We start from the raw sequence: 57,671 nt of genomic DNA, 5'->3' as shown, positions 1-57,671 counted from the left end.
ACTACAGATGGCAGTTTACTTTAACTGGACAACCGTGACTTCACAAACTTATGTGATTATTTCTGCCATGGGTGATTCGGCCTTTTACTTCTTACCGGTCATTGTTGGGTTTACGGCCGCTCAACGGTTGAAAGCTAATCCTGTGATTATGGCTATTATTGGTGGCGTATTAATTTATCCTTCATTATTCTCAATTGCCACTGGCACAAAAGTAACAGGACATTTGTTAGGAATGGCTTTGAACACAAATTTGTTTGGCTTACCAATCCATTTGGTAAATTATACCTATAGCATTTTTCCCATCATTGCGGGAGCATGGATGGCACATTATATTGAAATTTGGTTGAAGAAATGGATTCCACAAATTCTCCAAATGATCTTCGTACCATTATTTGAAGTCATGATTGTGTCTGCTTTGATCATGATTGTCGTGGGCCCGATTATCACTTTAATCAGTACTGGAATTTCCGTAGTTTTAGATGCTGTATTGAAGTTCAATTACCCAATTGCCGGGTTGTTAATCGGTGGTTTCTATCAGATTTTGGTTATTTTCGGATTGCATTGGGCGATTGTACCGCTAATTGCTAACGATATCGCTTCTAAAGGGTACAGTTATTTAAATGCAATTGTGTCAATGACCATGGTGGCTCAAGGTGCTGCTGTATTAGCAATTATGATCAAATCAAAGATTGCTTCAGTTAAAGAGCTTTCTGGTGCTGCAGCGATTTCAGCCTTCGTCGGAATTACTGAACCTTCTATTTATGGTATTAACTTGAAATATGGCCGAGCGTTCTTGACGGCTAACATTGGGGCTGCTGCCGGTGGTTTGGTAACTGGATTACTAAACGTTAATATGTATGGGTTCACGGGTTCAATTATTGGGTTCCCATCATTCTTTACACCTGCTAAATTTGGTGGTGGAATTAGTAACCAGATTAATTTCTGGATCGCAACGATTGTGACTTTAGTTGTCGCTTTTGCCTGCACATGGGCATTTGGTTTCAAAGACTCAGATGTTGAAGCTGCAAAGAAAGTTACGCGTCGTAAGACAATTGGTAAAAATGCTTAATTAAAATATATTTTATGAAATAACGAATGATTGATGCGAACCCCCAGTATTGGACCAAAATCCAATACTGGGGGTTCACTTTACAAAAAGGTCGTCTCTGGACTCCCAATTTGCTATTTTTTTAAGTCAAAACACAAGATCAAAAGTGCATATCTTAGTCAACTTCACAGAATAATTGTTCTTATGTTATTAAGAAATGTGTTATCTTCATAGTGGAGGGGTGTATATGAAGAAGAAAAGATGGTTGTCAATATTTGGAGTGTTAGTTCTTATCATATGTGGCGTGGTTGCATACATATATTTAAATTCTGATATGTATACCGTTAATCAAGTGAATTCTAAGATGAATAGTATGATTAGGGGAAAAAATTACAAGCAAATGAAAGCTGTTGCTAATAATCAGGATACATATATCTTTTTAAGAAGTCTGTCTAGCAAAGATAGAGTTAATGATACCTCGGATTTTCAAGGGGGCTCTGACGAGAATGCATATTACGTTACAGTAGTAAAAAATCAAGATTTAAATGTTTATATGCGTAAAACGGGGATAGCTAGTTGGGAGATTCGTCGTGTTGAAAAACAATAAAAAAGCTGTTCAGTGAGCTTGAATCATGCGTTCTTTTGATTAAGCATATTTAAAGGTTCTGGGTCACTGTACAATTTGGAGTGTTTTGTGTAACATAAAAATTTAATCCGTATTTTTATAGAAGGGTCTTGCCATAAAGTTCGTTTTGGAGTATTATCAAAGCTATTCAGAATATTAAAAAATGCTGTGAACAGATAAGTAGGAACAAAGCGGATTTTAAAGAGAGCTAGGATAGTGAAAACTAGTAATGAAGCTGTGCCGAAAATGGTCTGGGAGCATTGCAGTGAAATTAAACTTTAAGCTGCGGGTGTAAAAATCCTTATGAATCGAGATGAACGTTTTTGCGTTCAAATAAAGGTGGCACCGCGGTCAAACGTCCTTTACTTCAAATTGAAGTAAAGGCGTTTTTTTATACTTAGGAAACAAAATTTAAAAACTATTTTGGGTATAAGGGAGAGAGACTTATGAACAAAAAACAAGGTATTTCAGTTAGAACGGTTGTGGCAATCGGAATCGGAACGGCAATTTTCTTCGTTTTAATGCGTTATATTCCAATTCCAACTGGTGTTCCAGACACGAATGTTAATTTGGCTTACGGATTTTTAGCTTTAATGGGTGCAATTTTTGGTCCCGTTGCGGGTGGACTGATTGCCTTTTTAGGGCATATGTTTAATGACTTAACTTGGGGCGAACCATGGTGGACTTGGATCGTGGCCGATGGCATCTATGGTATTTTATTTGGTTTAACTAAAAAATATTTAAACATTGAAAACGGTGATTTAACGGCGCGTAAATTAGTGCTTTTCAACGTTTACCAAATCGTCATTAGCATCTTGGTCTGGGGTATAATTGCACCAACTGGTGATGTGCTCGTTTATTCTGAACCAGCTTCCAAAGTTTATTTACAAGGAATTACGTCAATTATTTGCAATGCGCTTTCAGTTGGAATTTTAGGAACCATTTTGTTGGTTGCTTACGCACGGACCCGTTCCAAGAAAGGCAGTTTAAAGAAAGAGTCTTAATTTTATGAAGAAACCAATTATTAGCTTTCAGGATGTGAGCTTTCAGTATCAAAGTCAGTCGGAACCGACGCTCCATCATCTGAGTTTTGATATTTATCCTGGTGAAAAGGTGTTGATTGCCGGGGCGTCGGGTTCAGGAAAAACCACGATTAGTCGGCTGATGAACGGTTTGATTCCGTCAGCTTATCCCGGAGAACTAAGCGGTAAAATTTTCATAAACGGGGAATCGGTCACGGATCAAACGATCTTTGACCTTTCTTTGCGTGTCGGGACAGTTTTGCAGGATCCAGATACCCAATTTGTGGGATTGACGGTGGCTGAAGATATTGCGTTTGCATTGGAAAATGATGCCGAGGATCAGTCGGTTTTAAAACAAAAAGCGAAGGATTGGGCGAAACAGCTGAAAATCCCCGCAATTTTGAATAATCATCCTCAAGAAATCTCCGGTGGCCAAAAACAACGGGTTTCAATGGCTGGTGTTTTAGTGGATGAAGGTAAAATCCTTTTATTTGACGAGCCACTGGCCAGTTTAGATCCGATTGCGGGACGGGAATCGATTGAGTTAATTGATGATATGCAAAAAAATGGAGCAACAACCACGGTTATTATTGAGCACCGGATTGAAGATGTTTTATATCGGCCGGTTGATCGGATTATCTTAATTGATCAGGGAAAACTGGTCGCCAATGACACGCCAAATACAATTTTGAAAAGTGGTATTTTAGCTAAACTGGGATTACGTGAACCCTTGTATTTGTCTGCGTTAAAATACGCGGGAATCGATCTAACTCAGGTGGCTGATGTGGATAGTGTGGGTAAAGTAGCATTGTCGGCAAGTACGATCAGTGCATTACAGGCCTGGGTTAAACCACAACAGGCTCGAGTCCAAACAATGGATGTTAAACCGATGCTACAAGCTAATAATATTTCATTTAGTTATGATTCGAAACAAGTTTTAAATAAATTAAACTTAAACATTAATGCGGGTGAAATGGTGAGCCTAGTAGGTCGCAATGGCGTTGGTAAAACGACATTAAGTAACATTATTACTGGCTTTCTTCACCAAAGCTCGGGTGATTTGGTTTTGAATGGTCATTCGATTAATGAGGCGTCGATTAAAGAACGTGCCGATCATATTGGGTATGTCTTGCAGGATCCTAACATGATGATTTCAAAGAATACTGTTTCTGAGGAAGTGGCGCTAGGCCTGACTTTGCGGGCAGTTGCTCCAGATGAAATTGAAAGGCGCGTTGCTGAAACGTTCAAGGTTTGCGGCTTGTTTGAGTTTCGTCATTGGCCAATCTCGGCGTTGAGTTTTGGTCAGAAAAAGCGGGTCACGATTGCCGCAATTTTGGTTTTGAATCCGGAGCTACTGATTTTAGATGAACCAACCGCGGGTCAAGATTGGCAACATTATACAGAGATGATGACATTTATTCGTGACTTAAATCGTCAAATTGGTATTTCGGTGATTTTTATTACCCATGATATGCATTTAATGATGGAATATACAGATCGCGTTGTGGTGCTAAATAACGGTGTGATTGCTTATGATGATCAGCCGATGAAACTCTTCGCAAATTTGGATCTCTTGAAACAGGCGTCATTAGTGGAAACGAGTTTGTTTACATTGGCGCAACGGATCAAAGTTGATCCAGAAGCTTTGATTGCGAGCTTTATCAATCAAGAAAAGGTGGTTCAGACGAATGAATAACAATGTTTTGATTGGTTATAAACAACGTGATAACTTTGTGGATCATTTGACTGGAACAACCAAATTAATTGGTTTGATTGCGTTATCCGTGATTGGAATGGTGAGCTTTGACACTCGTTTTTTACTGGTGTTGACGATTGGTTCATTGGCGTTATTTCGGCTGTCTGGGATTAAATTTCATGAAGTTTCTTTTATATTGAGCTTTATTACGGCGTTTTCAGTGTTGAATCTAATTGCAGTGTATATATTTGGACCGCAGTATGGTGTGCATTTGTATGGGTCGGAGCATGTGATTTGGCAGGGAGTGGGCCCGTACAATTTGACGTGGGAGCAGCTGTTTTACGAGTTTAATTTGTTTTTGAAGTATATTTTTACGGTGCCGTTGGCGTTGGTGTTTTTGATGACGACGAATCCGAGTGAATTTTCATCGAGTTTGAATAGAATTGGGGTTTCGTATCGGATTAGTTATGCGGTGTCATTGGCATTGAGGTATATTCCGGATGTGCAGAATGATTATCGTCAGATTAGTAAGGCCCAGCAGGCGCGTGGAAATGAGATTTCTAAAAAGGGAAAGTTGACGCATAGGGTGAAGGCGGCGGCACAGATATTGTTGCCGTTGATATTTACGAGTTTGGATCGGATTGAGACGATAAGTCAGGCGATGGAATTGCGTCGATTTGGAAAGTTGAAGAAGCGCAGTTGGTATGCGGAAAAGCCGATGAAGAGAAGTGACTTTGCGGCGTTGATGGTGATTGCGTTGGTGGTTGTGATTGGGATTTGTTTGTTTAAGCTGAATGCGGGAAGATTTTATGACCCGTTTAGATAAAAGTGAGCGAGGCAAAACGATAAAAGGGAGAATATAAGCGTGCCGTAAGCGGGGGACTCCCCGCAGTAGGCAGGCTTATATTTTCCCTTTTGTTTTGCCGAGCTGTCCTAAGGCTCGGCGGAAAAAGGCAGGCGAAGAACCGGATGCGGGATCGCAATCCCGCGGGAGGTTTTCTTATGGGTCCTTTTTTGCTTTCTCGAGCTGTCCTAAGGCTCAGCGGAAAGCAGCAGGCGAAGACCGTAAGGGGGGGGAACCCCACGCAGTACGCTATGTTCAGAATCAAAACAGGTAATTTTTCACTTTTTTTAATTTTTTTGTTTACATTTGGCATCCTGAAACGTTATTAGTATATGTAAGCCGTCGCGACACTTACTAAAATGAAAAGAAAACTTGGAGGGTATCAAAATGGAAAAGAATTGGTTAAAGACTGCTATTGCAGTAACAATGTCAGGTGAAGGTCATGAAGAAGGTCTCAAACGAAGTTTCGCTAATATGCCAGAAACTGTCACTGACGATCAGATCAAAGGCTTAGGCAGCGTTCTTGAAGCAGTTTCAAACGATAAATTTGATTTTGCAACTGTCACAACTACAGAAAAAATTGTAAACAACTAAAAATAAAAAAATCCCGCTCAAAAACTACTATGTACATCAAAAATCAAGGAGGATCCAAATATGAAACAATTAGATATGGAATTCGTAAGCAGTCTCGGCAAGGTACGTCACATTAAGTTGAAGTATGTGAATGAAGGGTTAGAGGCCCCCGCAGTAAAAACTGCAATGACACAATTAGCAGGTTTGAAATTATTCGTGAAAGATGACGAAGAATTATATGCCAAACCACAAGCTGCTAAGTATATCGAAACAATTGATACACCATTGTTTGATGATGATGCGATCAAAGCGTAATTAAATGAAAAGGGGTAAACGCATTCCGGGAACGGAGCGGTTACCCCTTTTTTGAGAGAGTTGAAAATAAAAAGTGCTTTTTTACGCCAGTTTTCAAAATTAGTGTTATAACAAGGGTGTTGGGGTATTCTAAACTAAGACAGACTACACAGCAAGCCGGAAGTGGTACTTGGTGGCTACTGAAAGATTACTGTGCTTCACCCAAAAATATAATTGGAGGTTTTTGATATGGCAGCAACAGCTTATGTAGAAAAAACCGCGCTTTTAGACACGGCAACCAAAGATATTTTTGACTGGAGTGACGATGCAACTCCATTGCGTGATGCAATGTGGGACAAAGTCATGGATAGCAACAATCATAATACCGATGCAACATCTGAGCAGGCCGCAAAGTGGGAAGACATGAATGATTCCGACTTAAAGGCTGCAGCTGAGAAGTTATTGAAGTAAAAATTGAATATTGAACGGCTTGTAAAGTTGCTCAAATTAAATAAAAGAATTAACGAAAATGTGTTATTTTCGCTAATTCTTTTTTCTATACTTTCATAAAATGGTCAGCATATATAATTAATCCAATAAACAAAAGACAAATACCGATGATGAAAAATGTTGTCCCAAACTGCAGCCAAGTGATTAAGGCACCCACAACCGGAAACAGTGCAATCATAACTAGGCTAAACATCATGCTCATAACGCTGAGTAAGGTGGCACGTGCGTTTGATGGAATTTGTTGTTGTAAAAAATCATTGAAAATTGGTTCTACCACTGCGGTTACCAAGCCAATTAGGACAAAACAGCCGGTTAAAATAAGGATGTGTTGAAAAATACTGAGTAAGAGGCCGACAATCATTAAACAGACCAGACCAACAATGAGCCGGCGTTTCGACCAGTGATTTTCCAGTGTCGGTGCACTTTTGGCACCCAAAATGTTAAAGCAGGCGGCAATCACAATGATCATACTAATTTGCCATCCCGAAAAATGGTAGTAGGTCATGAGGGTTTGAAAATAAAAAAAGTAGGTAGTGCCAATTGCCTCATAGCAGGCCAGAAACAGCATTAAACCAGTAGTGACGGGATGACTAGTCATAAACTGCCAGCTAGTTTTCAGGATTGTGGCAAAGCTTGTCGGTGAGTCGGTTTCGCTAGTTGTTGAAGAATGAGGTTCTTGCATTCGCAAAATTGCAATAATGGCCAAAAGAGACGTAAAAATATAAATGACGTAGGTTAGTTCGAAATGCCAATGCACAAAGAATCCGGCGACAATCAGTCCCAACATGTCAGCCAGTTCATAAATGGCGTTGAGATTGGCTGTGATTTTGAGATAGTGTTTCTCTAAATGGTCGGTCTTGAGAGTCTCAAAAATGAGGGCTTCGTTGGTGCCAGAGTTCAAATTATAAGAAAATGCTTGAATGATAAACGCTAGCGCAAACCACCAAAAGCCGGCTCCCGATAAAAAGAGAAATCCAGATAGGATTGCCATGATCCGACCCATAATTAAAACTGTTTTGTAGGAAAAGCGATCGGCCAACGTCCCAGATGGTACTTCAAATAAAAGACTGGCAACGTGAAAGATGCTTTCAAGGAGACCGACTTGAATTAAGCTCATGCCATGTTGGGTCAAATAAATGACCCAGAGGCTGGTAATGCTAAAAAATGCCCAAAAACTATAATGATAGTTGGCGTGGATGGTGCGTTTAACTGATAAATGATTTGAAAATTTAGTTTCCATGATGTCACTCCTATAAGTGTGTAGCGACCATCAAAAAAGGCGAGTCGAAAGTACGACCCGCCTTAAAGAAATTCAATTGTGGCTCATAATTAAGCACGCATTTGAACGGTCGCATAGTTAGATTGAGGGTTAAAAATGGACAGACTGGTCCCGTTAGCCTTCAAAATGTACGATTCCGCACAAACGATCCCCAAAAAATCGAGGTAGTCAGCAAGATGATTAGATGTTGAAATGACTGACATAAACGTGCTCCTTTCCGTGTAAATGATAATAAAAGTGTAGCATATTCATTTTTTTCGTACAAGGTGGTTTTGGTGATTGTTAAAATTTTTGAATTTAGTGTATATTTTGAACTGAACCTAAATGGAGGACAAAACGACTTGAAAGACAAATATGAAGTTTATCGATATACTGGAATCCCAGTGGTTAAAAATCGTTCTGGTAACTATGAGTTTAAAACAGACGAGTCCGGTCAGGTAAAACCTCATGATTGGCGAACAGGCAAACATACTAAAGGCAAGTTTAAGCGAAATGGACAAGTATTTTTAACAGAAAATAATTTGTTTGTGACCGTAATCGAAGTTGAAAAAATGCCATTTAATCGCCGCCATACTGTGACGCCATTGCAACGATTCACTTCGGAATTTATTAATGAACAACTTTTAAAAACAGGCAGAAAAGCTGTGAGGAATCTTCAAAATGATTAAATGGTCAGATAAAAAAATTAAAGAGTTTCGAGTCACCTTACTAAATTGGTATGATGCCAATTGCCGTGACCTTCCCTGGCGTCAAGATCATGAACCTTATCACATTTGGGTTTCAGAAATCATGCTCCAACAAACACAGGTAGCTACGGTAATTCCGTATTATCAACGTTTTATGAAGCAGTTTCCAACGATTGAAGCGCTGGCGCAAGCGCCCGAAGATCAATTACTGAAAGCATGGGAAGGCCTGGGCTACTATTCCCGGGTGCGCAATATGCAGCGAGCCGCTCAACAACTATTGGCAGATTATGACGGTCAGTGGCCGCAAACTAAAGCCGAATTACAGGAACTCGTTGGGATTGGACCATACACGGCGGGTGCCATTGCGAGTATTGCGTTTAATCAACCGGAACCCGCAGTGGACGGCAATGCGTTTCGGGTATTTTCTCAACTTTTAGAAATTGAAGCAGACATTACGAAACCGCAAACGCGTGGTATATTTGAGGATGCAATTCGCCACATTATACCTGCTGATCGGCCAGGTGATTTTAATCAGGCTATTATGGATTTGGGCGCGAGCTTTATGACAGCCAAGAATCCAGATAATGTCCATTCACCAGTTCGAGAATTTAATCAGGCGTACATAGATGGGCGTGTGGCTGAATTTCCAGTCCGTTCGAAACGCTTGAAACCAGTTGATAAACACTACTTTGCGTTAGTTTTGCAAACCCCTAAAGGTTACCTTTTTCAGCAACGTGCCAGCAATGAACTACTAGCCAAGTTGTGGCTATTTCCGCTGATAGATACAGATCAGTTAAAAGTGGAGAATTCTGATTTGACTGATGACATGGTTATCGAAGCCGCTGAAAATAAATTTCTGGCCGACACTGAAATTAAAGCTGACCTTCAATTCGTGGATGCACCGATTGTAAATCACACGTTTACACATCAAAAGTGGCACGTCACATTAGTAAGTGCTGAACTTCAGAATCAACCAGACTTGAGTCATTTTGCTGGTCAGGTGGTCCCTGTCGAGAAACTGGCGACGATGGCATGGCCGACACTGCAAAAGAAACTGTGGACAGCCTATGAAAAACGGCAAATTAAGTTATTTTAAACAAGAGGGATATAAGCGTGAAAACTTTAATTATTGTGGCTCATCCAAAATTGATTGAGTCTGGAACTCAAAAATTCCTAAAAACTAGTCTCACTAAAATGGAAGATGTGACGTGGCATGTATTGGACGTGACCCAACCTCATTTTGATGTGGCTGCTGAACAGGCTTTGCTACAAAAACATGATCGGATTATTTTTCAATTTCCATTGTATTGGTATAGCGCACCGGCTGTTTTAAAACAGTGGGAAGATGAGGTGCTAACCCGTAATTTTGTTTACGGAACTCAACGTGCACTAGCTAAAAAAGAACTGGGCATTGTCGTTTCTACTGGTGATTCTCAGCGTGGTTTTGTAGCTGGTGGGGAGGAACAATTCACCTTGTCGGAATTTCTACGTTCTTACCAAGCGTTGGCAAATAAAGCTGGTATGACTTATTTACCTCCGTTTTCAATCTTTCAGTTTGCTTATTTAACTGAGACGGCGAAACAACGGTTGGTCATTGATTATCAACAATATATTACCAATGCTGAATTTCAAAATTTTCATGGACGTGAGTTATGGTTTGAAGATCAACTCAAACAAAAACTAGCAGATTCACCTGATTCGCAAAAATTAACACAGATTTTGACGGCCATTCAGGATAATCGGGAAGATTTGGAAGAATTGGGTTGGACACTTTCAATGATCAAAGATGACGAGGATGAGTAAATTGGATACCAATGAATGGGTAGAAGCACAATTAAAAGAGTTATCGAAAATGAGTAAACAGTATGAGGATCGGGCCTTTTATCTAGCCTTACTTGATTTAGTTGAAGAGCAGCAAAAACGTTTAATTCAAAGTCAGGGTGAGGTTGATGGTCGAACTTGGAATCCAAGCAAATGGTAGTTTATCGAAAAAAATTTAAATTATAGCTTGATTAAAAGAATTAAAATGGTATGATAAAAACACATCTTCAATTCAAGGGAGTTTTAATTATGAAAATTAAACCACAAACTCAATTGAATAGCAGTCGTTATTACTTTTGGTTTTTCCATGTGTGATTTGTGGGAGCCAAAAGCGTTTTAGAGTGAACTAAAACCGGCCGCACAGATCACGTAAATGACTGTGCGGGGGTATAAAAGTGTTACTGAACCCTTTTCAGTCATTAATCGTGACTGGGAAGGGTTTTTATATTTTATGAGGAGGAAGAGACATGAGTAAATTGATTGGTCACATGAAAAAAGAGTTAGCAGAGTTAAAGCCTTCAGATATTTTGGCGTTTAATCAGGAAATTGCGGAGATTCCCGATATTGTCAAACTGACGTTAGGGGAACCTGATTTTAATACACCGGAGCACGTTAAAGCTGCTGCAATTCGAAGTATTGAAAATAATGAAAGCCACTATACTAATTCGCGGGGGACGTTAGGATTGCGTAAAGCAGCTGCCAACTTTTTGAAACAAAAGTATGCATTGGATTACAAACCAGAGTCGCAAATCCTAGTCACAACGGGTGCCACCGAAGCCATTTATTCGTCGTTAACTGCAATTTTGAATGCGGGCGATACGGTAATTGTGCCAACGCCAATTTTCCCATTGTATATTCCGATTACGATGTTAAATGGTGCCAAGCCAATCTTCGTGGATACCTCCGATAATGGATTTATTCTTTCACCAGAGAAGTTGGCTGCCGCGATTGAAGCAAATAAGGATACGGTAAAGGCCGTTGTCCTTAACTTTCCTAATAATCCAACCGGCGTAACCTATCAACGTGAGGATCTCGAAAAAATCGCGGCCGTTATTGCTAAATACGATATTTTTGTCATTAGTGACGAAATATATAGTGAGCTAACTTATGAAGGAACCCACGTTTCAATGGGGACCATTTTGCCAGAACAAACCCTTGTTTTAAACGGCGTTTCCAAGTCACACGCGATGACCGGTTGGCGAATTGGATTGTTGTGTGGACCAGCGGATGTGATTACTCAAATCGGCAAAGTGCATCAATTTGCGATTACTTCGGCAACCACAAACGCCCAAGCTGCGGCTCAAGAAGCGTTTGAAAACGGGATGGATGATGGGCAGAAAATGCGCGCCGTTTATCAAACCCGGCGTGATTTATTATTAGAAGGTCTGACTAAAGCCGGGTTCACCTGTGCGAGTCCTAACGGGGCATTCTACCTATTTGCCAAAATTCCAGCAACTTTGAATCAAGATAGTTGGAAGTTCTGTTACGATTTGGCTAAAAAAGCAAAAGTGGCTGTGATTCCGGGAGCTTCGTTTGGTCCTGGTGGTGAAGGCTACGTCCGAATTAGCTATGCAGCTAGCACGGAAGATTTAAAAAAGGCAATTAGTCGTATTCAAGACTATGCAGCAAAACAGGCGTTATCAACTGTCAACTAACACATAATACGAGGAGTGGTCGATATGGATCAGATTAAAACCAAGAAAATTAGTAAAGAAGTTGTGATGAATACCTTAAACGGATTATCAATTGGAATTATTGTGGCGTTAGTCCCAAGCGTGTTATTGAATCAATTGTTAACTGCCCTATTACCAGTATTTCCAGCGGGCAGTAGTATTATGATGATGACGAATGCCGCGATGGTATTGTTACCAGCAGTGAGTGCAGTGTGCGTTGGGATGCTGGCTAAATTTTCACCGATTCAAACCACTTCAATTGCCTTAGCCGCGGTGATGGGAGCTGGCAATTTTAAAGTCGGTACCAACGGATTTTTAGTGAGCGGTACAGGAGATGTGATCAATATTGCGATCACCATTATGATTGGTTACGTGCTGATTTTGTTATTAGGCAAACGGCTAAAAGCTTACACGATTTTATTAATTCCAACTTTAGTGCTGGTGATTGCCGGCGGAATTGGGATTTTAACGTTGGGTCCCGTTAGTGGGATTACAAAACTTCTCGGTATTGGAATTATGCAATTAACCAGTTTACAGCCATTACTGATGGGTGTTTTATTAGGAATTGTTTTTGCACTTTTAATTATTTCACCAATTTCATCGGTCGGTATTGCTGCAGCTATCAGTATTCATGGCGTGGCAGCTGGTTCAGCAAACTTAGGGATTGTTGCAGCGGGATTTGCCTTGGCAATCTATGGGTGGAAAGTAAACTCAGTAGGGACTTCCTTGGCCCACTTCTTGGGATCACCAAAGATGCAAATGGCAAACATTATGTCACGCCCAAAATTAATTGTGCCAATTATGATTAACGCTGGAATTTTGGGTGGCCTCGGGGCTGTCTTGAATATTCAAGGAACTGCAATGAGTGCTGGCTTTGGTTTCTCCGGATTAATCGGACCTGTTGCCGCACTTAACGGGATGGAACAAGTTACAGCTGGCTCGATAATTTTGGTAACCATTATGTTTCTTGTGTTACCAATTGGATTAGGATTGGTCAGCAATTACCTGTTTGCAACGAAACTCCATTACTACGAAAACAGTGATTTTGAGTTGAATTACGCTTAAAAAAATTTTGAAGTTCAGATTGAGTAGCCTCTATAAACGAAAAAAACGGTGTTCAAATTTTTATCTAGAGATTTGAGCACCGCTTTTTATTAATCAATGGCCAACAGTTATTTGTAACTAAAGCTATTGGCTTATATTGAATGTATAAATTCACATTCGTTAAACGTTCGTTGGATTATCAACAAGACATTCGTAGATAAAAGAAACAGCATCGTTAGAATTTTGAGTTGTGTTCATATATCTCGTCTCCTTATTTGAATAATTAAAACAGTATGATAACCATTGACATACATTCTAATCACTTTATAATTAATGCCAACACATTTTATAAAGAAGGAAATTATAATGGCTAGTTATATTATAAATGATAAGAATTTTGATTGTTATGAGGTTATTCATGGAGAATTTTTTGACTGTATGAACGAGGTCTTATCAAATGCCTAAAAAAATATGTGATGTCTATGACCCGTTATTACCTACATTACTAATATCAATTCACAAGATATATGTCAAGCAAATTTTAAGCGGCAAAAAAGTCATTGAATATAGAAAAAAGTTTTTTAATGATCCGTTTCAAGCCTTTGTTTACACTACTGGAAAAAATGGTGGTATTGAAATGTTTATCAAATGCGATGCCCCAATTATAGATAATGCACATAAGTTAGCTACGATCGGGGAAACGATTCAACACGATAATTACGGTGATATATTTGATTACTTCAAAGAAAAAAATACAGGATATATTATTCCGATTATTGAAGTTTACCAGTTTAAAAAGGTAGACCTTCAATATTTACGTACAGAATTACCGAGTTTTGTTGTTCCACAAAAATACTTATTTTTAGATCGGCAGGATAAACAAAATCTACTTAACTTATTATTGCAACAGGTATGTTCGAACAAATTAATAAATAACTGGGATTTTTATTTTAAACAAGCAAAAAAATGTATTGACTTAATCAATGATAATTAGGCAAAACACATCTGTAAAAGTAGCTGAAGCAGTGATTAAGAAACAACTGGAATTTGCTCTTAATTTTTCTACTATAAGATCTGGGAAAGCTTATCTGACAAACTTTTCTAAGCATAAATTAGTGTCTGGTTTCATTGAAGGCTTTGAAGGACTTGAAATGGTATATGGAATGTATAACACTATTTATCGAAAAACAAGCAATTAAATAAACGATTTTCAAAAAGATAGGTGACTAAAATGATTAAAGACTTTGTTTCTAAGAAACCAGCACTATTTATATTTAATATATTATTAAGTGTTGTAAGTATGGGAAGCTCTGCAATTGGTAGTGTAATTTTTGCGTATTCTTTTAATGCGCTTAATCAAAGAAATTTGGCCAAATTTGTTCAAATGAATTTTTTGTTTTTTGCATTTTCAATATTATCAGATGTTACAACCTATCTTTTCTGTGTCTATTCAAAAAAAATGATTCAAAACTATAACCATGATTTACGGTATCACTATATCCAAAGTTTGATAAAAAAAACTAATTTTTCTGAAATAGATGTCAATAAGCATATTAATGCACTGACCAATGATTTATTATTACTATCTGAAAAATATTTGTGGGGATTTTTAAAGATGGTTAACGCAGTTTTTAAAATTGGCTTTTCTATTTTTGCTTTATTTCCATTTCATTGGTCTTTAGTGTTAGCTTCTATGTTTTTTGCAGCATTAATGTTGACTGCTCCAGAATTCTTTAATAAACGCTTAACTAAAGTTACGGAAGACATTTCATTATCTAATCAAAAGTTGATATCAACTTTGAATGATTGGCTTGGCGGATTGTATGATTTGAGCTGGAGTCAGGTTACAAATAAGTTATGGTCAATAATAAGCCCTAAAGCTACAGAATTAGAGGATAGCTATATTGAAGAGGCAAAAATAAATAGTTTTGTTGGTGAGTGGAGTAATATTATTTCAAATATTTCTACTGTTTCTTTAACTATTTTAGCGAGTATTCTTTATTTTAATGGATTAGTTCCCTTCGGAATTGTAGTAAATATTGGGAGTTTTATATTTTCAATATTTACTGGACTTGTCACAATCAGTAATAATATTGCAACACATATATCTGGGAAACCAATTAGTAAAAAATATCAAGAGATACTATATACGGTTGATAATAGAAGAATAGAAAAAAACATATTATTACCAAATATGTCAGTAAAACTTTGTGCAAATAACTTAAGTTACCGCTACAAAGATAAAATAATTAAATACCCTGATTTTAATATCAAGCAAGGTGATAAGGTTGCATTAGTTGGTCCTAGTGGAGTTGGAAAAACCACTTTAATTAATATTCTATCAGGTGAACTTTCAGATTACAGTGGAGAGTTCACGTTAAATGGTCAAGAAATTAAAGATATTAGTTTGAATTCGTTACATCACTTGATAGGGATTGTGCCACAGCATAGTCACTTGTTTAGGACTACAATTGCTGAAAATGTTTTGTTATTTGACGAAACGTTGGAAGATAAGTTGCCTGATGCTTTGAATGAAGTGAACTTATCTGCTGTCGTAGGTAATTTACAGCATGGTATAGATACTGTAGTGGGTCCCAATGATGAAAAATTATCCGGTGGCGAATTGCAAAGAATTTCATTGGCTCGTGCATTAATTCGTAATAAAGAATTTTTGATTATAGAAAGGAACTTCTGCTTTGGATGAAAGCAATGCTAGAGACATTGTGAGACGGTTGCTGAGTAAAAAGAGTATTACTTTGTTAAGATCACACATACTAGTGATCGGAAGTTATTGAGTGAGTTTGATCAAATTATTCAATTGAGCTAAAAACAGATAATATCGATGTGGGTGTAAGTTCCAGCTATAAAGTTAAAATAAAATTAAAAAATATGTTGACTTCTCATTTTATCTCGCTATAATAAGTTTATTAAATCAAAGGGAGATGAAGTCACATGCAATGTACACATAAATTAGTTAACTTGATCAATTTAGTCATTATTAGCTTAATTATTAAAGTGCACGGTGCTGTGACTTTAACCTTTTAGCTAATAACTTTTTAGTGAACCAAAAAGAGGATAAAAAAGTTACCCATCGTGCTTTCGAAGGAAAGATGCGGTGGGTATTTTTTTATCCTCTTTTAATTTGCTTTAGGCATTTCAAAATACTTTTTTAAGGGGATTTGAGTATGAAAAATAAGTGGAAAAAGCTAGGCACGGCGACACTTCTTTTATCAGTATTATTGGCAGGTTGCGGGAGCGCAAAGAGTTCCGAAGCCAAACATCAGAGTTTTAGTGTTATGGAGCAATCGGACTTAACAACTATTGATGGCTCAAAAGCAATCGATTTAACTTCTTTCAATATGATTAATAATACTGAAGAAGGTTTGTATCGAGTTGCGAAAGGTAACAAGGTCGTTGCAGGATTAGCAGAAAAAGTTGTCAAACCCACAAACAATGGGAAAACATACACATTCACACTCCGAAAAGGTTTGAAATGGAGTAACGGGGATGCTTTAACTGCAAAAGATTTTGTTTATTCTTGGCGACGAACGGCCGATCCTGATACGAAGGCTGGATATGCCTACATCATGGAAAACGTGAAGAATGCGTCAGCAATTTCAGCTGGCAAGATGAAGCCAAGCAAACTGGGCATTAAGGCGATTGGCAAACGAACTGTCCAAGTTACGTTAACCCAAGCTACACCATACTTTAAGTACTTAATGGCATTTGGGACATTCTTCCCACAGGATCAAAAGGCTGTTGAAAAGTATGGCACTAAATACGGTACTTCCAGCAAGTACATGGTTTACAGTGGTCCGTTTAAGATGGTCGGCTGGAACGGAACTAACATGAGTTGGAAACTTGTCAAGAACACGCAGTACTGGGATAAAAAGAACGTTGCTGTAAGCAAAATCCCCGTTAAAGTGGTTAAAGATCCGAACACTGCTTTGAACCTGTATCAAGCTGGCAAACTGTCTGATGCATTGCTTTCTGGTGAACAAGCTAGCCAAGAAAAAACTAATAAAGCGTTTGTGAAGTATGAACAGGGGCAAACTGCTTACTTGGCGATGAGTTTCAAGAAAGGCAAAGCAACTGCCAATGTTAATGTCCGTAAGGCTGTTTCGTTAGTAATCAACCGAAAGACTTTGACTTCAAAAGTTTTGGCAGATGGATCAACACTAGCAACCGGCTTTATGCCAACCAGTTTTGTGAAGAATCCCAAGACTGGTACAGACTTTACCAAGGATGCCAGCGTTTCAGAGGCTGTGGAACACAACGTTGCCAAAGCCAAGAAGTACTGGGCAAAGGGTCTCAAACAGACCGGAAAATCTAAAGTTAACTTTGAATTAGTGGTTAGTGACGACGATTCACAAAAGAAAGTTGCTGAAGCCGTTCAAAGCGCAGTTGAGCAAAGCTTGCCAGGTGCGACAGTTACAGTGCGTTCCTTGCCTGCCAAGGGCGCACAGAGTGCAGAGCTTAGCGGTAAATTTGATATGGCCGTTGTTCGTTGGATCGGTGATTACACAGATCCATTGACCTTTGCACAGCTTGAAACAACTGGCAACACATATAACTATGGTGGTTTCTCAAGCAAGACATATGACAAACTCGTTGCAGCAACTAATGGAAAAGATGCAAATAACGAACAGAAACGTTACGAAGACTTCGTTAAGGCAGAAAAACTCCTGATGCAGCAAGAAGCCGTTGTTCCACTTTATCAAGCTGTTCAAACTCAGCTTGTAAACACCAAAGTTAAAGGAATTGTCTACCATCCAACTGGTGCTCCTTATGATTATAAGTGGGCGCACGTTGAAAAATAGATAAACACATATTTAAAAATCAAGTCAATCTCGTGTAGAGAACGGCTTGATTTTTTGTTTGCGGATTTTTGAAGAGAATTCTTTAGGTAAAATGCAGGATACTGCCTTATTTGTGAAAATCGTCACTAAAATGCAACGTAATGCATTTTGAGTCCGTTTTGTTATGAAAATGCAGTATAGTGCATTTTCACATACGAACAAAAAAGTTCGGAACATTGGAGTTCCAAGCTGTTTCATTGTTATTAGGCTATTTTTAAAGGTTTTTATCCATATTAAATGTTAATTTTGAAAGGGTTAAACCTTCAGTTAACAAGTGATAGAACAAGGTCATTGTTCGTTTCTTCATAGCTGCCACAGTTTCGTGGTTGGCGTCTGTTAAGTATTCAGTTAAGTTATCGTCTGAATAATCAGCAGCCTTCTTGTCGATTTCAGCAACCCGTGCCCGTAATTGTTCTTGTGAGGCGGTTAAATAATCGATATCTTCTTGAATAAATTTGCTGTAGTGACCTTCCACAACGGATGAGAGGGCTCGGTACATCCAGTAAGCATCATCCAAATTCATTGTTTCGGAAGTGTTGCTGTAACTTGGGTCTGTGTCAGTAGCATTGTTGTAGAATGGCACGTATGGACTGAATGCAGGCACACCGAAGTTTAACCAGAAAATAGCGGAAAGCTCATCAGGCACGTTGTTACGAATTTGCAAAACGTGTGAGTTTTGAGTCCGGTTCATTGAAATTGGACGGAACTTCAAACGATCTTTATCGTCAGCATGACCAAATGGATCGTAAGGAGTCTCGTTGTAATGAGAGCTCAAAACGTAACCGACATCTTCAACAGAAATTTTGTGTTCTGTATGGCAAATGAAAGGTAACTCACTTGATTGTGGATCCTGTTCGATCTCTGGATTCAAGTAATGTTGACCAAACCAAACACGGGGTGTGTTGTAGTGACGGTCTTTTTCAGTAGAAGTGCCAAAAATGTGACGGAAATTCCAACCAGTTTTATCAGGGTTCAAATGATTAGTCTCGACAAATTCTTGGATACCTTCTGACCACATAAAGTTGTCAGGATCATTGAAGTCAATCTGTTGGATGGCAACCTGGTTTGCAGCAACTGCATAAGCATCATCGGGAATGCGTTGAGCAACCCAGTGATGGCCGGTAACGATTTCCATGTACCACACGTCATTCTTATCACTAAAAATAACACCGTTGCCTTCAGGTGAACCGTATTTGGCAATTAATTTACCTAAATAAGAAACACCATCTTTAGCAGAGTCAATATATGGTAAAACCATTGTTGGCATGCTGTCTTCAGCTAATCCGCCGGGAATCAAAGGATCATAAGCGAGACTCTTAGGATTGCCGTAGACACTTTCAGTAGCACTCATAGCGACATTTTTTTCGTTAAAGCCACTTTCGTCGTAAATTCCGTCTTTAGCAGGGTTGATATTTGGAACCGCACTATGGCGGTAGCCGTTATTTGGTAATTTAGCAGTAAAGCCGTTTTGTGACGAAGTGATTGTTTCGTTTACATCACTTTCTGCGGGATGCATATAGAAACGGTGGGGTGCAATTGGTAAAAATGTGTCGTCATTACGGGCAACCATGGTTGAACCGTCAATGGAAGCATTTTTGCCGACTAAAACTGTGGTACAAGCTTTTTCCATCAATGTAAAAACTCCCTTTATATATAAATTTGTTAAGTCCATTCTAACTCAAATTGATTTGGACTTCATTAGTGGCAAGTTAAAGCAAATTAAAACGATTTCATAAATGAATATAGTCTATGCTTTAAAAAGCTACTATACGAAATTTAATCACACTATTCAGCACTTTTATTTGCTTTCTTCAGGACTTTATAAGAATATAAACAGTGAAGAATGGAGCGATCATATGATATTATTTTCTAATTTAGTACTCGGACTTAACCACATTCCGTTTCCACGAACGACAGCAAAAATCATTGTGCTGATCATCATTGTGGTGGGCGGATATCTTTATAATTGGTGGCAAAATCGCCGATGAAAGCAACAAAAATTACTTTAAATGAGTTATACAATATTATGGAAACCAACATGGGTCCACAAGTTTGGCTGCAAGATGGCACTGATTGGGCCGAGTCGCCTTGGGAAGTTATTTATGGGTCAATTCTCGTACAAAATACCAATTGGAAAAATGTGGCACCAAGTCTATTGAAACTCAAAACAGCAACTAATTTTGATCCAGAAAAGATTGAACATTTAAGTTTAGAAGAACTCACAGATTTAATTCGTACCAGCGGATTCTATACACGCAAAACGCAAACTATTTTTAATATCTGCCACTGGCTCGAAAACTATCAATTCGATCTTGCCAAAATAAAAACTTATCATCAAGCAGATTTGCGCCATGAATTACTAAGTCTGAAAGGAATTGGTAATGAAACTGCTGATTACATTTTAATGTACGTTTTGGATAAGCCCAATTTTATGGTTGATGCCTATTCACGGCGGTTGTTTGGGTGGCTGGGATGTAAATTGCCTAGTCAATATCAACAAGCCCAAGCGTTAATAGAAGCTCAAGTTACTTTTGATCTTGAAAAATGGCAAAATTTCCACGCTCTTATTGTGAACTATGGGAAAACAGTAAAAACAAAAATAGCTTTTGAAGAAAGTTTCCTTTATAACTATCAAGTAAATTTAAAATTGAATAAATAACTGCGTATATCCATAAATGATGAGTAAAAATCGTTATTTATGGATTTTTTTGTATAAATAATTAAAAATGCGTTGACTTTTTATGAGAAGATGCTAATATACAGTTATTGAATATTTATTCTTTAAATAAAAGAAAACATGAATATAAATACCATTAAGGGGTAACGATATGAAAAATAAATTTTTAGCATTAGGGGCAATTTTATTTTCAGGGATTTTATTTGCGGGCTGTTCATCAAGTAAGGCAGACAGTGATACGGAAACGATTAATGTCACACTAGCTGGTAATCCAGCGACGGCCGATCCGAATAAAGGCGGTGACACAAATAGTGGTAGTTTGTTTGCACAAACGGACGAAGGTTTATACAAACTCGATAAGAATCAAAAAGTTGTCGCGGGCATTGCGACGAAGGTTGTCACACCAACGAATGGTGGAAAAACTTACACCTTTAAAATTAAGAAGAACGCGAAATGGTCAAACGGTAAGGCGATTACAGCGCAAGACTTTGCAACTTCATTTCAGCGCCAAGTAGATCCTGACACTAAATCTCAAGTGGCTAACTTACTGACATATGTCAAAAATTATCAAGCCGTTCAAGATGGCAAACTGAAACCTTCTGCTTTAGGAGTCAAAGCATTGAATAAACATACACTTCAAATTCAGCTCTCAAAACCAGAGCCATATCTAAAGACTGTTTTAGCAACATCGTTGTATCCAGTTTATAGTTCGTATGTTAAAAAATATGGTTCTAATTATGGGACATCATCAACTAAAGTCGTTTCCAGTGGCGCCTATAAATTGGTTGGTTGGAATGCCACTAGGGATACTTGGTCATATGTCAAGAATCCTTATTACTGGAACGCCAAACAAGTTAAATTAAGTAAAGTGAACGTCCAGGTTGTTAAGGATGACACCACGGCCGTTAACTTGTTTAAAGGTAACAAAGTTCAAGAAACAGCGATTTCGGGACAAACCGTGAGTCAGTTTGCCAATACTAAAAATCTGAGCACACAGTTAATTTCGCGAATGGCGTTTCTCGAATTCAATTACAAACGTAAGGCAACCAGTAATGAGAACTTATCCAAAGCAATTAGCTTAATCCTAAATCGAAAAACGATGACTTCTAAAGTTTTGGCAGATGGTTCCGTTCCAGCACTTAATATGGTGCCAAAAGGGGATTCTACGGATGCTAAGAATGGTAAAGATTTCGCAAGTGAAGTGGGTAACTTACTCTCCTTCAACGTTGCAGAAGCGCAAAAAGATTGGAAACTCGCTCAAAAGCAGTTGGGCAAAAAGAAAATGACTTTAACAATGTTAGTTGATAACACCTCAACTGATAAACAAGTGGGGCAATACATTCAAGGCCAAGCGTCTAAATACTTGAAGGGGCTAACCATTGAAATTAAGCCAATGCCTCATTCCCAACATATTGGTGTTGCGTCAAATGGCGATTATGATATTAACCTAGATGGTTGGACGGGCGATTATCAAGATCCTGAAGAATTCCTCCAACTTGGTAATGGTCAAGATCCAGTGAACTTCACTAAATGGGCTGACAAACATTACACCAAGTTAATGAGTGAAATTGATGACACTAATAATCATACAACGAGTGAACGTTGGGCATTGATGCAAGAAGCTGATAAGTACTTGATGGCTAAACAAGGGATTGTGCCACTTTATCAATCGACAGCTACGCATTTAGTTAGCAAGAATGTCAAAGGACTTACCTATTCAAACCAAGCTGGAAAAGCGTTATATCAATACGCATCCGTAAAATAAAGGGAGAAATTGCTTATGACTGATAACGAAAAAATTACTATCTTACAAAACTTGATTCAAATTGAATCCGTAAATGATCACGAAGAAAAGGTTGCTGACTATATCAGCTCATTATTTGAACCCTATAGCGATCAAGTTCAAATTAAAAAGGTACCTTTCGCTGAAGGACGAACAAATTTAGTGGTTACGATGGGGAACAAAGCAGGCAAACACCTTGGCTTTAGCGGTCATATGGATGTGGTGGATCCTGGCAATGTGGAAGAGTGGCAACATGGCCCATTTTCTGGGGATGTTGACGCTGAGGCAGGAAAATTATTTGGCCGTGGGGCTTCTGATATGAAGAGTGGCTTGGCAGCCGCTGTAATTATTATGCTGGAATTGTTGGAAAGTGGAACTGCAATTGAAGGTCAACTCAAATTGTTGGCCACGGTTGGTGAAGAAACTGGTGAGTACGGGGCCCATGTGTTGACACAAGCAGGGTATGCGGATGATTTAGATGGTTTGATTATCACTGAACCACATATGGACGGCATTATCACGAGTTGTAAAGGTGTGATTGATTATCAAGTTACTTCAATTGGTGCGCCTGCTCATAGTTCGCGTCCCGATATGGGGATTAACGCGATTGATAATTTGATTCAGTTTTACTTAGCAGCCAAGAAATTGATGGCACCGCATAATGAAGTGAATCCTAAACTAGGCAAGATGACCCACAGTATTGATATTATTGATGGTGGCAAACAGGTTAATAGTGTCCCGGACTATGCCATGTTAAAAGGCAATATTCGTTCTATTCCGGAATATTCAAATGATCAAATTTTTACGGACCTGCAAAAGATTGTGGATGATTTGAACACGAGTGATCCTAAAATGAAGTTAAAGATTGAATTCATTTATCCAGAAGTCCCTATTATTAATGGTGAAAATCTCTTAACTAAACTCGCTCAAAAAATTAGTGAACAGTACTTCGACCAGATCCTGCCTGTTGAAAGTTCTTCGGGTGCTAACGACGGGTCCGAGTTTGTCCAAGCCAAGAAACAATTTCCAATTATTCTCGTGGGTCCGGGGAATAATTCCTCTCACGGTTATGACGAATATGTCGATATCGCTCAGTATTTGAATAGTATTAACTATTTGAAAGATGTTGCCGAGCAGTTTGTAGGTGTTAGCGAGTTTGCTGAAGTTCAAGATTAGCCTTCTTTATCTGCAACCAAGCCTTTCAAAATTAACTTCAAGCCAGCTTCAAATTGTTGTTTTGCCGACTCAGAATTTCGACTTTTAACAGAGTTTTGCATGTGCACTAAGTGTTCATCATGGGTAATTTGATGAATTTGCGTTACCTGTTCATGCAAGTAGGCAGCCTGTTTGTCGTTGATCTCAGTGCGAAATTGGCGTTCTTTTGAAAGGTCGATCACTAAACCAGTTAAAAAGAAATCAATTGTGGACATCGCGGCACTGCCTTGGGTTTCACTAAATCCGGCATCGACTAAAATTCCAATAATGTGATTCATTAAGGCTAAACGCACTTCAGATGACGGGATAGTTTCGATCATGAGCTCGGCGGTATGGGGATGCGTTGTGTAGACATCGAACAAATTGTTAAACAATTGGGTAAGTTGAGTTTTCCAATCTAAGTTGGCATCAGGAAACGAAATTTGAGCGGCAATTTCATCAGCCATAGCTTGTAAAATTGCTTGTTTACTTTCGAAATACCAATAGATTGTGGAAGCATCAATCTGTAAGGTTGTGGCGACCTTGCGCATGGAAAACTGGTCTAGTGATTGGCAATTCGCTAAAGTTTTTAGTGAAACTTGAATAATTTGGGGACGTGAGATTTTTGATTTCGGCATGATTTAAACTTCCTTAGTTCTGTTTTTTAAAACTATTTAAACACTAATTTGAAATAATATCTTGTTTTTCCAGAGGGACAACAAGCTTTTTCAAAATTGGTGTTTTTTTAGTTGACTTATCCAACAGTGTTGGATAAATTAGTATAGTTATCATAATAGCATGGATGTCAGAACGGAGGAAAGTATTTGAAAATTTTAAAAGATCACGCACGAAAATACTGGGGAGATATTTTGTTGGCCATGGTGACTGTCGTTGTAATGGCAGGATCAACCCTTTGGCAGCCTAAGTTATTACAAAATGTGATTAATGCCATTTTAAAAAATCAGAATCATAAAATCGAAACGTTGGGGATTTATTTAATTGTGATTGCCGTGATTGGCTTAGTTGCGGGTATTTTTAACACCATTCTCTCCGCTAAAGTCGCGCAGTCAATGAGTGCGGATATTCGGGAAACTGTTTTCCGAAAAATTGAAACTTTTTCATTTGGAAATATTGAAAAGTTTCAGGCCGGCAATTTAGTAGTGCGCTTAACAAATGACGTCAATCAAATCCAGAATTTAATTATGACGGCGCTGCAAACCCTGCTACGGGTGCCGATTCTGTTTGTGGGGGCGTTTATTTTGGCGATCAACACAATCCATCAATTGTGGTGGATTATTCTGGTGTTGGTCATTCTCGTGTTTGGTATTTCAGCGGCCACGTTTGGTCAGATGGATCGCCATTTTGGTCTGATGCAGGGCTTAATTGACCGTGTCAATGAATTGGCAAAGGAAAACCTGATTGGAGTGCGGGTAGTAAAATCGTTTAATCAAGAAAAAAATGAAAAAGATCGTTTTAATGAGGTTTCAGACAAGTTAAATGAGCAAAATATTTTTGTTGGAACCTTGTTTTCAGTTTTGATTCCGGCATTTACCTTAGTTGGAAACTTAGCAGTTGTAGCCGCAATTTATTTTGTGGGCGATTTGGCTAAGAGTGATCCCGGTAGTGTGGCCGCAATTGCTTCGTTTGTGAACTATTTAATGCAGGTTATGTTTGCCATTATTATTGGCGGCATGATGATGACCTTTAGCGCCCGAGCAATGGTTTCACTACAACGAATTCGTGAAGTGCTGGATACGGCGCCAGAGATTACGTATTCAAACTCAACAGAGCAGGAGTTGGATGGTTCTGTTGAGTTTGAAAACGTGTCATTTGCCTATGCGGGTGATGAAACGCCAACTTTAAAGGATATTAATTTTAAGGTAAAAGCAGGCGAAATGGTCGGAATTGTGGGCGCTACTGGATCCGGAAAGTCTACTTTAGCGCAGATGATCCCGCGTTTGTTTGACCCGCAAACCGGAGTGGTTAAAGTTGGTGGCGTTGATTTGAAGCAGGTAAATGAACGTTCACTACGCAAATCAGTCGCTTTTGTTTTGCAACGAGCCATTTTATTTTCAGGAACGATTGGGGATAACTTAAAGCAAGGTAAAAGTGATGCGTCCGAAAAGGATATGGATCGGGCCAGTCGGATTGCACAGGCTGCCGAGTTTATTGATCGGTTACCAGAACGTTACGACGCTTCAGTGGAAGAACGGTCAGCCAACTTTTCAGGTGGTCAAAAACAGCGTTTATCCATTACACGGGGCGTCATTGGGCAACCCAAAGTTTTGATTATGGATGATTCGACTTCTGCGCTAGACGCCCAATCTGAAAAATTGGTTCAAGAAGCTTTAGATCACGAATTAAAAGGAACCACCACTTTTATTATTGCGGAAAAAATTGCGTCAGTGCTGCATGCAGATCGAATTTTTGTTATGGATGATGGCAAATTGGTTGGTGAAGGCACGCATGCACAACTAGTTAAAAATAATCGGATTTACCAAGAAATTTATGCAACGCAAAAGGGAAAGGAGGCCATCTAAATGAGTGAAATCGGGAAAGCAATTAAATTCTTCTATCACTATATGAAACGCTATAAGATCGGGTTTACTGTGACAATTTTAGCGATCATTGCTTCAACTTATTTTCAGGTGAAGGCGCCTGTTTATATGGGGAAAGCAATCACAGAATTGGCAAAGTATGTCATTGGCCTGACACGTGGGGTGAGTGATAAAGGCTCGTTTATGCAGGCAATTTGGATGTTACTTCTTTTCTATGTTTTGACAGTGGTGGGGATGTTTATTTCCAACATTGTGGTGACTTATATTTCAGGAAACTCTACGAACCGGATGCGTCGGGGATTGTTCGGCAAACTGCAACGTATGACGATTAAGTTTTTTGATTCGCATCAGGATGGCGATATTTTGAGTCGATTCACAAGTGATTTGGATAATATTTCAAACGCGCTGAATCAAGCATTAGGCGAAATTATGATGAATATCGCGATGATGATTGGAATTATCATTATGATGTTTCACGAAAATATTTCTTTGGCGTGGGTGACCATTGCATCAACGCCGATTGCCATTATTATTGCGGTCATTCTGATTTCTAAAACGCGTAAGTATGTTGATATTCAGCAGGATGAAGTTGGAAAATTAAACGGTTATATTAACGAACAAATTAGTGGTCAAAAAATTGTGATTACAAATGGTTTGCAAGATGAAGCCATTAAGGGATTCCTACCACATAACGAAAAAGTTCGTAAGGCCACGTTTAAAGGCCAAGTTTATTCGGGGATGTTGTTTCCAGTAATGAATGGCTTGTCGCTAGTGAATACGGCAATTGTGATCTTCTTTGGAGGTTGGTTAGCGCTAAATGGCGATATGGCGCGCACGACGGCTTTAGGATTGGTTGTTGTTTTCGTGCAGTATTCACAACAATTTTATCAACCAATTTCACAAATTTCTTCACTCTATAGTATGTTTCAGGTGGCTATTACGGGTGCTAAACGACTTAACGAGACCTTTGACGAACCAGATGAGATTAATCCGAAAGATGGTAAGCGGCTGTCTGGATTGGAACACGGAGTGGCATCGAAAAACGTACACTTTGGTTACAATGAGGGTAAAGAGATTTTGCATGATGTGTCAATGAATGTTGAAAAAGGACATATGGTTGCGTTGGTGGGCCCAACTGGCTCTGGAAAAACGACGATTATGAATTTGTTGAATCGTTTTTACGATGTGAATGAAGGCTCGGTCACGTTTGATGTTGTGGATGTGCGTGATATTGATCTGAAAAGTTTGCGAGATCATGTGGGAATTGTGTTGCAGGATAGTGTGATTTTTTCGGGAACGATTCGAGATAATATTAGTTTCGGAAAACCGGAGGCAACGGATGAAGAGGTGTATGCGGCTGCGAAACAGGCGGATATTCACGATTTCATTATGAGTCTGGAAAAGGGATATGAGACAAAGGTTTCGGATGAAAATTCGGTGTTTTCAACGGGACAGAAGCAGTTGATTAGTATTGCGAGAACGATTTTGACGAATCCAACGTTGTTGATTTTGGATGAGGCGACGTCAAATGTGGATACGGTGACGGAGGCGAAGATTCAAAAGGCGATGGATAATGTGATTCAGGGAAGAACGAGTTTTGTGATTGCGCATCGATTGAAGACTATTTTGAATGCCAATAAGATTGTGGTGTTGAAGGATGGTAAGGTGATTGAAGAGGGTAGTCACGAGCAATTGCTGGATGAAAAGGGATTTTATGCGGAACTGTATCATAATCAGTTTGTGTTTGAATAAAAAAGAGTGCTAAAAGGAGCGATTAGCTTCTGAGCATAGCCTAGGTAACTGAATGATTCGGGTTTGGAATCGTTTAGTTACCGTAGCTACTACTCCACATTAAGGATGATTATTAGCAAAGAACGCTAATAATCTTTTATGTTTCGGGCGATGACCATTCTTGTGGCCGAAGTTCAGACCGCAAGAACTGGCACTACTCCACATAGAGGATGATTATTAGCAAAGAACGCTAATAATCCTATATGTTCCGGGCGATGACCATTCTTGTGGCCGAAGTTCAGACCGCAAGAACTGGCAAGCGGAATAAGCTGCCTTTTTAAGCACGTTTCGGCTATAAAGGTAGAAAAGCTGAGAGACACAACAGTTGATCTGAACAAAAATTAAAGTAGGATTGAGAAGATACGATTTTTCTCGATCCTATTTTTTGAATTCTTTTAAATAAATGAGTTGCATTTTAGAACGTATGTTCGTATAATGAAATGCAAAGAGGTGATGGCGATGAATTACGATCGAGAACCCCATGGTGTGTATTTTATGATTGATAACAAATCATTTTATGCCAGTGTTGAGTCTGTCGCACGCGAGGATGATCCTTTGGAATCGGTTATCGTGGTCATGTCGGAAGCAAAAAATACTAATGGTGGTCTGATTCTGGCGGCATCGCCTAAAGCCAAAGAATTATTTGGTATCACCAATGTTTCGCGTTGTCGAGATTTACCGGATGATTCCCGATTAAAGGTTGTCCCACCGCGGATGAATCTTTACATAAAGAAGAATTTGCAGACTAATGAAATTTTCACCCAATTTGTAGCTGATGAAGACTGTTATCCTTATTCGATTGACGAATCAATTTTAGACATGACGAAATCTTGGCGGTTATTCGGACGAACACCTTTAGAAGTCGCTCATCGGATGCAAACGGCAGTTCATGACAAATTAGGTTTATGGACAACTGTTGGGATTGGTGAAAATCCGGTTCAAGCAAAGCTGGCATTAGATTTGTTTGCTAAACATGACAATGATCGCATTGGCGAGTTAACTTATGAAACTTTCCCCCAAAAGATTTGGCCGATTACGGATTTAGTATCAGTCTGGAGCATTGGGCATCGGACAGCAGCCCATCTCGAACGCGTTGGTATTCACAGTATGGATGCATTGGCCCACTCAAATCCCTATGAGTTGAAAAAAGAGTTTGGTATCATCGGTACGCAACTTTTGGCACTCGCATGGGGAATTGATCATAGCCAATTATCTAAACTGTTGACTCCTAATGATAAGAGTTGGGGAAATTCCCAAGTTTTGGCTCGCGATTATTTGGTTCAAAGAGAAATTGAAACGGTAATTAAAGAAATCGGAAGTCAGGTTGCCTCGCGAATGCGGCATCATCAACAGCAAACAGGATGTGTCAGTTTAATGATTGGTTTTTCTTATGCTAGTGCGGAAACTGATGGGCGCAGTGGTTTTGCACATTCTATGCGAATTGATACGACAGATAGTCCGGATCAGATTAACCAGTATTTAGTGTATTTATTTCGAAAAACATGGGATGGCGAGGGCATTCGTAATATTGCCGTCAGTCTTTCTCATTTGTCAGCAAATGACGGTTTGCAACTAGATTTATTTAAAGATCCACATGCGCAAATCAAGCAAAATTTAATGATTCGAGTGTTAGATAAAATTCATGACCAGTTTGGCAACACGGCGTTGATCCCAGCTAGCAGCTTATTGCATGGTGCGACTATGCTGGAACGTTCGTCATTAGTTGGCGGTCACAATGGGGGTAATAGTTTTGATTGAAACATACGATCAGGCGGCAAAGTTAATTTTGGAACGATTAGAAAAAGATTTTTTGCGGCAATCACGAACTATTTATCAAATGTTAATTGTGAGGGATCGTTTTGATGAAGCTTACAATTTCTTTTTGGAAGTTAAGCCAAAAAATCATCGCGAAAAATCCATTCCACTGCATACGCTAGAGAATTATGATTTAGGCTACTTAGAGTCTGTAGTACATTCGTTGCGCAAACAAACACAGATCACAATGCAGTTTAAAGGCTTTGGCGAATTAGTTTGGCCGCAAGCACAGACCAGAATTAGTAAGGGATGAGATTATGATTATCAAACGGGTAGATGAATCAGTTATCGAACAATTTTTTAAAAATGACTATCATGATCGCGGAATGCTCAAGTGGGGCGGCTTTTTCCTTTCAGATCATACCAGCGCCATCAAGAAAATGAAACGAGATAAGGTTCCTGAAAGACAACTTCCAGAGCAATCATTGGAAAAAGTTAGCCAGTCTTTAAAACAGGCATGGTTACATAAACAGGTTGTTCATGTCCAACTGAAACTCATAAACGATGGTGAAATGGTGAGTTCGATGACTGGCAAAGTTGCTGGTTTTCACGATGAAAAGATTATTTTTGCCGATGCTGAAGACCAATTACATTCAGTTATGCTTGAACAAATTCGTAATGTACATTGGCCACAGGCAGCTGTAGATTGGCGAAATATAAGTTAAAAAAAGAGTTGAAATAAACTGAGCCCCGACAATTGGAATAATCCAAATTATCGGGGCTCAGTTTACCACTACTTTTTATTATTAGAACGTATAAAATTATATAATACGATACTTATTATTAAAATTATTACTATAATCGTAATTAATACTTTTAACATTTTGTTTTTGCTCCCTCATAAGTGATACTTATTTTTCCATATACCAACTTTCGTGTAGCTTCATGTTTTTATTGGTTTTACCCCAGCTAGTTATTTTCACAGTACAACAAATGCAATATACTGCGCTGGATGGGGGTATCAAAATATTAGTATAAGTAAACTTTGTATAAGCATTTACATTAGCTCAAACATGAGTTGCCATGGGATCTGTTGCTTTACCAAAAAACAGAAATGGAAATAATCATCATGCTCAAAGACGAAAATATAATTTATAACGGAAATACTGCTGTTTGGGCCATAATCAATAACAAGCTTGTCGCGGTGTTAATTACTGCCCCGAACTTGAGACAACAACGTTATGGCAATCAAACAAGAAAATCAAATTAATGTCAAAAAAAACTAAACTTGTCGATTTTTCCGTATGATATATGCTTGCACCAATACCACTTTAACAGTCCATCTTTAAAATGTCCATTCAGTCATACGGCGATTTTTAATTTGCACGTATAAACATGGATAGAGAATTGAACGTAATTGATTCTTATTCAGAAATCATTAACGCATTCGTGGCTGGCAATAACACGTGAGACAAAGTTTTTTATTTATTTAACGGTGTGTAAGGCAATGATCACTTCTGAGGTACGTTAATGTTATGAAAGTGTCTATTATTAAGCTGACGGACAAACAAAATTGAGAGAACATGATATAATGTATGAAGTAAGACGTCTTACAATTTCAAGGATGAGGAGGCATTAAATAATGGATAATATACTAAGTAAATCTGCTAAACTATCAAGCCGTGGACAAGTTGTTATTCCAGTTGAAATTCGGAATAAAATGCAACTATCTACTGGTGATGAAATTGCGTTTACGCAAACTAATGATGGCGACATAACCATTACTAAACTGCCCACTCGCTTAGAATGGGGAGATCTAATCAAAAACATCCCAACTGAAGTTGTCGATATTGATGAAAATGGACATTATGACCCTAAGAAAAGTCCTGATTTTGACAAATGGATGAAAGAAGATGATTCTGATCTCTAGAGTCATGAAGATTTTCATTGCAAATGTGTCATTTGATGAGCAGCCAAATACTACAAAGCGTAGACCTGCTCTAGTCGTTGCGTACAATAATCAGTACGTAACGGCTTTTAAAATTACATCAAAATTTGGTAGTAAATCAAGATCAATTCAAAGTACCTATTTTCCCATCCTTGAATGGAAAAAGGCTGGTTTGTACAAAGCATCATATGTTGATACACACAAACTCTACCAAATTTCGGCCAATGCCGTGTTCAAACGGCCACCAATCGGCGAATTAACGTCAAATGACGTCGCAAGACTAAAATTATTTATACAAAAGCCGACTAACATTAGTGATGAATCATAATTCGACGAAATTATGATTCATCACTTTTTTATTTTGGTAAAGTGGTAATTCATACGCTCGTAAAATACTATTTAAAGTCGTTTTAAATATGTTAACTGTTGCCAAGTACCATCCATCAAACATCAGCATTCTTTATCAACGAAAAAAGCAATCTTCTAGTGAATTCAACACTAAGAAGATTGCAGTAGCAGCAATGGACCGTTTGATCAGGACCATTTTCCACCTAATTAAAAATAATGAATTATATGATTCACTGAAATTCTCACCAGAAAAGTAAATGATTAATTCATTTATTGATATTTTAAAATCTCAAAAATTTATTAATACCAGACGCACTATTTGTTGTACATTAAATCGAACATTTAAGCCAATAAAATTACAACCTCAACTTCAAGTAACCGCTGATAAAAAAAGGAAAATCTATTAACTAAAGGTTTTCCTTGACTAATGGTAGAGGTAGACAAACTAGAAACATAGCTGTACCACGCCTATATCAAGTTTATTGCAACTCTTTTTATGCTTTTAAATTAATGTCGACGTGTGAACTTCACAACCGCTTCACAACGGGCAGTTTGTGGAAACATATCAATTGATTGAATGTAATCGACAATGTAAGTTTTTGTTAATTGAGCCAGATCTCGTGCTAACGTAGATGGATTGCATGAAATGTAAACAAATCGTTCTGGCTTGCTAGTCAAGATGGTTTGAATCAAGACATCATCTAATCCAGTTCTTGGTGGATCAACTACCAGGGCATCGGGATGGAAGCCTTCTGCCATCCATTGAGGTAAAACTTCTTCAGCTTTACCAACTTGATACTTAGCATTGGTAATGCCGTTTAATTTGGCGTTTTCATTGGCATCTTCAATTGATTCCGGGATAATATCCATCCCCCGAACTTCTTTTGCCTGAGCGGCTAAAGACAGGCCAATTGTTCCCACACCAGAATAGGCATCAACTAAGTTATCATTTGGTGAAAGTTCAAGTGCTTTGCGAGCTTCATCATACAGTTTTGCGGTTTGATAAGGGTTTAATTGATAAAAAGCCCGTGCAGATAAATTGAAGGTCAGATCTTCTAGCTTATCCTGAATAAAAGTTTTACCGGCTAACAAAGTGGTGTCATCACCCCAAACAAGGGATTTTTTTCCCTTGTTGACGTTTTGCATGTAAGAAACAATTTCCGGAAACCGTTTCTGAAGTTCAGTAATCAAGTCGCGTTTGTGGGGCAACTTAGTGGAGTTAGTAATAAAGACTAATTGAACTTCATTAGTAGCAACCGCAACCCGGACGACAATCGTTTTAACGATACCTGAACCATGTTCTTCATCATAAATAGGAACTTGGTAAGCTTCCAGCAATTCAACGACACGGCGCATGACTTTCATTATCAGTGGATGTTGAACACTGCACGTAGGTAAATCAACTAAGTCATGACTGTTTTCTTTATATAAACCAGCAGCTACTTTGCCATCCAAAACACGCACTTGGAACTGGGCCTTGTTACGGTATTCGTAGGGGTTATCCATCCCAATTGTGGGTAACAGTTTGTAGTACTTATAACCGGATGGTCGGTACTTCTCCAAAGCTTGACGCACAACATCTTGCTTAAACTCTAATTGGGCTGGATAAGATAAATGCTCTAGCTCAAATCCACCGACTTCATCAGCAAATGGGTCACGTGGTTCTACACGATTAGGACTCTTCTGGCGAATCGTGTGGAGTTTTGCGATCATGTAACGGGGATGAATTTCGGTAACTGTGGCGGTAACCACTTCGTCAGGAAGAGCGCCCTTCACAAAACAAATAGTATGTTTGAAATAGCCAATCCCTTCACCATTAATGCCTAAGCGTTTGATGGTTAAAGGAATTCGTTGACCGATTGGAATGGATTCCTGGACAGTTTCACGTTGCGGACGGCCTTGATGCGAATTTCTTTGATTTTGATAATGTGAATTATGATTATTGTTCATGGTGTTTCCTTTCTATTTTAAGACACGTTTAACTAAGCATTTATTCAACCCGTTTGATGGATTGACCATTATAATCTTGGTAATAAAGTTCTGAAACGTCATAACTTTTGAAGACTTGAAGTAGATCGAAAAAGTCATCAACAGCCTGGGCTTGTTTGACTTGATAAGGATCTTCCCAGAAAACGTCGCCTTCTTTGGAACTTTGTAAAGAGCCTTTGAACTGATTAGTTCGAAACAAAAGCACTATGTAGCGAACATCTTTTTGAGCCATAAATTGTTTAACACCGATTAATTGCGGGTTCTGGATTTGGAGATTGGTTTCTTCATAAACCTCACGGATTGCAGATTCTACAAAGGATTCACCGGGATTTACATGCCCGCCTGGAAAAGTGATGCCAGTCCAGTTTTTGTTGAGTCGATTTTCAAGTAAGACTTTTTTGTTGTCCGGATCTTCTACCATAACAAGGTTGGTTAAAATAGTTTTTTCAGGTAAATGTAGTGACATGGATTGCATTCCTCCAAGTAACGATCTTATGGTCTATCATACCAGAAATCGGGGATGAAAATTTACTTTGCTAAATCTAAATGGTGTAATTTTCGCAAAAAAATGCGTATGATATGATTGTAAAACTTAGGAGATGGCAAATTTGAAAAAAATTGGGTTTATTGGAACTGGTGTTATGGGCAGTGGCATTATCAAAAACATGTTAAAGGCCGGTTATGCGGTGACCGTGTTTAACCGAACAAAAGCACATGCCGATCCAGTTGTAAAAGCCGGGGCAACTTGGGTGCAGTCACCTAAGAAAGTGGCTCAGGACAGTGAGATTGTCTTTACCATGGTCGGTTTTCCTCAAGACGTTGAAGAAGTCTATTTTGGCGATAACGGAATTTTTGCGGGGACAACAGCTGGTCAAATGGTGGTCGATATGACAACCAGCACGCCAACCTTAGCAAAAAAAATTGGTGCTTACGGTAAAGAACATCAAATTCAAGTTTTGGATGCGCCAGTTTCTGGTGGTGATATCGGTGCGCAAAAAGGGACCCTAACCATCATGGTCGGTGGTGATAAATCGGCCTATGAAGGCTTACAACCAATTTTTAAGGCAATTGGTCAACAGGGTAATTACTTTGGTTTAGCAGGCTCGGGGCAACATGCGAAGATGGCAAATCAAATTATGATTGCGGGAACGATGACTGGAATGAGTGAAATGCTGGTTTACGCACAAGCGGCCGGACTTGATTTGCCAAAAGTTCTCCAAACATTGGAAAGCGGCGGTGCGGATAACTGGAGTATGGAAAACTACGCCCCTCGAATCTTAAAAGATGACTACACACCGGGCTTCTTTGCCAAACATTTCTTGAAAGATTTGCGGATTGCACTAAACGAGGCCGACAAAATGCATTTAAATTTGCCAGCTACTGATGCTGCTCGCAATTTATACGCTCGTTTGGTAGATGAAAAGGGCCTAGGAAACAATGGCACGCAAGCATTAGTCAAACTCTGGTGGAAAGACGGGAAATTACCAAGCTAATTTGGTTTTTTTGCCTCAGTTCGGTACACTAGGCTTTGAAGCCATTTCAAAGCAGGAGTTGTATCCATGAAAAATGAACAAATTTCAAAGGATCGGAAACTCTGGTTAACCTTTTTTCTTGGCTTGATCAGTGCAACCGGTCCTTTATCTTTAGATATGTATTTACCGGCCTTACCAACCATGCAAACCGCTTTTCGTACCCAAACATCCGTGATTCAGATGAGTATCACCTTTTGTCTAATTGGATTGGCAATGGGTCAATTAATTGTGGGTCCGCTAAGTGATCATTTTGGCCGGCGCATGCCACTATCAATTGGTTTTGCTGTTTTTGCGTTAACCTCAATTTTAATTATATTTGTCCACTCAATCGAAGCTTTTTTAATCCTACGCTTTATTCAAGGGTTAGCTGGATCTGCCGGACAAGTGCTATCCAGAGCGGTTGCCCGTGATTTGTTCTCTGGTAAAGAGCTGACCAAATTTTTTGCCCTATTAATGGGAGTGAACGGCGTGTTTCCTATTATTTCACCAATTATCGGCGGATTCCTCCTGAACTTCATGACCTGGCGTGGTATATTTGGATTACTGACTATCATCGGTATTTTAGTTGTTATCGGAATCTGGTTAACTCTACAAGAAACCTTACCTGAGAGCTTAAGAAGTAAAGAAAGTATTTTTCAAGGATTCAAATCAATGGGAGCGATGTTCACCAAACGCGACTTTATGTTGATTGCGTTAATTCAGGGCCTTGTTTTTGGTGCCTTATTTAGTTATATCTCGGCCTCATCCTTTGTGTTTCAAAACTTCTTTCATCTATCCGCTCAACAGTTTAGTTTACTGTATGCTTTAAATGGATTAGGGATCATTATTGGTAATAACATTCCGGCTTATCTCACTGCCAAACTTACTAACTTTCAGGTTTTGGGCAGTTCTTTAATCTTAGGAGCCATTTCAGCAGTCGTGATGTTAGGTAGTTTAGGGGTCACACCTAATATGTTCTTGGTGGCGGTTCCGTTATTTGTGATCGTGATTTGTATTGGTGTCGTGAACACAATAGCCACATCGATTGCAATGAACAGTCAGGATAAGAATTCAGGTAGTGCATCCGCCGTTTTGGGACTACTGATGAATATTGTGGGAGGTGTTTTCACACCGCTTGCGGGAGCGTTAGGCGCAAGTAGTTATGCACCCATGGCCGTTTTGATTTTTGTAAGTGAAATAGGAGGTTTAATTTTATTTACCATTTTGCTTAAATTCAAAAAAATGGATAAGAGTCCTGAAAAATAGGCGTTTGTTAACTTAATTTTAACTTCAAATTTGGAAGCAATTGTAGTACAATTAAGTTAAAAGCGAGGTGGAAAATATGGCAAAAGATATCAAAGCAGATGAATACATAACAGGTTCCGAAGTTGTTCACAAAGTCGAACGAATCGGGAGTTTAGCTACATTAGGTAACTGGGCAAAAGAAATGGAACGGATGGGTCATAAATTCCAACATGATGGTCGAGGACGGCGAATTTATGCCGATGCTGACATGAAACTCTTGCAACAGATGAATGATTTACTTGGTGATCGTCACACCTTAAAACAAGCTGTGGATGTTACTTTGGGAATCACTGATAAAGAGGCTGCGGATAAGGCTAAAGCTGCAAAGGATGAAAAGACACCAGCAGTGATTGATACAAAAATGTTGCAAGCCCAAAACAAAGATTTATCCGAAATCAAAGAAATGTTGGCGCAATTAGTTAAACAAAACCAACAGTATCATGAAGAAAATGTTCAATTACAAGAAAAAGTAACTGAATTGACTGAAATGACCAAGAAGAATGAACAACTATTACAAGAACCACCAAAGAAAAAATCATGGTGGAAACGACACTTCGGTTCATCAGATGAAGATTAGTTAGTGTAAAACTTAAAAAGGCGTTTGGAATTGGGTATGTACGATCACACCAATTCCAAACGCCTTTTTTGCAATTTTAAAGAGTTATTTCTTTTCATTAATGACATAAATTGGCCGGTGTTTGCTTTCGGAATAAATCCGACCAATATAATTACCTAAAATACCTAGACAAAATAGTTGAATACCACCGATGAACAGAATCATGGCGGCTAATGAAGGCCAACCAGTTGTTGGATCACCAAAGAAAATTGTTCTAAAGATAATGAAAATAATTGCTAAAACTGAAACGACGCAGGCAAAAATTCCCACAAAACTAGCAATCGCCAATGGAGCTGCTGAAAAATCGATGATAGCTTCTAATGAATATTCGAAAAGTTGCCAAAGTGACCATGAAGTCGTACCAGCTACTCGTTCGCGATTTTCGAAGTCGAGATACTTGGTTTTGAAACCAACCCAGCTGAAGATTCCCTTAGAAAACCGGTTAACTTCGGGCATGCTGAGCACGGTATTAACCACTTTGCGTGTCATCACACGATAGTCGCGCGCATTGGGAATAATTTCAACTTTAGAAATTTTGTTGATAAATTTGTAGAATAGGTTCGATAAAAATGAGCGAAATGCAGGTTCACCTTCACGACCTATACGGCGGGTGCCGATTGTGTCATATTCACCAGTGCTAAATTCTTGTAACATTTGGGGTAGTAATTCAGGTGGATCCTGAAGGTCAACATCCATTAATCCCACAATTTCGCCGGTTGCGGCTTGTAGACCAGCATAAATGGCTGATTCTTTGCCAAAGTTACGTGAAAAAGACACGAAATGAGCAACATCAGGATACTGTTTGTTTAGTTTTTTAAGTTCACTTAAGGTCGCGTCTGATGAACCATCATCGATGAACCACAATTCTAAGGCATAGTTTTGCATTTCAGGTTTCTGAAAAATTTTAGCCATTGCATTGAAGTAAATTGGTACAGATTCTTGTTCATTAAAACACGGGACGATCATTGATACAGTTTGCATTGATTAAAAACTCCTCCCACTACTTTCTCTCAAATTATAACATTTAGAGGCAGGGTAAGTACAAAGCTTTCTAATTTATAACGATTACAATGTATAATGTTGGTGAATCAACTTTCTTTGACTGTAGATTTAATCTGAAAATTGAAACCAAGTAATGGGGGATGACAGTATGAAACCAATTCTAGAACTTCATCATGTGGGTTATCAAGTTGAACAAAATCAAATTTTACAGGATATATCATTAACTGTGGCTACCCAGGATTACATCACGATCACAGGTCCGTCAGGTAGTGGGAAAAGTACCTTACTCCGTATTATTGCGTCGCTGCTGACAGCTACGCAAGGTGACATCTTATTTAAAGATCAAAACATTGCTGAAATGGATCCGATTCAATATCGTCGCCAAGTTTCTTACTGTTTTCAACAGCCTACTTTGTTTGGAAAAACTGTTGCTGACAATTTAGACTTTCCGTTTCAGATTCGCCAAACCACTCCTGACGTTGAAAAACAAAAAGCGGCTTTAAAAGTTGTCGGATTGCCAGAAAACTATTTGGATAAACGCATCACGGAACTTTCAGGCGGTGAAAAGCAGCGAGTGGCCATGATTCGTAACATTATGTATGTGCCGGATATTTTATTGCTGGACGAGGTGACTGTTGGTTTAGATGAAGAAAATAAAGGGATTGTTAATGAGTTAATCGAACATTTTCATAAGGATCATCAGGTGACCATTTTGTCGATCACCCATGATGCGGCAGAATTAAAGCAGGCAAGTCGGTTATTAACAATTACCAAGGGCAGATTGGAGGCATAAAAATGAATTTAGATGTGAATAATTGGTCGCTTACCTTAGCCATGTTATTAGTAATGATTGCGCTGTGGATTGGTTATCGTGAAAAACTAGGTATTGATCGTGAAATTATTATTGGTGTCATTCGGGCAGTCATTCAACTGTTTGTTGTTGGTTATTTGTTGAAGTATATTTTCAAAGTGAACAACGTTATTTTGACGTTGGCGATGTTGCTCATCATTATTTTTAATGCATCTTGGAATGCTCAGAAACGTAGCAACGGGATGACTAACGCATTACTTATTTCGTTTGTCGCCATTTTAGTCAGCACAGGAGTGACACTGGGTGTCTTAATTTTATCGGGAGCCATCAAACTGATTCCATCGCAAGTTATTCCAATTTCAGGCATGATTGCTAGCAATTCCATGGTGGCAATTGGTCTTAGTTATCGCAGTATGAACACGCAGTTTCGCGATCAACGGCAGAGTGTGTTAGAACGACTAGCACTGGGTGGTTCACTGCGGGATGCGTCGATTGGCATTTTGCGGGAAAGTATCAAAACGGGGATGGCCCCAACCATTGATTCTGCAAAAACGGTTGGGATCGTGAGTTTGCCGGGGATGATGTCCGGTTTGATTTTTGCAGGTGTTGATCCAGTGCATGCGATTAAGTACCAAATTATGGTGACATTTATGTTACTGTCGGCCACGAGCTTAGGATCTGTGATTGCTTGTTATATGGCATATCGCAATTTTTATAACTCGCGAAAACAGCTTAAAGACCTAGCGTCAGAAAAATAATACAAAAATGAGAGTGAAATTAGTGACTTGTGAAAACGTTCACTAACTTCACATGAACCGCTTACAGTTCTCTACTATAATTAAGAAAATAAATATAATGGGGAGCTGGTTAAATTGGGAGACACGAATGTAAGTACAAAGCAGTTTCGCTGGTTTACGATTGCTTTAATCGCGTTTAACACTGTTTGGGGATTTAACAACGTTGTGAATAATTATGCGCAACAAGGTGCATCCGTGATTACGTCATGGGTTATTATTCTGATTATTTACTTTATCCCCTACACATTGATGGTTGGACAGTTGGGATCCACCTTCAAGAAAAGTGGGGGTGGTGTGAGTTCTTGGATTGATGAAACATCAACCCGAGGGTTAGCTTACTTTGCGGCATGGACGTATTGGGTAGTTCATGTGCCTTATTTAGCACAAAAGCCACAGAATGTTTTAATTGCAATCAGTTGGGCGTTTACTGGAGCTGGAACCTACTTTAGTCATTTTTCAACAGCTATTTTTTCAATTTTATGTTTGATTATTTTTCTATTTTTCATGTGGGTTGCTTCAAAGGGAATTACCACACTGGGTGTAATTGCGACATTGGCTGGATTAGCCACATTTGTAATGTCCATCCTGTTTACCTTTTTAGCGATTGCTGCGCCACATTTACCAAATGTAACGGCCGCAACACCGCATTTGACAAGTGTCAAAACGTATATTCCAAACTTTAATTTCGGTTACTTTACCACTTTATCGATGTTGGTATTGGCTGTTGGTGGTTCGGAAAAAATTGCGCCATATGTTAACAAAACGCGTAATGCTTCAAGAGAGTTTCCACTCGGAATGATCATTTTAGCAGTCCTAGTTGGAATTTGTGCAATTGTAGGTTCAATTGGAATGGCGATTATTTTCAATAGTAACGCAATTCCTAAGGATTTAATGATGAACGGAGCTTACAGTGCTTTCCAGCGATTGGGTCAATATTATCACATTGGAAACAGCCTGATGATTACGTATGGGCTGACAAATTCGATAGGTCAAATTGCTGCGTTAATCGTTTCAATTGATGCGCCTCTTCGAATTTTGCTTTCTGGGCATAATGACCAGTATGTGCCAAAATCATTGATGAAACTCAATAAACACGGTGTTTTCATTAATGGTTACAAGATGACTGGTGTGCTGGTTGGTATTCTAATTATGGTTCCTGCATTAGGAATTAAAAACATCCAAGAACTGTATAATTGGCTTTTAAATCTAAATTCAATTGTTATGCCGCTTCGTTATCTGTGGGTGTTTGTTGCCTTTATGTTGTTGAGTAAGCACATGACGAAATTCCATTCCGATTATCGGTTTGTGAAGAACAAGACGATTGGTTGGTTACTAGGTTTTTGGTGTTTCATTTTTACCGCTTTTGTCTGTGTTTTGGGTATGGTACCAAAGATTAGTTTTTCAGCTAATCCACACAGCTGGTTCTTACAATTAGGGATGAATATTGTGACACCAATTGTTTTAATTGCACTTGGTTTGATCATGCCAATGATTGCAAGACGAAATAAAAATAAATAAGTAGACTTTTGATAAGTTTGTCACGCAAATTAATTGTGGACAAACTTATTTTATTCACCAAGATGTGAAAGATTGGTAAATCGGTCCTGAATATGAAGCAGGATCTCAGTGACTTATTTTTAGGCTTGCTTTCTGGTAGAATGGGCATATTAACACAGAAATGGAGACGATGAAACATGAACAAAGTAACCAGCATGTGTACATCAGTTTTAGTGGGGAAAAAGGCCAGTTTAGATGGCTCAACCATGATCGCTCGAAATGAGGATCGGTACTTACCCATTCATCCGAAAAAATTTTATATGCATCCAGCCGTTCAAGGGCAAAAAGTGGTTTTGAAATCACAATTAAATGGATTTGAAGCTCAATTGCCAGAAAATGGCTATCGGTACACGGCAACTCCGGATGCTGATCCGAGTCAATTACACGAAGGTGTGAATGATGAGAGTGGGATTAATGAAAAAAACGTAGCCGTGAGTGCCACTGAAAGCACTTATGGTAACGAACGGACATTAGCTTATGATCCGTTACTCGAAGATGGTTTAGGCGAAGACTCGTTGGAAACTATGGTCCTTCCCTATGTCGATTCCGCAAAAGCAGGGGTTAAGCGGCTTGGAGATTTAATTGCCAAATATGGGTCCAATGCCGGAAACAGTATTTTATTTAGTGATAAAAATGATGTGTGGTATATGGAAATTGTCACGGGTCATTACTGGGTCGGCCAACGCATTCCGGATGATGCCTATGCGGTGGCTGCCAATGAAGTGGCTATTCAGCAAGTTGATTTTGATGATCCTAACAACTTTATGTGGGCCGATGGGATTCAGGAGTTCGTCGAAAAACATCACTTAAACGTGGATGATCAGGGATGGAACTTCCGTCATATTTTTGGTACGTTTAATGAAAAAGACCGTCATTACAATACGCCACGGGTTTGGTATGCTCAAAAATATCTAAATCCCGAAATTGAACAGGATCCAGAATCTGGTGAATTACCATTTATCTGTCATACTGGTCACAAAATTTCGGTGGAAGATGTTGAATTCATTTTAGGTTCCCACTACAACGAAACACAGTTTGATCCACTGGCACCTGGCGAAAGTGCGGACAAATATCGTTACCGGCCAATTTCAATGAATAGAACGCAAAATTCGCATGTTTTACAAATTCGCAACGGTGTCCCTGATGAGCTTTCTTCCATTTACTGGTTGAACTTCGGTGTCCCATCTTTCAGTCCTTATGTGCCGTTTTACAGTAACGCTACCGACACGGACGATACTTACAAGCACACTTCAATGAAGTTCAATTTCAATGATGCTTACTGGATGTACCGGTCGTTATCCATGATGGTTGAAAGTCATTATTCCCAGTTTGTGCAAAGTGACCGTGATTACTTAACTGCTATTCGCGAAACACAACGTCGTCATTTGGAAACGACTGATAACAAAGCAGCTGAACTTTCTGAACAGACTTTGATTGATTATTTAACTGCCCAGAACAAAGCCTTAGTCGCAGATATGCGTAAACAAACTGTTGATTTTATTGGCAGCCTTGTGGAGCAGGGCGCCGGATTATCAAAGCTTACATTCAATATGGATAAGAATTTGTAATTGAAACGGACTAACTAAAAAAGAGGACGGCAAAAACATAGCTTTTGCCGTCCTCTTTATACTTCGCGAATATTATTTCTAAAACGTGAGGGAAAAGGCAGATTCTTCCGCCACAAGAATGGACATTGTCCGGAATCTGACTGCCTTTTTGCCACTCTCTTTTCTTTTACATTCTGATAATATCATCAAATAATTTCATGTTTTCTTGATGTGGGGTATGACTAACCATAATTACCGTTAAATTAGAATTAGTTAGTAAGTCGGCTTCAATTTTTGCAGCTGTTTTAGCATCAACTGAGGAAGTACTTTCATCCATTAAAATAATCTTGATATCGTGACGTAGTAAGCCTCTTGCCAGTGCTAGACGTTGTTTTTGACCACCGGACAAGTTAATTCCGTCTTCACCAACATTGATTTCTAGAAATTGTGGTGCATCCGCCAATGATTGAATTAGATTTGTTTCCACCAAAACCTGTGCCAGTGATTCCTCAGAAAAGTGATCTAACAATTGTAAGTTTTGCCGAACCGTTGCATTTAATAGCCGTGGTTGCTGATCCAAATAAAGAATACGACTTAGAATTGTTTGCTGGGAAAGGTCTTGATAGTTTTTGTCAAACAAAGAAAGGGTACCTGTAAAATCTGTATTGTAACCAGCGATTAGCTTTAAAAGTGTTAATTTACCTGTACCACTTGCACCAAGAATTAGGTACTTTTTTTGAGCAAGAAAAGTATAAGAAAAATTTCGAATTATTGGTTTATCCTGATATTTAAATGACACATTCAATGCTTGAATAGCAGCGACACTGGGTGCTAATGGCACGGTATTTTTTTCCTTTGATAGACGATCAGAAGGGATTAGTTGATCATATTTTCTGAACAGAGGTTTTACACCACGCATACTGCCTAGATAAGTACTCATGTTGCCTAAATTATTGAACACATTGCCAGATAAAGCACCAACCGCCATTAAAGTTCCAATCTTGACAAAGCCATGTAAGGCAAGAAAGCCACTAAGCCCAATCAAAAGAACTTGTGACAAGACGTTGCCGGTAAATCCGATGATTTGTACAATTGTTTGAGTTCGAGTGAGGTGGACATTCGCTTTTTAAGGTCTAAAGATGCTTTTTTAACGTGTTGAGTGACCATTGGAAGGGCAAACAAAGCATATAAAAAATTGAATCCGGATAAAACGTCTTCTACTTGAGAAACAAATTGTTCGTTTTCTTTGGTTAAAGCCTCATTTGAGTTCTGAAGTCGGCGATCCATAATTTTAGGTGCCAAAATAATAATGAATGCCATTACGATTGCCGTTAACGTTAAACTCCAATGGTAGGTAGTCAAAGTAATTAGAGCAAACGTGACACCAAAAACACCTTCGATGACAGTAAAGAGACTTTTAAGACCACTTGAATTGATAATCGTGATGTCATTGTTTAACCAGGATACATAAGCACCAGTATTCTTATTGTGAAATTCTTTATAAGATAATTTTTCGATTTTTTTTAGTGATATGGTGGCGAATTGAAATATCGATGTCTTGAATAACTACTTGAGTGTAATTAGCCACTAAGTAACTAAAGAAGATAACGGCTACCCAAACTAGTAAAAGAAATAAAATTTGGTAAAAAAAGTTTTTCAAATTATGTGCGACTAGTGCATTTAATGAATTAGCATTAAAAACAGACGCTAAAACAGTGAAAAGTTCGGTGATTGCCATTAAAAAAATTAAAAGTGCTACTTTTTGCCAGTTTGCTTTAAGATACTTCCCCATTATGAATCATTTCCTTTTCATGTTTGTCATCCTAGAACTATTTTAGCATAATGTTAAAAACAAATGAGTAAATGATGAGAATGCCGATAAGTCAAAGCTGAGCTTTTATAGAAAACGTTATCATTTCAACGCTATCGTGTTAAAATGAGGGTGAATTAATAGAAATGTTCAGATAGTTGATTGCATGAAAGAAGTGAGCAGTATGGTAGATAAGATTTATTTTGGTCGTCAACCAAGTTATGCCCCATTGATAAAAAGTCCAATTTGGGGTTTGATTGTCTTTTTTTTCTTAATATCATTGTCAGTACCGCTTTGGATAGCTTTAGTTGCTGGAGTTGGTGTGATTCTGGCACTCCTTTTGGTTTATTATCCAACTTATATCTTCCATCTTTACGATCGGTGGATGATTTCAGAAAACGGTATTCGGTATTTGCCTATGAAAACATATGGTGAAAGGCTTCATATCATCCTTTTTCCTAAGCAAAATAATTTTAGAAGTATTCAGTTTGAAAACATCCAAACTGCACGCATTATTTCAAGGACAGAGGTAAAGGATTCTTCGGATGTGGTGGCGTTTGGTGCTTATATTCCGGAGGTCTTTATGCCCTGGATGCTTAAACCACATATTTTGGAGATTAAGCAGATGGATGGCAAACTTGTTTATTTAGATTTGTCTTGGGATTTTCGCAACAATAAACAAGCTACAAACAGCAAAATGATTCAGCTACAAAATATCTTCAAAAAAGAAAATAAAATTATCATGGATGTGGATCTTTAAATATAAAAACACAATAGACTAGGCATATATTGCTATTTTGCCTAGTCTATTGTGTTTTTTAAGTCTAATAAGTTATGCTGAAGTTTAATCCAAATCCGTTACGTGGGCATATCCAGCAATATATGGTTTCCAATAAGACGCCATATAGCTTTCCTTAATGACACCACGATCTTGCGCATCTATCATTTGGTTATCGCCTGAAACTACGATTCCCACATGATCAATGGTGGCACCACCGTTATAACTGAAAAATACCAAGTCGCCCGGTTTTACATTACTATGCGAAACGTGATCAAAAGCGTTATATTGTGCTTGAGCGGTTCTAGGCAATGTTTTATTGAGCGCATTTTTGAAAATGTATTGTGTTAATCCTGAACAATCGAAAGTGTCTGGGCCAACCGCACCGTACACATAGCTTTTGCCAAGCTGTTTTTTAAGTAAGCTAATTAGATCGCTATACTTAGCTGTGCTAGTCTTGTCACTTGTAGCGGCTGTCTTTTCAGGCTTAGAATCAGCCTTAATTTGTTGACCCTTTTGTTTAAGACTAATAGTGGATAGTGTCCTTGTATGATTACTTGTTGCTTGAATTCCTTGGATAGGTTTAATGCTGTCCGCCGAAATGCTGGATTGGGCGAAGAAGATCGCCAAAAATGTTGTAAAGAATAGTAAAATGGGTAGTGCAGTTTTAGTTTTCATGTGAACTCCTTATTTTTTGAACTGATTTAATAATCATAACAAGCTAATATTACGAAACTTTAACAAAAATATTTTAAAAGTAAGTCTAGTTATTACAGAAACGGAATGGATGGAGGTGCGACACGAATGGCAGGCAATAAAATTGGAATTCGGCAATTGGTGGAGTTTGTTCTTCGTGCCGGCGACCTCAGTTCCAGTAGTAACAGCCAAAACACAGCCCTCGAAGGTGCTCGAATTCATCGCAAACTGCAAAAAACAGGCGGTGAAAACTATGAAAAAGAAGTCTACGTCAAACGCACAGTTTCGATGGCGGGGGAAGACTATGTGATTGATGGCCGGGCCGATGGTGTCATTCAAACTAACGATAGTTTAGTGATTGAAGAAATTAAAACATCGGATCCTGATTTTGAAGATTTGTCGGAAAACACACTCACACTTTATTGGAGTCAGGTCAAAGTTTATGGGGCAATTCTGACGCACGATTTAGATATGCCCGAAGTGACGTTGAGACTGACCTATTACCAGCGAACAACTGACAAAATCACGCAAAATGAACATGTGTATAAGCGTGAAGACCTACAAGACTTTTTTGATGGTCTGATTGAGGAATACCGTAGTTGGCTTGTCATGCGTAGCGATTGGCGTAAGAAACGCAACGAAAGTATCAAACAATTGGCCTTTCCGTTTGATGAATATCGCAATGGTCAGCGTGATTTAGCGGTTGCGGTGTATAAAACAGTCGCCCTAAAAAAACGCCTTTTTGTTGAAGCTCCAACTGGAACAGGTAAAACTATCTCAACTTTGTTTCCCGCCGTTAAAGCCATGGGCGAAGGATTGAGCGATCGGCTATTTTATCTTACTGCCAAACAAAGTACGCGAAGTGTCGCTGAAAAAGGGATCCAACTCATGGTGGATAAAGGTCTGCAGATTAAAAGCATTACACTGACCGCCAAAGATAAGATTATTTTTCCTGAGGAGGTTGATGTGGCTCCTGAAGATAATCCTTACATGATTGGCTATTATGATCGTTTGAAGGACGGCATTCGGGATGTGTTTGAGCACGAAAACCAAATTACGCGTCCCACAATTGAAAAATATGCCAAGAAACATACGCTGGATCCGTTCGAGTTTTCGCTAGACATTTCCACCTTTATGGACGTCATTATCTGCGATTACAATTATCTTTTTGATCCAATCGTGTATTTACAGCGCTTCTTCTCCCAACCGGATGACAGCAACTTTTTCTTGGTCGATGAAGCGCATAACTTAGTTTCACGATCGCGGGACATGTATACGGCCGAAGTTGATGATCGTGAGATTGATAATCTCTTAAAGGCTGCTAAGAATGCCAGCCAAAATGAAGATGTCCAGGGAATTTCAAACCAGCTAAAAAAAGTGCAAACCGTTTTTGACCAAGTTAAGTTACCTTTAGTTGAACAACATAAAACAAAGGCTGTGACCACTGAAGAACTGGATAGTTTTCGTCACGGATTAGAAAAATTCAATTCGTTTGTGTCGGACTGGTTAGCTAAACAAGAACCAACGCCGTTCACCTCCCAAATTTTGGATTTCTATTTCACCTTGTTAAGATACGTCAAAATTTCGGCGTTCTACGACGAAAGTTATCGCGTCATTGTCACGTTGAATGATGATGAAAGTGTGAGTGTGAAGGAATTGTGTTTGGATCCGAGTCCTTATTTGGATATGTCTCTTAAAATGGGCCGGGGCGTGGTTTTCTTTTCGGCCACGTTGTCGCCAATGGATTATTTCAAAGAAACTTTAGGCTGTGAAACGACTGGCTTAAGTTTGCAGTTAACCTCACCGTTTTTAGAACAGCGACAAAACATTTTGATCACACAGTATGTCAATACAACGTACAATCAACGGGATAAAAGCGTGCAAAGTATTGTCACTAGTATTTTTGAAATGGTTAACGCCAAAAAAGGAAACTATTTAATTTTTTGTCCCTCTTATAAATATATGACGCAAATTGAAAATGCATTTTTAGATCAGTATCAACAATTTAATGTGATTGAACAAAGCAATCAAATGGACGAAACGGCGCGGAAAGAATTTTTGGACGCGTTTGCGAAAAATTATCCCCATTCCTTGATTGGTTTCAGTGTGCTGGGCGGTATTTTTTCGGAGGGGATCGATTTAGTGGGCGATTACTTGATTGGCGTGGCGATTGTGAGCGTTGGGTTGCCAGGCTTGAGTGATGAGCGCAATTTGTTGCGTGATTATTTTAATGACAAAAATGGAAAAGGATTTGAATATGCGTATCAATTGCCGGGGATGAATCATGTGCTGCAAGCGGCAGGAAGGCTGATTCGCAGTAATGAGGATGCCGGTAACGTGTTGTTGATGGATAACCGCTTTGGTTCACGACGCTATACAAACCTGTTTCCTCGCCACTGGCAACATTATCAACGGGTGTATTCGGTCGATCAACTGGGCAAAAATATCAGTAATTTTTGGCAGAGACTGAGTGAAACAAAGAACTAAATGATTTAAATGAATTGTTTGAAGACTAAATAGCTTGCAAAATAGAAACTGGCTTAGCAACGAAATCTTTGTTGGTGCTTTAGCACTAACAAAAAGGTCGATCTTTAAGATTTTTTTGGCTTAAAGTTGTGTCCGTTGTGTTCCCGCCCAGGTTTCTAAGGAACAAGCTATTTAATCCCCAAACAATTCATTTTTTAGTTTAAACCAAGTTATTTAGGGGTTATCCATATTTCTTGTTTACAGGGGTCTACATAATCGGTATATTATAAAAGGACCGTTGCAATTATTGGGATTTATACATAGAAAGAGGGAGCCCACAGACATGTATTTGCTTATTAATATTCTTGGTATTCTTGTTTTTATCGGCGTTGCATTTTTATTCTCCAAAGATAAGAAACACGTTGATTGGCGTTCAGTTATTACCATGTTGGTTATTAACGTCTTCTTGGCCTGGTTCTTAACTGGTTTTTCGATCGGTATTGATGGTGTTAAAGCCGCTGCTGATGCGTTTAACTGGATGGTTCAGATTTCCTATTCAGGGATCGGTTTTGCCTTGGCTAGCTGGGTAAACGTCAAACAAATGGATTTTGTGACAAGTTCCTTATTACCGATTTTGATGATTGTGCCATTGTTTGATATCTTGACTTACATTGGTTTCTTACCTTGGTTGATCAAATGGGTTGGCCGCGGATTAGCATTTATTACCCGTCAACCTAAGTTTGAATCTTTCTTCGCAGTTGAAATGATGTTTCTTGGTAATACTGAAGCGCTCGCTGTTTCGAGTTTGCAATTGAAACAGATGAAAGCTCAACGTTTGGTAACCATTGCCATGATGTCGATGAGTTGTGTGACGGCCTCAATTCTGGGTGCTTACATGCAAATGATGCCCGGCCAGTATGTCATTGCCGCAGTGCCAATTAATATTGTGAATGCAATTATTGTGACGATTATTTTGAATCCTGTTACGGTGACACCTGAAGAAGATGTTATTGCTAAAATTGGTAGCAGTGCGCAAGTTGCTGAAAATACGCAAACAACTGATCCAAGTGGCTCCGAAGAATTAGCTGAAGATCAAGTTAAGGCTGATGCCAAACCTAAAAAAGAACCATTCTTCTCATTCTTGGGTGATTCAATTTTAGGTGCCGGTAAACTGGTTTTGATTATTTTAGCGAACGTGATTGCCTTTGTGGCGTTAGCTAAATTAATCGATTCTGGCATGCAGTTAATCGCACCTTGGCTAACTTTGGAAAATATTTTGGGAGTTATCATGTTCCCATTTGCTTGGCTTTTAGGATTAGATGTGCCAACAGCCTTCAAGTTTGCCCAATTCATGGGAACCAAATTAGTTACCAATGAATTCGTGGTGATGGGAAAAGTTTCACCTGTTGTGCAATCTTATGCCCCTCATTTCAAAGCAATGTTGACTGTCTTCTTAACTTCGTTTGCGAACCTTTCAACTACCGGAATGGTTATCGGAGCGTTCAAGGGAATCGTGGATCGTAAAAGGAACGATGTGATCTCTAAAAACGTGGGCTACATGCTGTTATCTGGTGTGCTAGTTTCGTTAATGTCGGCCGGCGTGGTTGGTCTGTTTAGTTGGTAAAATGAGTAATAAAGTGACAGATATCTAAAAACTGTCACAAAACAATGTAAAAGTAGTGAATAATCGTGCCTTTGAGAAATTTTGGCAGAATATTCACTATTTTTTTACATATTTTTATAAAACGCTTACTTTATGTAAATGATAATTAGATCTAAATTATGGTTAATATAGATTAAATTTGCAATAAATATAAAACGCTTGCTATACTCAAATCAAAGTAATAGTAACCATAAGATTACTGTGATAAATTTGAACGTTGCCGTTTCGTGTTTTAGGAGGGATAGCTGTATGACCATTAGGAAGATCTACTCGGTTCTAATGGTTGGCTTGCTACTTTTTGGAATTGGGTACCCTGCCACGGGAGCCTTTGCCGAAGAAGATCAAACTGACCAGTTTAGAATTACGGAGACAGAACTAACGAACGAAAATGATGAAAAGTTGGAGGAGGTTGATGCTGATAAACAAGTGAATGCCAAGTTTCACTTGAAGATGACTGGAAAACAGGCACGAGAGAATGATGGTACAGTCCTGAAGTTGTTGGGAACCGACACATTAAAATTGTCGAGTACAACCCAAGAAATTACGCCCGAAGTTGTGAATGGCACATTTTCAACGGCACCTAAAATGAGTTATAAATATAGCTCTGAATTTAGTAGTTACATGTTGAAATGGAACAAGTCTGAATTTGAAAACATTGCAGATGATCAAGTGTTTGACTACGAAATCACCTTGCCGTTGGAAATTCAAACGATTGCGGAAGATTTTAAGGCAGATATCCAAATGCAGTTTAGTGGCTTAACGCAAGCAGTAAACTTTGGAAGCTTATCATTTTTAGCACCTGTTGAAAATGAAAAAGCAGAATCTGCTGATAGTACATCAACTGAAAAAGAATCAGAAACTGAATCCGAAACTAAACAGGATAGCAGTGAGAGCGAATCTGAATCAGATGATGCGGATGCCACAGATGCGACTTCAAAGGCAACGAAAGCTACAAAAAGTGGGCAAACTAAAACAACGCGACCACTAGAACAAATCCCAATTCCTACACTACCAGATAGAACAGGAAATCCATTAGGAATTGCAGCAAATTTCCATATTTTTGCGGAAAATTTTGCTAATGGGGGGGCAAGCTCATACAAGTGGAAACTTTGCGGTTAACTCATTAACAAGTCATGCCGAAATTGGTAATGAGAAGCGTGACACGCGTTGGCAAGAAACTAGTTATGTAAACTCATATGATGGTCGACGAGATCGAATTACTATGAGAGCTGCCGTTTTCGGAAATGACCATTCTTTGACTGATATTAATAATGGTGCACAAACTTTTTTGACTGGTGGACCATTAAATACAGGAAGAGTCGAATATCAGTATCAAAACTCTGGTAATACGATTACTGGAGCGGCTATCAATGGAAACTGGATTGATGTAACTAGTACGCTTGCCACGCTTCATCAGACTCGTAACGAGTTAGCAAGAACTCCGTATGCAATTGATTTTGATGACACACGTTATCTGACAACAGATGGCAATAAGTTGACATTAAACTTTGAAGACGAAGCTGTACAAAACACTTTTGTTATCAAAGTAAGTAATGCGCAAATAGCAGGAAAAGAATTAGATATTAGATTACGAGATGATCAAAATTTAATTTTTATTGCGACGCCTCAAGCGGATGGCGGACTGGGCGCATCAGACATGAAAATTTTTGTTGATGGTGTAGGAGTTGGCTCTGACCCTGAAGCCGGAGAGAATCAAAGATTTAATTATTCAATTTTATGGGTAATTCCAGAAGATGTAAAAAAAGTTCAACTGGTGGGTAGTATATTCTTTGGATCGATTTTAGCACCAACTCAAGAAGTTACTAGTACAACGAACTTTAATGGAACAATTGTGGCTAACACATATACTGGCTCATCTGCCGAAACACATTCTTGGACGTACAATCCAACTACCGAGGTAGAACCCGAACCGGAAGAAACGAGATTAGTTCTACGAAAAACGATTGAAGGTAGTGACGAGAATAAACAAGAAAAATTCCAGTTTGTTATTACGAGATTAGATGAACCGAATTTTACAGGTGTTTTAAAAATGCGTGTTAGTGGTGAAAGCACAGATCGTGAGCTTCGATTTGTAAACGGGGAATCTGAGACAATTACCTTGGGACATGAACAGTTCGTTTCCTTAGTTGTACCAGATGGATCAAAATTCTCGATTGAGGAAACTGATGGTCCATTTACAAGCACATCAATTACATTTAACACGGATCCCGGAACAACTATTGATGGAAAATTCACTGGCAAAATTGTGATGGGAACCGTAGACAAAGGTGAGAGTCAGCTTGTAGATTATGTGAACAAATTTACCGAGGAAGAACCAGGAACCAAGGATCTTCAAATCAAAAAAACAGTCTCTGGTGCTGTTCCGGATGATACTAAGTTTAAGTTTGACTTGAAGATTGATCCCGCAAAAGAAGGTATCTATAAATACACAATTGGCAACGATGAACAGGAAATCACGTTTAATTCGGATGGTGAATCGACTTCTCCAATTGAACTTACCGCTGGTCAAACTGTCACAATTAAGGATCTCCCAGAAGATGCCAAAGTAACTGTGACAGAAGTTGAAGCAGATGGTTATAAAACGGACATCACATACAATAATGATACTCAAGAGAGTCAAAAATCGATTGAAATTGATCTCTCAGTCATTGATGGCGATTCAACATTAGTGACTTTCAATAATCATTTAACTGCACCAACTATGCCAATAACTGGTGGTATAGGTAACCTCATTATTATTCTAGTTGGCTTGATGGTACTGGCTTCCGGCATGTGGATGTATCGGAAAAAAGTGAGGTAGAGCAAATGGATAATTGGATTATTCTCCCACTGGTATTGGAACGGCGCGGATAAAATTTTTTCAACAAAGATAATAGAACAAGTTTTCAACGGCTGTAAGCAAAAAATCAAAGAGGGTAATAGCTAGAATACGAGGAGGAAGAATATATGAAATCAACGAAAAAAGGGCTCTTCAAGAAGCTCGGAGCAGGACTGTTGGTTATGGCAGCAATGGCACCATTAGCACTGGGAATGACTAGCGTGAAAAGCGTAAGTGCGGCAGAAACAGATGATAAGGTTACCGTCAGTTTGCATAAAATGATCAGAGGTAAAGACGCCAAAGATATTACAAATACTGGTGCTGAGTTAGATAATCTTGATGATTATACAAATTGGAATCGAGAAGACGATGGGGATGTTGCATTTTCTATCTACAGTGTAGATGCAGCCTTTGATGCCTGGAAAAAGAAAAGTACAACGCCATCATATGAAGATGATGGAAAAGCATTCAATGCATTTCAACAATATATTTTGAACTTTGACGGAGAACAAGATGAGTTGTTAGCTGATTTAGGAGTATCAGCTCCTATCCAGACTATTGATTCCAGAACATCTGAAATCAATGATAATCTGTTTAATTTTACCAATATTACAAATAACGGTAAGTATATGATTCTGGAAACATATATTGATACAGATCATACAACTTCTAAAGCAATTCCAACTGTTTTTAGTCTTCCATTAGCGGCTGCAACCGGAAAAACGGTGCATTTATACGCTAAAAATACGGTACCTAAAACGGATCCGGAATTAGAAAAGAAAATGGAAGATAAAGATCAACCAGGTGAATTTGAACTTAAAGAGAATATTGAATTTACCTTAACTAAAGATGGTTCGACTAACTTTGAACCTGTAGAAGCTTCTACTGATGAAAACGGTATTTTGAAAATTAAAAATTTATCAGCAGGTAACTATACATTAACGGAAACAGAAGTGGATGGTTATACGCCTGCAGTAATTAAGTTTAAAGTTTCACAAGGTAATATCTCAATTACCAGCAGTACTCCTGATGACGTAACAGTAAATCAAGTAAATGGTGTTTGGACCTTTTCTGTAAAAAACTATTTAGTTTTTGGTGAAAAAGACTTTCTGAAAGTGGATGGAGACGATCGTAGTGCCTTAAACGGTGCTGAATTCTATGTAACCAATAATTCAACAATTGGAGCAGGAAAATATGCAAAATTTGAAGCCAATAAATTCGTCGGATGGGTAGATACAACAGAAAAAGCGACTAAGTTTACTTCAGGTGACACAGGAGTAAAGGGTGGCTTTAATATTCCATCAATGCCTTATGGCACATATTATCTTGAAGAAACAAAAGCTCCAGATGGATATGCACCATTAGATAAGACAATTTCATTTACAATTAGTGAAACTTCTGAAGCTGCTGCAGCAAAAGAAATCGAAAACTCAACATATGGTCTTCCAATCACTGGTGGTATGGGAATCTGGGTATTCGTCCTTATCGGTGCAGTATTGATGGGTGGATCTGGATACTATTACTACAAATCACGTAAAAACAAATTAGCTTAATCGCTAACTAATTTTTACCACATAAAGTTTCAACAATAAGGATGCTTGTTCATCCTTATTGTCATACATAGCTCAAAAAAATCTGTTTTCCAAAGGAGGTGCTGGTCATTAAACGAAAATGGCTAAAACGAACACTCGCAACCCTAATATTTGTAATTGGTCTGAGCATTATTGTCTTTCCATTCGTATCGAATGCTATGTCACAACAGCAACAACATCGCATGATTGATACCTATAACTCTGTTTCACGACATAGCAAACAGGCTGTCGTAGTTTCGACCTCCAAACTTAATAAAACTTGGTCTTGGCTGAAGAATCCGTTTCAAAAATTTAACGTCAAAAAAGTGGATAAAAACAAAAAATCCAACGTAATGAATGGGATGCTGACGCAGGTGGAAATGCTGGGAACCATCAACATTCCTGGAATTGACGCTAAATTACCCATTTTTAAAGGTACTGATGATCTGCAATTAAGTGAAGGCGCTGGTCTTATGGAAAAAACGTCCTCGCTAGACGGGAAAAAAGGCTCCCACAGCGTGGTCACGGCTCACCGTGGTTTGCCGGGAAGCAAGCTGTTCACGGACTTACCAAAAATGAAAGTTGGCGATCGGTTCTTCATCAACTCTAAAGGTAAAAAAATGACCTACAAGGTGGATCGCATCAAAACGGTCAAGCCAACAGGACTAGATAATTTTCAAAGGGATGATAACTATAACTATGTGACGTTGATGACCTGTACACCTTACATGATCAATACCCACCGTTTGTTAGTCCGGGGGCATCGCATTCCAAACGAAAAGGAACCGGCAGCAAAGAAACAAATTCCATGGTTGTGGATTGGTCTCGGTATCCTTGTAGCAGGTGGCGCAACATATGGTGGTTATCGTTGGTACAAACGCAAGAGCAGAAGAAGGTGAGCTAAATGAGCCGAAAACTAAAAGGATGGTTGCTGGGATCGATTTTCTTGTTTGGTTTACTGATCATGCTGATTGCGCTGTTAAGTGATCCGCTGATTCGTCACATGGGAAATCAAGAAGTGGATGATATGACTGCTGAAAAGGTGGAAGCAGCCAAACGAAAATCGGCTAATTTTGATTATTCAACAGTCAAAATGCTGAATCCAGTTAGCGTTAGTTTAGATGCTGTCCAAAATGCCGCTCAAAACGCCATACAGAGTGGCAATGCTTCTGAATATGCGTCGGTCGGCAAAGTTGCGATTCCTAATGTGTCGCTTCGATTACCCATTGGGAAAGGATTGGGCAATCAGGTCCTGTCACGAGGTGCCGGCACCATGTCGGAAGATCAACAGATGGGCAAGGGCAACTATGCCATGGCTGGGCACTATATGACGAATACGCGGATTCTGTTTTCACCTTTAAAACGGGTGCGGGTGGGCGACATGATTTACCTTACGGACATGAAAAAAGTTTACCGTTACCGTACCTACAGCAAACGGACCGTCCCCAAAAACGAAGTGGAAGTATTGCGAGATGTTCCTGGTAAAAAAGTGGTCACACTGATTACCTGTGCTTCGGCGAACTACAATGAACCAAATCGAATCGTGGTTCAAGGCGAACTTGTCGGCACCAGTACCAATTTAAACCGTTATAAAAATATTTTTGGGTAATACCAGAAGTGTTTTTTGATAATTGCGGAACGAATTTAGGGCTATTCAAATTGCGAGAAACCAGTACAATGGAACTAAGGAAACCAACTTTATGAGGAGGTCACAAACAATCATGACAACTAGAATAATTATGGACTGCGATCCTGGAATTGATGATGCAGCTGCCATCTCCGTTGCTTTGAACAATCCTGAGTTTGACGTTCGGCTAATCACGACCGTGGCGGGCAATGTCACAGTGGATAAAACGACGCGGAATGCGCTGAAACTAGTCCATTTCTTCGACAAAAAAGTTCCTGTAGCTAGTGGTGCCGAACAACCTTTAATTAAGCCGTTTGAAGATGCGGCAAGAATCCATGGGGAATCAGGGATGCCCGGTTATGATTTTGATGAATTTGTGGGTGAAACGGTAAAGCACTCTGCAATGGAGGCCCTGTATCTGACCATCATGCGTAGTTCAAAGCCCGTGACAATAGTGCCAACAGGGGCTTACACGAACATCGCCTTACTGTTAGCTGTCCATCCAGAAGTGAAGTCCAGAATTACCCGTATCGTGGCGATGGGTGGAGCACTTGGCCGTGGTAATATGACAAGTGCGGCTGAGTTTAATGTGTACACAGATCCTGATGCTGCGCGAATTATGTATAATTCTGGGATTCCGATTGTGATGATTGGGTTGGATGTGACGATGAAAGCCTTGTTGACTCCAAAAACCTTGGAGACAGTTTCCACGTTAGGAGAAGCAGGCAATATGTTGGCCTCAATTTTTAAACATTACTATGAAGGCCATGAAGGCGGCATTCCGATGCATGACGTGAATACGATTTGCTACCTCTTGCATCCGGAATATTACCAAACGGTGAACTACTGGATTGATATTCAGACTAGTGGTCCCGCAATTGGTGAGACGGTGGCTGACATTCGTGGTGCCTATCATAATGGGCAAACAAATGCGGAAGTCGCAGTTGGCATTGATACAGATGACTTCAATCGTTGGTTTATTGAAGAAGTTCGGGCAATGAAGGTAGACTAAAACATAAAAAGTGATGGATGCGTAATTGAAAGGCTCCAATAAAGTT

55 protein-coding genes and 1 other annotated feature (1 of these 56 cut by a window edge) are annotated in these 57,671 nt (G+C 38.9%); of the genes, 44 read left to right on the top strand and 11 right to left on the bottom strand.

Annotated elements, in window-relative coordinates; genetic code table 11:
* The 8 genes from DD627_RS04895 to DD627_RS04860 all read left to right on the top strand — a co-directional run.
* Window positions 1-1,069: the 3' portion of a PTS transporter subunit EIIC gene (locus tag DD627_RS04895; RefSeq protein WP_260274284.1), read on the top strand. Its footprint begins 437 nt before the window's first position; 1,069 of the gene's 1,506 nt are visible here — the last part of the coding sequence; the start codon falls outside the window, past its left edge; it ends in the stop codon at window positions 1,067-1,069.
* A 226-nt stretch (window positions 1,070-1,295) separates the two neighbouring features.
* Window positions 1,296-1,655, top strand: coding sequence for a hypothetical protein (locus DD627_RS04890; RefSeq protein ID WP_068806745.1), 360 nt, complete (start codon window positions 1,296-1,298; stop codon window positions 1,653-1,655).
* A 177-nt stretch (window positions 1,656-1,832) separates the two neighbouring features.
* Window positions 1,833-2,039 (top strand) — a binding site (T-box leader).
* A gap of 80 nt (window positions 2,040-2,119) precedes the next feature.
* Window positions 2,120-2,677: an ECF-type riboflavin transporter substrate-binding protein gene (locus tag DD627_RS04885; RefSeq protein WP_057784190.1), complete on the top strand. Its 558-nt coding sequence runs from the start codon at window positions 2,120-2,122 to the stop codon at window positions 2,675-2,677.
* Window positions 2,678-2,681: 4 nt separating this feature from the next.
* Window positions 2,682-4,391 carry an ABC transporter ATP-binding protein gene (locus DD627_RS04880; RefSeq protein ID WP_260274285.1) on the top strand — a complete coding sequence of 570 codons (1,710 nt, stop codon included), beginning with the start codon at window positions 2,682-2,684 and terminating at the stop codon, window positions 4,389-4,391.
* On the top strand, window positions 4,384-5,217 hold the full coding sequence (locus DD627_RS04875) for an energy-coupling factor transporter transmembrane component T family protein (protein WP_057784194.1): 834 nt from the start codon (window positions 4,384-4,386) through the stop codon (window positions 5,215-5,217). Before DD627_RS04880 ends, DD627_RS04875 begins: the two co-directional genes overlap by 8 nt.
* A 405-nt stretch (window positions 5,218-5,622) precedes the next feature.
* Window positions 5,623-5,829, top strand: coding sequence for a DUF1659 domain-containing protein (locus DD627_RS04870; protein ID WP_057784198.1), 207 nt, complete (start codon window positions 5,623-5,625; stop codon window positions 5,827-5,829).
* A gap of 60 nt (window positions 5,830-5,889) precedes the next feature.
* Window positions 5,890-6,123 carry a DUF2922 domain-containing protein gene (locus DD627_RS04865; RefSeq protein ID WP_057784200.1) on the top strand — a complete coding sequence of 78 codons (234 nt, stop codon included), beginning with the start codon at window positions 5,890-5,892 and terminating at the stop codon, window positions 6,121-6,123.
* 228 nt (window positions 6,124-6,351) lie between these two features.
* On the top strand, window positions 6,352-6,573 hold the full coding sequence (locus DD627_RS04860; protein WP_057784201.1) for a P8 family protein: 222 nt from the start codon (window positions 6,352-6,354) through the stop codon (window positions 6,571-6,573).
* Between the two features lie 85 nt (window positions 6,574-6,658).
* On the opposite strand, the gene DD627_RS04855 is transcribed toward DD627_RS04860, so the two are convergent.
* Window positions 6,659-7,852, bottom strand: coding sequence for an MFS transporter (locus tag DD627_RS04855; RefSeq protein ID WP_260274286.1), 1,194 nt, complete (start codon window positions 7,850-7,852; stop codon window positions 6,659-6,661).
* Window positions 7,853-7,941: 89 nt separating this feature from the next.
* Window positions 7,942-8,094, bottom strand: a complete 153-nt coding sequence (locus DD627_RS04850; protein WP_157077524.1) for a hypothetical protein — start codon at window positions 8,092-8,094, stop codon at window positions 7,942-7,944.
* A gap of 138 nt (window positions 8,095-8,232) precedes the next feature.
* Here DD627_RS04850 and DD627_RS04845 point away from each other — a divergent pair, with 138 nt between their 5' ends.
* From DD627_RS04845 to DD627_RS04805, 9 genes are all read left to right on the top strand, one after another.
* On the top strand, window positions 8,233-8,559 hold the full coding sequence (locus DD627_RS04845) for a DUF7671 family protein (RefSeq protein WP_057784216.1): 327 nt from the start codon (window positions 8,233-8,235) through the stop codon (window positions 8,557-8,559).
* A complete protein-coding gene (gene mutY / locus DD627_RS04840; protein WP_260274287.1) occupies window positions 8,552-9,673 on the top strand; it encodes an A/G-specific adenine glycosylase in 1,122 nt (373 codons plus the stop codon). The genes DD627_RS04845 and mutY overlap by 8 nt, the downstream gene beginning before the upstream one ends.
* Before the next feature lie 17 nt (window positions 9,674-9,690).
* Complete coding sequence (locus tag DD627_RS04835) at window positions 9,691-10,380, top strand: NAD(P)H-dependent oxidoreductase (RefSeq protein ID WP_260274288.1); 690 nt, start codon at window positions 9,691-9,693, stop codon at window positions 10,378-10,380.
* On the top strand, window positions 10,373-10,558 hold the full coding sequence (locus DD627_RS04830) for a hypothetical protein (protein ID WP_068806733.1): 186 nt from the start codon (window positions 10,373-10,375) through the stop codon (window positions 10,556-10,558). The genes DD627_RS04835 and DD627_RS04830 overlap by 8 nt, the downstream gene beginning before the upstream one ends.
* Window positions 10,559-10,865: 307 nt before the next feature.
* Window positions 10,866-12,053, top strand: a complete 1,188-nt coding sequence (locus DD627_RS04825; RefSeq protein WP_068806728.1) for an aminotransferase class I/II-fold pyridoxal phosphate-dependent enzyme — start codon at window positions 10,866-10,868, stop codon at window positions 12,051-12,053.
* A gap of 24 nt (window positions 12,054-12,077) precedes the next feature.
* Entirely contained in the window at window positions 12,078-13,136 is a 1,059-nt protein-coding gene (locus tag DD627_RS04820) for a PTS sugar transporter subunit IIC (RefSeq protein ID WP_057784210.1), read from the top strand.
* 436 nt (window positions 13,137-13,572) lie between these two features.
* Entirely contained in the window at window positions 13,573-14,109 is a 537-nt protein-coding gene (locus tag DD627_RS04815) for a hypothetical protein (RefSeq protein WP_260274289.1), read from the top strand.
* Between the two features lie 237 nt (window positions 14,110-14,346).
* Entirely contained in the window at window positions 14,347-15,819 is a 1,473-nt protein-coding gene (locus DD627_RS04810; protein WP_260274290.1) for an ATP-binding cassette domain-containing protein, read from the top strand.
* A 481-nt stretch (window positions 15,820-16,300) separates the two neighbouring features.
* A complete protein-coding gene (locus DD627_RS04805) occupies window positions 16,301-17,935 on the top strand; it encodes a peptide ABC transporter substrate-binding protein (protein ID WP_260274291.1) in 1,635 nt (544 codons plus the stop codon).
* A 253-nt stretch (window positions 17,936-18,188) separates the two neighbouring features.
* Here the strand turns inward: DD627_RS04805 and DD627_RS04800 are convergent, their stop codons facing one another.
* Window positions 18,189-19,607: a C69 family dipeptidase gene (locus DD627_RS04800; protein WP_057784388.1), complete on the bottom strand. Its 1,419-nt coding sequence runs from the start codon at window positions 19,605-19,607 to the stop codon at window positions 18,189-18,191.
* Window positions 19,608-19,830: 223 nt separating this feature from the next.
* Here DD627_RS04800 and DD627_RS04795 point away from each other — a divergent pair, with 223 nt between their 5' ends.
* From DD627_RS04795 to DD627_RS04780, 4 genes are all read left to right on the top strand, one after another.
* Window positions 19,831-19,962, top strand: coding sequence for a hypothetical protein (locus tag DD627_RS04795; RefSeq protein ID WP_260267302.1), 132 nt, complete (start codon window positions 19,831-19,833; stop codon window positions 19,960-19,962).
* On the top strand, window positions 19,959-20,633 hold the full coding sequence (locus tag DD627_RS04790) for an endonuclease III domain-containing protein (protein WP_222591706.1): 675 nt from the start codon (window positions 19,959-19,961) through the stop codon (window positions 20,631-20,633). The genes DD627_RS04795 and DD627_RS04790 overlap by 4 nt, the downstream gene beginning before the upstream one ends.
* 169 nt (window positions 20,634-20,802) lie before the next feature.
* Window positions 20,803-22,416: a peptide ABC transporter substrate-binding protein gene (locus DD627_RS04785; RefSeq protein WP_260267304.1), complete on the top strand. Its 1,614-nt coding sequence runs from the start codon at window positions 20,803-20,805 to the stop codon at window positions 22,414-22,416.
* A 15-nt stretch (window positions 22,417-22,431) separates the two neighbouring features.
* Window positions 22,432-23,610 carry an ArgE/DapE family deacylase gene (locus DD627_RS04780; protein WP_260274293.1) on the top strand — a complete coding sequence of 393 codons (1,179 nt, stop codon included), beginning with the start codon at window positions 22,432-22,434 and terminating at the stop codon, window positions 23,608-23,610.
* Here the strand turns inward: DD627_RS04780 and DD627_RS04775 are convergent.
* A complete protein-coding gene (locus tag DD627_RS04775; RefSeq protein ID WP_068806705.1) occupies window positions 23,607-24,266 on the bottom strand; it encodes a TetR/AcrR family transcriptional regulator in 660 nt (219 codons plus the stop codon). The genes DD627_RS04780 and DD627_RS04775 overlap by 4 nt on opposite strands.
* Window positions 24,267-24,452: 186 nt before the next feature.
* On the opposite strand from DD627_RS04775, the gene DD627_RS04770 reads away from it, so the two are divergent.
* From DD627_RS04770 to DD627_RS04740, 7 genes are all read left to right on the top strand, one after another.
* Entirely contained in the window at window positions 24,453-26,168 is a 1,716-nt protein-coding gene (locus DD627_RS04770) for an ABC transporter ATP-binding protein (RefSeq protein WP_068806702.1), read from the top strand.
* A complete protein-coding gene (locus DD627_RS04765) occupies window positions 26,169-27,938 on the top strand; it encodes an ABC transporter ATP-binding protein (RefSeq protein ID WP_260274294.1) in 1,770 nt (589 codons plus the stop codon).
* A gap of 498 nt (window positions 27,939-28,436) precedes the next feature.
* The gene (locus tag DD627_RS04760) at window positions 28,437-29,735 is read left to right on the top strand and encodes a Y-family DNA polymerase (protein WP_260274600.1); all 1,299 of its coding nucleotides are present in this window, start codon (window positions 28,437-28,439) and stop codon (window positions 29,733-29,735) included.
* Entirely contained in the window at window positions 29,728-30,045 is a 318-nt protein-coding gene (locus DD627_RS04755) for a hypothetical protein (protein ID WP_084254294.1), read from the top strand. The genes DD627_RS04760 and DD627_RS04755 overlap by 8 nt, the downstream gene beginning before the upstream one ends.
* A 4-nt stretch (window positions 30,046-30,049) precedes the next feature.
* On the top strand, window positions 30,050-30,457 hold the full coding sequence (locus tag DD627_RS04750; protein WP_084254293.1) for a hypothetical protein: 408 nt from the start codon (window positions 30,050-30,052) through the stop codon (window positions 30,455-30,457).
* Between the two features lie 917 nt (window positions 30,458-31,374).
* Window positions 31,375-31,662: an AbrB/MazE/SpoVT family DNA-binding domain-containing protein gene (locus DD627_RS04745; RefSeq protein ID WP_057784396.1), complete on the top strand. Its 288-nt coding sequence runs from the start codon at window positions 31,375-31,377 to the stop codon at window positions 31,660-31,662.
* Between the two features lie 4 nt (window positions 31,663-31,666).
* Entirely contained in the window at window positions 31,667-32,008 is a 342-nt protein-coding gene (locus tag DD627_RS04740; protein WP_057784415.1) for a type II toxin-antitoxin system PemK/MazF family toxin, read from the top strand.
* A gap of 527 nt (window positions 32,009-32,535) precedes the next feature.
* Here DD627_RS04740 and rlmD read toward each other — a convergent pair.
* Together rlmD and DD627_RS04730 are read right to left on the bottom strand one after the other, a co-directional pair.
* Window positions 32,536-33,978: a 23S rRNA (uracil(1939)-C(5))-methyltransferase RlmD gene (gene rlmD / locus DD627_RS04735; protein WP_260274599.1), complete on the bottom strand. Its 1,443-nt coding sequence runs from the start codon at window positions 33,976-33,978 to the stop codon at window positions 32,536-32,538.
* 40 nt (window positions 33,979-34,018) lie between these two features.
* Window positions 34,019-34,483, bottom strand: coding sequence for an 8-oxo-dGTP diphosphatase (locus DD627_RS04730; RefSeq protein ID WP_260267763.1), 465 nt, complete (start codon window positions 34,481-34,483; stop codon window positions 34,019-34,021).
* A 142-nt stretch (window positions 34,484-34,625) separates the two neighbouring features.
* Between DD627_RS04730 and DD627_RS04725 the strand changes: the two genes are divergently transcribed.
* The 3 genes from DD627_RS04725 (at window position 34,626) to DD627_RS04715 (ending at window position 37,410) form a co-directional block, all read left to right on the top strand.
* Window positions 34,626-35,510, top strand: a complete 885-nt coding sequence (locus tag DD627_RS04725) for an NAD(P)-dependent oxidoreductase (protein ID WP_260274598.1) — start codon at window positions 34,626-34,628, stop codon at window positions 35,508-35,510.
* Between the two features lie 66 nt (window positions 35,511-35,576).
* Entirely contained in the window at window positions 35,577-36,794 is a 1,218-nt protein-coding gene (locus DD627_RS04720) for a multidrug effflux MFS transporter (protein WP_260274597.1), read from the top strand.
* Between the two features lie 76 nt (window positions 36,795-36,870).
* Entirely contained in the window at window positions 36,871-37,410 is a 540-nt protein-coding gene (locus DD627_RS04715; RefSeq protein ID WP_057784402.1) for a hypothetical protein, read from the top strand.
* An 84-nt stretch (window positions 37,411-37,494) separates the two neighbouring features.
* Here the strand turns inward: DD627_RS04715 and DD627_RS04710 are convergent, their stop codons facing one another.
* On the bottom strand, window positions 37,495-38,430 hold the full coding sequence (locus tag DD627_RS04710; protein WP_260274596.1) for a glycosyltransferase family 2 protein: 936 nt from the start codon (window positions 38,428-38,430) through the stop codon (window positions 37,495-37,497).
* A 169-nt stretch (window positions 38,431-38,599) separates the two neighbouring features.
* Here DD627_RS04710 and DD627_RS04705 point away from each other — a divergent pair, with 169 nt between their 5' ends.
* The 4 genes from DD627_RS04705 to DD627_RS04690 all read left to right on the top strand — a co-directional run bounded on the left by DD627_RS04705 (window position 38,600) and on the right by DD627_RS04690 (window position 43,184).
* On the top strand, window positions 38,600-39,244 hold the full coding sequence (locus tag DD627_RS04705; RefSeq protein WP_260267760.1) for an ABC transporter ATP-binding protein: 645 nt from the start codon (window positions 38,600-38,602) through the stop codon (window positions 39,242-39,244).
* A 2-nt stretch (window positions 39,245-39,246) separates the two neighbouring features.
* Window positions 39,247-40,020, top strand: coding sequence for an ABC transporter permease (locus DD627_RS04700; RefSeq protein ID WP_057784405.1), 774 nt, complete (start codon window positions 39,247-39,249; stop codon window positions 40,018-40,020).
* Between the two features lie 114 nt (window positions 40,021-40,134).
* A complete protein-coding gene (locus tag DD627_RS04695) occupies window positions 40,135-41,577 on the top strand; it encodes an APC family permease (RefSeq protein ID WP_260274595.1) in 1,443 nt (480 codons plus the stop codon).
* A gap of 176 nt (window positions 41,578-41,753) precedes the next feature.
* On the top strand, window positions 41,754-43,184 hold the full coding sequence (locus DD627_RS04690; protein WP_260274594.1) for a C69 family dipeptidase: 1,431 nt from the start codon (window positions 41,754-41,756) through the stop codon (window positions 43,182-43,184).
* 166 nt (window positions 43,185-43,350) lie between these two features.
* Here DD627_RS04690 and DD627_RS04685 read toward each other — a convergent pair whose 3' ends face one another.
* From DD627_RS04685 to DD627_RS04675, 3 genes are read right to left on the bottom strand one after another with little or no spacing between them, the layout of a single operon-like run.
* On the bottom strand, window positions 43,351-44,223 hold the full coding sequence (locus DD627_RS04685) for an ATP-binding cassette domain-containing protein (RefSeq protein ID WP_147206749.1): 873 nt from the start codon (window positions 44,221-44,223) through the stop codon (window positions 43,351-43,353).
* The gene (locus DD627_RS04680; protein WP_229923086.1) at window positions 44,205-44,681 is read right to left on the bottom strand and encodes an ABC transporter transmembrane domain-containing protein; all 477 of its coding nucleotides are present in this window, start codon (window positions 44,679-44,681) and stop codon (window positions 44,205-44,207) included. Before DD627_RS04680 ends, DD627_RS04685 begins: the two co-directional genes overlap by 19 nt.
* Window positions 44,662-44,955 carry a hypothetical protein gene (locus DD627_RS04675; protein ID WP_057784410.1) on the bottom strand — a complete coding sequence of 98 codons (294 nt, stop codon included), beginning with the start codon at window positions 44,953-44,955 and terminating at the stop codon, window positions 44,662-44,664. The genes DD627_RS04680 and DD627_RS04675 overlap by 20 nt, the downstream gene beginning before the upstream one ends.
* A 202-nt stretch (window positions 44,956-45,157) precedes the next feature.
* Here DD627_RS04675 and DD627_RS04670 point away from each other — a divergent pair, with 202 nt between their 5' ends.
* Window positions 45,158-45,733, top strand: a complete 576-nt coding sequence (locus DD627_RS04670) for a hypothetical protein (RefSeq protein WP_260274593.1) — start codon at window positions 45,158-45,160, stop codon at window positions 45,731-45,733.
* Between the two features lie 84 nt (window positions 45,734-45,817).
* Here DD627_RS04670 and DD627_RS04665 read toward each other — a convergent pair whose 3' ends face one another.
* Entirely contained in the window at window positions 45,818-46,429 is a 612-nt protein-coding gene (locus tag DD627_RS04665; RefSeq protein ID WP_057784412.1) for a C40 family peptidase, read from the bottom strand.
* 126 nt (window positions 46,430-46,555) lie between these two features.
* Here DD627_RS04665 and DD627_RS04660 point away from each other — a divergent pair, with 126 nt between their 5' ends.
* The 8 genes from DD627_RS04660 (at window position 46,556) to rihC (ending at window position 57,625) form a co-directional block, all read left to right on the top strand.
* Window positions 46,556-48,934, top strand: a complete 2,379-nt coding sequence (locus DD627_RS04660) for an ATP-dependent DNA helicase (RefSeq protein WP_057784413.1) — start codon at window positions 46,556-46,558, stop codon at window positions 48,932-48,934.
* Between the two features lie 322 nt (window positions 48,935-49,256).
* Window positions 49,257-50,537, top strand: coding sequence for a NupC/NupG family nucleoside CNT transporter (locus DD627_RS04655; protein WP_260274592.1), 1,281 nt, complete (start codon window positions 49,257-49,259; stop codon window positions 50,535-50,537).
* A gap of 288 nt (window positions 50,538-50,825) precedes the next feature.
* A complete protein-coding gene (locus DD627_RS04650) occupies window positions 50,826-51,695 on the top strand; it encodes a hypothetical protein (RefSeq protein ID WP_260274591.1) in 870 nt (289 codons plus the stop codon).
* A complete protein-coding gene (locus tag DD627_RS04645; protein ID WP_260274590.1) occupies window positions 51,655-53,397 on the top strand; it encodes a DUF7601 domain-containing protein in 1,743 nt (580 codons plus the stop codon). The genes DD627_RS04650 and DD627_RS04645 overlap by 41 nt, the downstream gene beginning before the upstream one ends.
* Window positions 53,398-53,543: 146 nt before the next feature.
* Window positions 53,544-54,968 (top strand): SpaA isopeptide-forming pilin-related protein, encoded by a 1,425-nt coding sequence (locus tag DD627_RS04640; protein ID WP_068806661.1) that lies wholly within the window; start codon window positions 53,544-53,546, stop codon window positions 54,966-54,968.
* A 98-nt stretch (window positions 54,969-55,066) separates the two neighbouring features.
* A complete protein-coding gene (locus DD627_RS04635) occupies window positions 55,067-55,885 on the top strand; it encodes a class C sortase (RefSeq protein ID WP_260274589.1) in 819 nt (272 codons plus the stop codon).
* A 5-nt stretch (window positions 55,886-55,890) separates the two neighbouring features.
* Window positions 55,891-56,595 (top strand): class A sortase, encoded by a 705-nt coding sequence (locus tag DD627_RS04630; protein ID WP_260274588.1) that lies wholly within the window; start codon window positions 55,891-55,893, stop codon window positions 56,593-56,595.
* Window positions 56,596-56,707: 112 nt separating this feature from the next.
* Window positions 56,708-57,625: a ribonucleoside hydrolase RihC gene (gene rihC, locus DD627_RS04625; RefSeq protein WP_057784902.1), complete on the top strand. Its 918-nt coding sequence runs from the start codon at window positions 56,708-56,710 to the stop codon at window positions 57,623-57,625.
* The last annotated feature ends 46 nt before the right edge of the window (window positions 57,626-57,671 follow it).

Origin of the sequence: Pediococcus sp., assembly GCF_003533255.1 — a bacterium.
Lineage (GTDB): Bacteria > Bacillota > Bacilli > Lactobacillales > Lactobacillaceae > Pediococcus > Pediococcus parvulus.
This window is presented reverse-complemented; position numbering and strand designations above follow the sequence as displayed.

Excerpts from the sequence above, each read along its gene's own strand:
- DD627_RS04890 (WP_068806745.1), top strand. The coding sequence starts at position 1,296 with ATGAAGAAGAAAAGATGGTTGTCAATATTTGGAGTGTTAGTTCTTATC.
- DD627_RS04885 (WP_057784190.1), top strand. The coding sequence starts at position 2,120 with ATGAACAAAAAACAAGGTATTTCAGTTAGAACGGTTGTGGCAATCGGA.
- DD627_RS04880 (WP_260274285.1), top strand. The coding sequence starts at position 2,682 with ATGAAGAAACCAATTATTAGCTTTCAGGATGTGAGCTTTCAGTATCAA.
- DD627_RS04875 (WP_057784194.1), top strand. The coding sequence starts at position 4,384 with ATGAATAACAATGTTTTGATTGGTTATAAACAACGTGATAACTTTGTG.
- DD627_RS04870 (WP_057784198.1), top strand. The coding sequence starts at position 5,623 with ATGGAAAAGAATTGGTTAAAGACTGCTATTGCAGTAACAATGTCAGGT.
- DD627_RS04865 (WP_057784200.1), top strand. The coding sequence starts at position 5,890 with ATGAAACAATTAGATATGGAATTCGTAAGCAGTCTCGGCAAGGTACGT.
- DD627_RS04860 (WP_057784201.1), top strand. The coding sequence starts at position 6,352 with ATGGCAGCAACAGCTTATGTAGAAAAAACCGCGCTTTTAGACACGGCA.
- DD627_RS04855 (WP_260274286.1), bottom strand. The coding sequence starts at position 7,852 with ATGGAAACTAAATTTTCAAATCATTTATCAGTTAAACGCACCATCCAC.
- DD627_RS04850 (WP_157077524.1), bottom strand. The coding sequence starts at position 8,094 with ATGTCAGTCATTTCAACATCTAATCATCTTGCTGACTACCTCGATTTT.
- mutY (WP_260274287.1), top strand. The coding sequence starts at position 8,552 with ATGATTAAATGGTCAGATAAAAAAATTAAAGAGTTTCGAGTCACCTTA.
- DD627_RS04830 (WP_068806733.1), top strand. The coding sequence starts at position 10,373 with ATGAGTAAATTGGATACCAATGAATGGGTAGAAGCACAATTAAAAGAG.
- DD627_RS04825 (WP_068806728.1), top strand. The coding sequence starts at position 10,866 with ATGAGTAAATTGATTGGTCACATGAAAAAAGAGTTAGCAGAGTTAAAG.
- DD627_RS04820 (WP_057784210.1), top strand. The coding sequence starts at position 12,078 with ATGGATCAGATTAAAACCAAGAAAATTAGTAAAGAAGTTGTGATGAAT.
- DD627_RS04815 (WP_260274289.1), top strand. The coding sequence starts at position 13,573 with ATGCCTAAAAAAATATGTGATGTCTATGACCCGTTATTACCTACATTA.
- DD627_RS04810 (WP_260274290.1), top strand. The coding sequence starts at position 14,347 with ATGATTAAAGACTTTGTTTCTAAGAAACCAGCACTATTTATATTTAAT.
- DD627_RS04805 (WP_260274291.1), top strand. The coding sequence starts at position 16,301 with ATGAAAAATAAGTGGAAAAAGCTAGGCACGGCGACACTTCTTTTATCA.
- DD627_RS04795 (WP_260267302.1), top strand. The coding sequence starts at position 19,831 with ATGATATTATTTTCTAATTTAGTACTCGGACTTAACCACATTCCGTTT.
- DD627_RS04790 (WP_222591706.1), top strand. The coding sequence starts at position 19,959 with ATGAAAGCAACAAAAATTACTTTAAATGAGTTATACAATATTATGGAA.
- DD627_RS04785 (WP_260267304.1), top strand. The coding sequence starts at position 20,803 with ATGAAAAATAAATTTTTAGCATTAGGGGCAATTTTATTTTCAGGGATT.
- DD627_RS04780 (WP_260274293.1), top strand. The coding sequence starts at position 22,432 with ATGACTGATAACGAAAAAATTACTATCTTACAAAACTTGATTCAAATT.
- DD627_RS04775 (WP_068806705.1), bottom strand. The coding sequence starts at position 24,266 with ATGCCGAAATCAAAAATCTCACGTCCCCAAATTATTCAAGTTTCACTA.
- DD627_RS04765 (WP_260274294.1), top strand. The coding sequence starts at position 26,169 with ATGAGTGAAATCGGGAAAGCAATTAAATTCTTCTATCACTATATGAAA.
- DD627_RS04760 (WP_260274600.1), top strand. The coding sequence starts at position 28,437 with ATGAATTACGATCGAGAACCCCATGGTGTGTATTTTATGATTGATAAC.
- DD627_RS04750 (WP_084254293.1), top strand. The coding sequence starts at position 30,050 with ATGATTATCAAACGGGTAGATGAATCAGTTATCGAACAATTTTTTAAA.
- DD627_RS04745 (WP_057784396.1), top strand. The coding sequence starts at position 31,375 with ATGGATAATATACTAAGTAAATCTGCTAAACTATCAAGCCGTGGACAA.
- DD627_RS04740 (WP_057784415.1), top strand. The coding sequence starts at position 31,667 with ATGAAGATTTTCATTGCAAATGTGTCATTTGATGAGCAGCCAAATACT.
- rlmD (WP_260274599.1), bottom strand. The coding sequence starts at position 33,978 with ATGAACAATAATCATAATTCACATTATCAAAATCAAAGAAATTCGCAT.
- DD627_RS04730 (WP_260267763.1), bottom strand. The coding sequence starts at position 34,483 with ATGTCACTACATTTACCTGAAAAAACTATTTTAACCAACCTTGTTATG.
- DD627_RS04720 (WP_260274597.1), top strand. The coding sequence starts at position 35,577 with ATGAAAAATGAACAAATTTCAAAGGATCGGAAACTCTGGTTAACCTTT.
- DD627_RS04715 (WP_057784402.1), top strand. The coding sequence starts at position 36,871 with ATGGCAAAAGATATCAAAGCAGATGAATACATAACAGGTTCCGAAGTT.
- DD627_RS04710 (WP_260274596.1), bottom strand. The coding sequence starts at position 38,430 with ATGCAAACTGTATCAATGATCGTCCCGTGTTTTAATGAACAAGAATCT.
- DD627_RS04705 (WP_260267760.1), top strand. The coding sequence starts at position 38,600 with ATGAAACCAATTCTAGAACTTCATCATGTGGGTTATCAAGTTGAACAA.
- DD627_RS04700 (WP_057784405.1), top strand. The coding sequence starts at position 39,247 with ATGAATTTAGATGTGAATAATTGGTCGCTTACCTTAGCCATGTTATTA.
- DD627_RS04690 (WP_260274594.1), top strand. The coding sequence starts at position 41,754 with ATGAACAAAGTAACCAGCATGTGTACATCAGTTTTAGTGGGGAAAAAG.
- DD627_RS04675 (WP_057784410.1), bottom strand. The coding sequence starts at position 44,955 with ATGGGGAAGTATCTTAAAGCAAACTGGCAAAAAGTAGCACTTTTAATT.
- DD627_RS04670 (WP_260274593.1), top strand. The coding sequence starts at position 45,158 with ATGGTAGATAAGATTTATTTTGGTCGTCAACCAAGTTATGCCCCATTG.
- DD627_RS04665 (WP_057784412.1), bottom strand. The coding sequence starts at position 46,429 with ATGAAAACTAAAACTGCACTACCCATTTTACTATTCTTTACAACATTT.
- DD627_RS04660 (WP_057784413.1), top strand. The coding sequence starts at position 46,556 with ATGGCAGGCAATAAAATTGGAATTCGGCAATTGGTGGAGTTTGTTCTT.
- DD627_RS04655 (WP_260274592.1), top strand. The coding sequence starts at position 49,257 with ATGTATTTGCTTATTAATATTCTTGGTATTCTTGTTTTTATCGGCGTT.
- DD627_RS04650 (WP_260274591.1), top strand. The coding sequence starts at position 50,826 with ATGACCATTAGGAAGATCTACTCGGTTCTAATGGTTGGCTTGCTACTT.
- DD627_RS04645 (WP_260274590.1), top strand. The coding sequence starts at position 51,655 with ATGGGGGGGCAAGCTCATACAAGTGGAAACTTTGCGGTTAACTCATTA.
- DD627_RS04640 (WP_068806661.1), top strand. The coding sequence starts at position 53,544 with ATGAAATCAACGAAAAAAGGGCTCTTCAAGAAGCTCGGAGCAGGACTG.
- DD627_RS04630 (WP_260274588.1), top strand. The coding sequence starts at position 55,891 with ATGAGCCGAAAACTAAAAGGATGGTTGCTGGGATCGATTTTCTTGTTT.
- rihC (WP_057784902.1), top strand. The coding sequence starts at position 56,708 with ATGACAACTAGAATAATTATGGACTGCGATCCTGGAATTGATGATGCA.